Annotated in this window: 53 protein-coding genes and 1 tRNA gene (1 of these 54 only partly in view); 25 read left to right on the top strand and 29 right to left on the bottom strand. The window is 61.2% G+C overall.

What is annotated here, in order from left to right; translation table 11 throughout:
- The 5 genes from ACP7D4_RS22175 to ACP7D4_RS22155 all read right to left on the bottom strand — a co-directional run.
- A protein-coding gene (locus ACP7D4_RS22175) for a suppressor of fused domain protein (RefSeq protein ID WP_426211369.1) crosses the window boundary here: on the bottom strand, positions 1–482 show its beginning. The gene continues 622 nt to the left of window position 1, outside the view; 482 of the gene's 1,104 nt are visible here — the first part of the coding sequence; its start codon is at positions 480–482; its stop codon lies beyond the left edge, outside the window.
- Between the two features lie 358 nt (positions 483–840).
- Positions 841–1,206 (bottom strand): KGG domain-containing protein, encoded by a 366-nt coding sequence (locus ACP7D4_RS22170; protein WP_426106695.1) that lies wholly within the window; start codon positions 1,204–1,206, stop codon positions 841–843.
- Positions 1,207–1,304: 98 nt separating this feature from the next.
- Positions 1,305–1,859, bottom strand: coding sequence for a hemerythrin domain-containing protein (locus ACP7D4_RS22165; RefSeq protein ID WP_426106697.1), 555 nt, complete (start codon positions 1,857–1,859; stop codon positions 1,305–1,307).
- Between the two features lie 23 nt (positions 1,860–1,882).
- Positions 1,883–2,317, bottom strand: a complete 435-nt coding sequence (locus ACP7D4_RS22160; RefSeq protein WP_426211367.1) for a phasin family protein — start codon at positions 2,315–2,317, stop codon at positions 1,883–1,885.
- A 247-nt stretch (positions 2,318–2,564) separates the two neighbouring features.
- Complete coding sequence (locus ACP7D4_RS22155; RefSeq protein ID WP_426106699.1) at positions 2,565–3,596, bottom strand: NADP-dependent oxidoreductase; 1,032 nt, start codon at positions 3,594–3,596, stop codon at positions 2,565–2,567.
- A gap of 143 nt (positions 3,597–3,739) precedes the next feature.
- On the opposite strand from ACP7D4_RS22155, the gene purU reads away from it, so the two are divergent.
- From purU to ACP7D4_RS22140, 3 genes are read left to right on the top strand one after another with little or no spacing between them, the layout of a single operon-like run.
- Positions 3,740–4,609: a formyltetrahydrofolate deformylase gene (purU, locus tag ACP7D4_RS22150; protein WP_426211365.1), complete on the top strand. Its 870-nt coding sequence runs from the start codon at positions 3,740–3,742 to the stop codon at positions 4,607–4,609.
- Positions 4,610–4,654: 45 nt separating this feature from the next.
- A complete protein-coding gene (locus ACP7D4_RS22145; RefSeq protein WP_426106702.1) occupies positions 4,655–5,197 on the top strand; it encodes a YaeQ family protein in 543 nt (180 codons plus the stop codon).
- A gap of 14 nt (positions 5,198–5,211) precedes the next feature.
- Complete coding sequence (locus ACP7D4_RS22140) at positions 5,212–5,670, top strand: copper chaperone PCu(A)C (protein WP_426106704.1); 459 nt, start codon at positions 5,212–5,214, stop codon at positions 5,668–5,670.
- Positions 5,671–5,754: 84 nt separating this feature from the next.
- On the opposite strand, the gene ACP7D4_RS22135 is transcribed toward ACP7D4_RS22140, so the two are convergent.
- The 3 genes from ACP7D4_RS22135 to ACP7D4_RS22125 all read right to left on the bottom strand — a co-directional run bounded on the left by ACP7D4_RS22135 (position 5,755) and on the right by ACP7D4_RS22125 (position 8,151).
- Entirely contained in the window at positions 5,755–6,540 is a 786-nt protein-coding gene (locus ACP7D4_RS22135; RefSeq protein ID WP_426211363.1) for a head GIN domain-containing protein, read from the bottom strand.
- Positions 6,541–6,639: 99 nt separating this feature from the next.
- Positions 6,640–7,569 carry an alpha/beta fold hydrolase gene (locus ACP7D4_RS22130; RefSeq protein WP_426211361.1) on the bottom strand — a complete coding sequence of 310 codons (930 nt, stop codon included), beginning with the start codon at positions 7,567–7,569 and terminating at the stop codon, positions 6,640–6,642.
- Between the two features lie 3 nt (positions 7,570–7,572).
- The gene (locus ACP7D4_RS22125; RefSeq protein WP_426106707.1) at positions 7,573–8,151 is read right to left on the bottom strand and encodes a TetR/AcrR family transcriptional regulator; all 579 of its coding nucleotides are present in this window, start codon (positions 8,149–8,151) and stop codon (positions 7,573–7,575) included.
- Between the two features lie 122 nt (positions 8,152–8,273).
- Here ACP7D4_RS22125 and ACP7D4_RS22120 point away from each other — a divergent pair, with 122 nt between their 5' ends.
- Complete coding sequence (locus ACP7D4_RS22120; protein ID WP_426106709.1) at positions 8,274–8,918, top strand: SAM-dependent methyltransferase; 645 nt, start codon at positions 8,274–8,276, stop codon at positions 8,916–8,918.
- 153 nt (positions 8,919–9,071) lie between these two features.
- Positions 9,072–10,226: a type IV pilus twitching motility protein PilT gene (locus ACP7D4_RS22115; RefSeq protein WP_426211359.1), complete on the top strand. Its 1,155-nt coding sequence runs from the start codon at positions 9,072–9,074 to the stop codon at positions 10,224–10,226.
- A 32-nt stretch (positions 10,227–10,258) separates the two neighbouring features.
- On the opposite strand, the gene ACP7D4_RS22110 is transcribed toward ACP7D4_RS22115, so the two are convergent.
- The 4 genes from ACP7D4_RS22110 to ACP7D4_RS22095 form a co-directional block, all read right to left on the bottom strand.
- Positions 10,259–11,533: a cytochrome c gene (locus ACP7D4_RS22110; RefSeq protein ID WP_426211357.1), complete on the bottom strand. Its 1,275-nt coding sequence runs from the start codon at positions 11,531–11,533 to the stop codon at positions 10,259–10,261.
- Positions 11,530–12,222, bottom strand: coding sequence for a c-type cytochrome (locus ACP7D4_RS22105; RefSeq protein WP_426106712.1), 693 nt, complete (start codon positions 12,220–12,222; stop codon positions 11,530–11,532). The genes ACP7D4_RS22110 and ACP7D4_RS22105 overlap by 4 nt, the downstream gene beginning before the upstream one ends.
- A 96-nt stretch (positions 12,223–12,318) precedes the next feature.
- Positions 12,319–12,915, bottom strand: coding sequence for a 3'-5' exonuclease (locus ACP7D4_RS22100; protein WP_426211355.1), 597 nt, complete (start codon positions 12,913–12,915; stop codon positions 12,319–12,321).
- A gap of 10 nt (positions 12,916–12,925) precedes the next feature.
- Positions 12,926–13,417: a ProQ/FINO family protein gene (locus ACP7D4_RS22095; protein ID WP_426211353.1), complete on the bottom strand. Its 492-nt coding sequence runs from the start codon at positions 13,415–13,417 to the stop codon at positions 12,926–12,928.
- 529 nt (positions 13,418–13,946) lie between these two features.
- Here ACP7D4_RS22095 and rpoD point away from each other — a divergent pair.
- On the top strand, positions 13,947–16,445 hold the full coding sequence (rpoD, locus tag ACP7D4_RS22090; protein WP_426211351.1) for an RNA polymerase sigma factor RpoD: 2,499 nt from the start codon (positions 13,947–13,949) through the stop codon (positions 16,443–16,445).
- A 47-nt stretch (positions 16,446–16,492) separates the two neighbouring features.
- Here rpoD and ACP7D4_RS22085 read toward each other — a convergent pair whose 3' ends face one another.
- The 3 genes from ACP7D4_RS22085 to ppc all read right to left on the bottom strand — a co-directional run bounded on the left by ACP7D4_RS22085 (position 16,493) and on the right by ppc (position 21,244).
- Positions 16,493–17,605: a diguanylate cyclase gene (locus ACP7D4_RS22085; protein ID WP_426211349.1), complete on the bottom strand. Its 1,113-nt coding sequence runs from the start codon at positions 17,603–17,605 to the stop codon at positions 16,493–16,495.
- Positions 17,606–17,762: 157 nt separating this feature from the next.
- On the bottom strand, positions 17,763–18,173 hold the full coding sequence (locus tag ACP7D4_RS22080) for a hypothetical protein (protein ID WP_426211347.1): 411 nt from the start codon (positions 18,171–18,173) through the stop codon (positions 17,763–17,765).
- 260 nt (positions 18,174–18,433) lie between these two features.
- On the bottom strand, positions 18,434–21,244 hold the full coding sequence (gene ppc, locus ACP7D4_RS22075) for a phosphoenolpyruvate carboxylase (protein WP_426211345.1): 2,811 nt from the start codon (positions 21,242–21,244) through the stop codon (positions 18,434–18,436).
- A gap of 220 nt (positions 21,245–21,464) precedes the next feature.
- Between ppc and hemC the strand changes: the two genes are divergently transcribed.
- The 5 genes from hemC (at position 21,465) to ppa (ending at position 26,258) form a co-directional block, all read left to right on the top strand.
- Positions 21,465–22,481: a hydroxymethylbilane synthase gene (hemC, locus tag ACP7D4_RS22070; protein WP_426106748.1), complete on the top strand. Its 1,017-nt coding sequence runs from the start codon at positions 21,465–21,467 to the stop codon at positions 22,479–22,481.
- Entirely contained in the window at positions 22,474–23,244 is a 771-nt protein-coding gene (locus ACP7D4_RS22065) for a uroporphyrinogen-III synthase (RefSeq protein WP_426106749.1), read from the top strand. The genes hemC and ACP7D4_RS22065 overlap by 8 nt, the downstream gene beginning before the upstream one ends.
- Complete coding sequence (locus ACP7D4_RS22060; protein ID WP_426211343.1) at positions 23,241–24,428, top strand: uroporphyrinogen-III C-methyltransferase; 1,188 nt, start codon at positions 23,241–23,243, stop codon at positions 24,426–24,428. Before ACP7D4_RS22065 ends, ACP7D4_RS22060 begins: the two co-directional genes overlap by 4 nt.
- 3 nt (positions 24,429–24,431) lie before the next feature.
- Complete coding sequence (locus tag ACP7D4_RS22055) at positions 24,432–25,628, top strand: heme biosynthesis protein HemY (RefSeq protein ID WP_426106723.1); 1,197 nt, start codon at positions 24,432–24,434, stop codon at positions 25,626–25,628.
- A gap of 90 nt (positions 25,629–25,718) precedes the next feature.
- Positions 25,719–26,258, top strand: a complete 540-nt coding sequence (gene ppa, locus ACP7D4_RS22050; RefSeq protein ID WP_426106725.1) for an inorganic diphosphatase — start codon at positions 25,719–25,721, stop codon at positions 26,256–26,258.
- A gap of 138 nt (positions 26,259–26,396) precedes the next feature.
- On the opposite strand, the gene ACP7D4_RS22045 is transcribed toward ppa, so the two are convergent.
- The 7 genes from ACP7D4_RS22045 to ACP7D4_RS22015 form a co-directional block, all read right to left on the bottom strand.
- On the bottom strand, positions 26,397–27,476 hold the full coding sequence (locus ACP7D4_RS22045) for a branched-chain amino acid ABC transporter permease (RefSeq protein WP_426211342.1): 1,080 nt from the start codon (positions 27,474–27,476) through the stop codon (positions 26,397–26,399).
- Between the two features lie 12 nt (positions 27,477–27,488).
- Positions 27,489–28,535: a branched-chain amino acid ABC transporter permease gene (locus ACP7D4_RS22040; RefSeq protein ID WP_426211341.1), complete on the bottom strand. Its 1,047-nt coding sequence runs from the start codon at positions 28,533–28,535 to the stop codon at positions 27,489–27,491.
- Positions 28,536–28,573: 38 nt separating this feature from the next.
- Positions 28,574–29,299 carry an ABC transporter ATP-binding protein gene (locus ACP7D4_RS22035; RefSeq protein ID WP_426211339.1) on the bottom strand — a complete coding sequence of 242 codons (726 nt, stop codon included), beginning with the start codon at positions 29,297–29,299 and terminating at the stop codon, positions 28,574–28,576.
- Complete coding sequence (locus tag ACP7D4_RS22030) at positions 29,292–30,053, bottom strand: ABC transporter ATP-binding protein (protein ID WP_426211337.1); 762 nt, start codon at positions 30,051–30,053, stop codon at positions 29,292–29,294. Before ACP7D4_RS22030 ends, ACP7D4_RS22035 begins: the two co-directional genes overlap by 8 nt.
- Positions 30,054–30,069: 16 nt before the next feature.
- Positions 30,070–31,266: a substrate-binding domain-containing protein gene (locus ACP7D4_RS22025; RefSeq protein ID WP_426106732.1), complete on the bottom strand. Its 1,197-nt coding sequence runs from the start codon at positions 31,264–31,266 to the stop codon at positions 30,070–30,072.
- Positions 31,267–31,315: 49 nt separating this feature from the next.
- Complete coding sequence (locus ACP7D4_RS22020; RefSeq protein WP_426211335.1) at positions 31,316–32,197, bottom strand: alpha/beta fold hydrolase; 882 nt, start codon at positions 32,195–32,197, stop codon at positions 31,316–31,318.
- Between the two features lie 96 nt (positions 32,198–32,293).
- Positions 32,294–34,591 carry a TonB-dependent receptor gene (locus ACP7D4_RS22015; RefSeq protein ID WP_426106735.1) on the bottom strand — a complete coding sequence of 766 codons (2,298 nt, stop codon included), beginning with the start codon at positions 34,589–34,591 and terminating at the stop codon, positions 32,294–32,296.
- Positions 34,592–34,867: 276 nt separating this feature from the next.
- On the opposite strand from ACP7D4_RS22015, the gene ACP7D4_RS22010 reads away from it, so the two are divergent.
- On the top strand, positions 34,868–35,809 hold the full coding sequence (locus ACP7D4_RS22010) for a LysR family transcriptional regulator (RefSeq protein WP_426211333.1): 942 nt from the start codon (positions 34,868–34,870) through the stop codon (positions 35,807–35,809).
- An 81-nt stretch (positions 35,810–35,890) separates the two neighbouring features.
- Here the strand turns inward: ACP7D4_RS22010 and ACP7D4_RS22005 are convergent, their stop codons facing one another.
- Together ACP7D4_RS22005 and ACP7D4_RS22000 are read right to left on the bottom strand one after the other, a co-directional pair.
- Positions 35,891–36,277 (bottom strand): VOC family protein, encoded by a 387-nt coding sequence (locus ACP7D4_RS22005; protein WP_426106738.1) that lies wholly within the window; start codon positions 36,275–36,277, stop codon positions 35,891–35,893.
- A 73-nt stretch (positions 36,278–36,350) separates the two neighbouring features.
- On the bottom strand, positions 36,351–37,487 hold the full coding sequence (locus ACP7D4_RS22000; protein WP_426106739.1) for a GNAT family N-acetyltransferase: 1,137 nt from the start codon (positions 37,485–37,487) through the stop codon (positions 36,351–36,353).
- A gap of 77 nt (positions 37,488–37,564) precedes the next feature.
- Between ACP7D4_RS22000 and ACP7D4_RS21995 the strand changes: the two genes are divergently transcribed.
- The 5 genes from ACP7D4_RS21995 (at position 37,565) to ACP7D4_RS21975 (ending at position 43,544) form a co-directional block, all read left to right on the top strand.
- Positions 37,565–39,577, top strand: coding sequence for an NAD(+) synthase (locus ACP7D4_RS21995; RefSeq protein WP_426211331.1), 2,013 nt, complete (start codon positions 37,565–37,567; stop codon positions 39,575–39,577).
- Positions 39,578–39,616: 39 nt separating this feature from the next.
- Positions 39,617–39,955: a P-II family nitrogen regulator gene (locus ACP7D4_RS21990; RefSeq protein WP_426106743.1), complete on the top strand. Its 339-nt coding sequence runs from the start codon at positions 39,617–39,619 to the stop codon at positions 39,953–39,955.
- Between the two features lie 612 nt (positions 39,956–40,567).
- Entirely contained in the window at positions 40,568–41,233 is a 666-nt protein-coding gene (locus ACP7D4_RS21985) for a type VI secretion system amidase effector protein Tae4 (protein WP_426211329.1), read from the top strand.
- Entirely contained in the window at positions 41,230–41,916 is a 687-nt protein-coding gene (locus ACP7D4_RS21980) for a WG repeat-containing protein (protein WP_426211327.1), read from the top strand. The genes ACP7D4_RS21985 and ACP7D4_RS21980 overlap by 4 nt, the downstream gene beginning before the upstream one ends.
- Before the next feature lie 293 nt (positions 41,917–42,209).
- Entirely contained in the window at positions 42,210–43,544 is a 1,335-nt protein-coding gene (locus tag ACP7D4_RS21975) for an IS4 family transposase (protein WP_426211325.1), read from the top strand.
- 102 nt (positions 43,545–43,646) lie between these two features.
- Here ACP7D4_RS21975 and ACP7D4_RS21970 read toward each other — a convergent pair whose 3' ends face one another.
- The 3 genes from ACP7D4_RS21970 to trxB all read right to left on the bottom strand — a co-directional run bounded on the left by ACP7D4_RS21970 (position 43,647) and on the right by trxB (position 45,967).
- Positions 43,647–44,252: a trimeric intracellular cation channel family protein gene (locus tag ACP7D4_RS21970; protein WP_426211323.1), complete on the bottom strand. Its 606-nt coding sequence runs from the start codon at positions 44,250–44,252 to the stop codon at positions 43,647–43,649.
- A gap of 80 nt (positions 44,253–44,332) precedes the next feature.
- Complete coding sequence (locus tag ACP7D4_RS21965) at positions 44,333–45,001, bottom strand: Smr/MutS family protein (protein ID WP_426211321.1); 669 nt, start codon at positions 44,999–45,001, stop codon at positions 44,333–44,335.
- A 9-nt stretch (positions 45,002–45,010) separates the two neighbouring features.
- Positions 45,011–45,967 (bottom strand): thioredoxin-disulfide reductase, encoded by a 957-nt coding sequence (trxB, locus tag ACP7D4_RS21960; RefSeq protein WP_426211320.1) that lies wholly within the window; start codon positions 45,965–45,967, stop codon positions 45,011–45,013.
- 179 nt (positions 45,968–46,146) lie between these two features.
- Here trxB and ACP7D4_RS21955 point away from each other — a divergent pair, with 179 nt between their 5' ends.
- The 3 genes from ACP7D4_RS21955 (at position 46,147) to ACP7D4_RS21945 (ending at position 49,891) form a co-directional block, all read left to right on the top strand.
- The gene (locus ACP7D4_RS21955; RefSeq protein ID WP_426211318.1) at positions 46,147–48,501 is read left to right on the top strand and encodes a DNA translocase FtsK; all 2,355 of its coding nucleotides are present in this window, start codon (positions 46,147–46,149) and stop codon (positions 48,499–48,501) included.
- An 82-nt stretch (positions 48,502–48,583) separates the two neighbouring features.
- Positions 48,584–49,216, top strand: a complete 633-nt coding sequence (gene lolA, locus ACP7D4_RS21950) for an outer membrane lipoprotein chaperone LolA (protein ID WP_426211316.1) — start codon at positions 48,584–48,586, stop codon at positions 49,214–49,216.
- Between the two features lie 15 nt (positions 49,217–49,231).
- Positions 49,232–49,891, top strand: a complete 660-nt coding sequence (locus tag ACP7D4_RS21945) for a TonB family protein (protein ID WP_426211314.1) — start codon at positions 49,232–49,234, stop codon at positions 49,889–49,891.
- Positions 49,892–49,894: 3 nt separating this feature from the next.
- Here ACP7D4_RS21945 and ACP7D4_RS21940 read toward each other — a convergent pair whose 3' ends face one another.
- On the bottom strand, positions 49,895–50,344 hold the full coding sequence (locus ACP7D4_RS21940; protein WP_426211313.1) for a Crp/Fnr family transcriptional regulator: 450 nt from the start codon (positions 50,342–50,344) through the stop codon (positions 49,895–49,897).
- 157 nt (positions 50,345–50,501) lie between these two features.
- Here ACP7D4_RS21940 and ACP7D4_RS21935 point away from each other — a divergent pair, with 157 nt between their 5' ends.
- From ACP7D4_RS21935 to ACP7D4_RS21915, 5 genes are all read left to right on the top strand, one after another.
- The gene (locus ACP7D4_RS21935; protein ID WP_426211311.1) at positions 50,502–51,803 is read left to right on the top strand and encodes a replication-associated recombination protein A; all 1,302 of its coding nucleotides are present in this window, start codon (positions 50,502–50,504) and stop codon (positions 51,801–51,803) included.
- A gap of 138 nt (positions 51,804–51,941) precedes the next feature.
- Positions 51,942–52,142 carry a hypothetical protein gene (locus ACP7D4_RS21930; protein WP_426211309.1) on the top strand — a complete coding sequence of 67 codons (201 nt, stop codon included), beginning with the start codon at positions 51,942–51,944 and terminating at the stop codon, positions 52,140–52,142.
- A gap of 106 nt (positions 52,143–52,248) precedes the next feature.
- Positions 52,249–53,544, top strand: coding sequence for a serine--tRNA ligase (gene serS, locus ACP7D4_RS21925; protein ID WP_426211307.1), 1,296 nt, complete (start codon positions 52,249–52,251; stop codon positions 53,542–53,544).
- A 154-nt stretch (positions 53,545–53,698) separates the two neighbouring features.
- Positions 53,699–53,788: transfer RNA gene (locus ACP7D4_RS21920), tRNA-Ser, on the top strand.
- A 164-nt stretch (positions 53,789–53,952) separates the two neighbouring features.
- The gene (locus ACP7D4_RS21915; protein WP_426211305.1) at positions 53,953–55,182 is read left to right on the top strand and encodes a tyrosine-type recombinase/integrase; all 1,230 of its coding nucleotides are present in this window, start codon (positions 53,953–53,955) and stop codon (positions 55,180–55,182) included.
- A gap of 387 nt (positions 55,183–55,569) precedes the next feature.
- On the opposite strand, the gene ACP7D4_RS21910 is transcribed toward ACP7D4_RS21915, so the two are convergent.
- On the bottom strand, positions 55,570–55,959 hold a 390-nt coding region (locus ACP7D4_RS21910), incomplete at its 5' end, for an integrase core domain-containing protein (RefSeq protein WP_426211303.1).

Genomic DNA, 55,959 nt, shown 5'->3' with positions numbered 1-55,959 from the left:
AAGGTAAAGGCCATCGAGCACAGCGCAGTTGGCGAACCGAGCGACATGGGGCCGTTGATGCTCATCCGGTGGCCGTCGTGAAAACCGTGACCGCTGCGGTAGACGTAGCGCGCCAGGCTTTGCAGCAGGTGCATGGGCCACAGCGGCGGCTCGCCGGCGCTGCCTTCGAAGGCTACGCGCAGCGTCAATTCAAAGCCGTAGCCGCTGGCGGCGCTGCCTGATTTTTTTGCGTACAGGTCGGACAAGCCATAGCTCACGTAGTGCCAGTGGGGCACCGGTGCGGCGCGTTGCCAGACGCTGATGGCGTCCAGCGGATCGTCGCCGCCGCGGCTCCACGGATTGGGGTTTTCGTAGGTGCGCGGCTGGCGTCCGTCGTACAGGGCGTCCAGGGTGCGCGCGATGGCGTCGCGACCGGGCGCATCGACGGACGTGGCCGTCGGGTCGGGAGCGTGCAAGGCGGCATTCTTGTCCGGCGAATTCATGGGGTTTTTCCAAAGGAGATGATGCCTGCGCATGCTCCGGGATCGTTGGGCGGAAATCTTAACATGAGGATAGACTGAATGCGGGGGGCGGTGGCGCTTGTTTTGCGTTCCGCTTGGCTGATTGCCATACCGGCGTGCAAAACGTGGCCCGACTGATCACGCCATCGCAGGGAGGCGATATGCTTTTTCTAACTATGCGGCCAAGATGAATACATACAAACGGGCTGGCGCCGTTAACGGCGCCAGCCCGGTGTTGAGGCTCACATTGGTGCTTGCGGCTGAGACTGCTGCTTGATGATTGCTGGTTGCTGGTTGCTGGTTGCTGCCTGCTGCCTGCCGCTAGGTGCTTGCCTGCGGCTTACTCGCCGCTCTTGCCTCCCTGGCGCGAGCCCGGTTTGGCGGCGGGGGCGCCTTCCTTGTTGTTGCGCGCGGCTGACTGGCGGCTTTCCCCACCCTTGCGGCCGATGTCGGCCATGTGTTCCCGGTTGCGGCTGACCGCCTCGCCGCCTTTTTGGCCGGCCCGGCGCGCTTCTTCGGAATCGAATTCGTGTGCGGTTCCTTTTTGATGCGCAGCCTGGCCGCCTTTGCTGGCGATTTCGCGCTGCTGGTTTTCATCCATTGCGGCGAAGCCCCGTTTTGCCGGGCCGCCGTTGCCGCTGCTGCTCTTTTGCGCGTTGCCGCCAGAGCTGCCGCTCTTGCTTCCACTATCTTTGCTTGTCGCCATGTCGATCTCCTTGGGTAGGCGGGTATCGGATCAAAGCGCCTGAGTGCCGCGCTCGGAAGTTAGAGACCCGCCCAAAATGATTAGTTCCAGCCTTGTCCTTAGTTGGGTGCGCGCGGCGCCCGCCGCGAGCCATTGCGCGGCTCCATCGCATCAACCGAGCTGGGCGGCGAGGACAGGTCTTCGTCGAGTTCTTCCTTGCGGGCGGCGAGCTGCTCGCCGAGGTCGTCGAGATCGATGCCGGCGGAACGGGCCGCCTCGAACATGTCGCTTTCTTCCTTGTCGATATGCTGCGCGATTTCTTCGCCCAGCACCGTCACCGTGGCGTCGAAGTGATCGTCGCCCGGATACATGACTTCGAGCTGGCTGATCAGTTCGCGCGCGCCGGCATGTTCGACGTCGGCTTCATCCATCATGTCGTCGTCATCAATGGCCGAGCGCAGCACCGGGTAAAAGATTTCTTCTTCGAGCATGGAATGAACCGTCAGTTCGTAACAGATTTCGTCGACCAGTTCGGACTTGCGTTCGTCCTCGTCGTCGTTGCCTTTCAAGCTTTCAAATTCGCGGAACAGGCTTTTTACCTTGTCGTGATCGGCTTTCAGCAGTTCAAGCGCATCGGTGGCGGCATTGTTTTTTGGCTTATCCTGGTTGGACATGGTGCTCTTCCTGTGAGTGAGGATCAGTGCACATGGTGCACGGCGCCGCTACTGTCGGCCGAGGTGCCGTTGGCGCGCGAGGGGTTGGTGAGCGCATCGTCGCCGGCGAGTTGCTCGCCCGCCATGACCTGCGCCAGCGCGGCGCTGTAGCTGCCGGCCTGCGGCACCATTGTTTCAGCCTCGCGCAGCAGGTCGAGCTGGGCGCCCGTGAACATGCCGATCAGTTGCTGCTGATAGCTGCGCAAATGCTGGGCGGCGGGCTGGCTTGCGTTGGCGATGGCGGCCGCCATTTGCAGCGGGTCGGAGCAGGCCAGCACCTGGCGCGTGGCCGCGACGCCATCTTGCAACAGCTGCTGGGCAAAATGCAGATTAAGTTCGCTCAGCTTGCGGACCGAATCGTAGCTGCGGCGCGTTAGTTCGGTCATGAAGCTGACCTGGGCTTCGATGCCCGATCGCATGGGGGAATGTGGGGGATAACTTGGCATTGGCTACCTCAATGTAAGACGAATGAAAGGACACCATCGCAGCAATGGTGAGCGTGCTTCGAATAAGCAAGAGGTAGACTTTGATTGAAGTGCCGAGTTCCGTAAAGTTGGGGCCGACGCGGATTCGGTCAAGTACACACATCGCGCGCCGCGTGCGCGAGGACGATGTGTGCCGAACGTGCTGCCGCTGTTTGGCGGGCAGCTACACCATGTTCACGATTTACGCGTTGGCCACCTTCAGGCACAGCTTGCCGAAGTTCTTGCCTTCAAATAGCATCAGCAACGCTTCAGGGAAATTTTCAAGGCCGTCGACGACATCTTCCTTGCTCTTGAAGGTGCCTTCCTGCATCCACTTGGCCATCGCCGCCACGCCGGTGTGGTAACGGTCGGCGTAGTCGAACACGACGATGCCTTCCATACGCGCGCGGTTCACCAGCAGCGACAGATAATTTGCCGGGCCCTTGACGGCGCTGGTGTTGTTGTACTGGGAAATTGCGCCGCAGATGACGATGCGCGCTTTCAGGTTGATGCGGGTGAGCACGGCGTCGAGGATCTCGCCCCCGACATTGTCGAAATACACGTCCACGCCTTTCGGGCAGTGTTCCTTCAAGCCATCCTTGACGTCGCCGCCCTTGTAGTCGATGCAGGCGTCAAAGCCCAGTTCATTGACGACGAAGTCGCATTTTTCCTTGCCGCCGGCAATGCCGACCACGCGGCAGCCTAGATGCTTGGCCACTTGCCCGACCGTCATGCCGACTGCGCCCGCCGCGCCCGACACCACGACCGTCTCGCCCGCTTTCGGCAAGCCCGATTCGATCAGGCCGAAGTAACCGGTCATGCCGGGCATGCCGAGCGTGTTAAGCCAAGTGGTGAGCGGGGCCATGCGCGGGTCGATTTTGAAAAAGCCGGCGGTCTTGTCGGCCGCCGCGCCAACCCAGTATTGCTGGACGCCGATACCGCCGGAAACGACATCGCCGACAGCGAACTTGTCGCTTTTGGACGCCACTACCACGCCCACGCCGCCGGCGCGCATGGTCTCGCCAATGGCGACCGGGCGGATGTAGGACTTGCCTTCATTCATCCAGCCGCGCATGGCCGGGTCGAGCGACAGATACAGCGCCTTGACGACGATCTCGCCGTCGGCAATTTCGCGCACGTCTTCGGTCGTCTGCTCCCAGTCGCTGCGCTTGGGCAGGCCAACCGGGCGGGCGGCGAGGCGGAATTGCTGGTTTTTCAGGGCGGTAATCGACATGGCGAAGTCCTTTATGTATGGTGGCAATCTGACTACTATACCGGAAATTGGAACGCTCGTGCTTTTTTATGCTGATTCGTTTTCGGGCGGCCCGTGCGACAATACAAGGTTCACAATCTTCTTGCTTCGACACCTAGTTAACTATGACCCATCCGGAATATATTCTGACCCTGTCCTGCCTGGATCAACGCGGCATCGTGCACCGCGTAACAGGCTTTTTGGCCGAGCATGGCTGCAATATTATCGACTCGGCGCAATTTGGCGATGCCGAGTCGAAGCTGTTTTTCATGCGCGTGCATTTTGCGCTGGAAGACGGGGCCGTGGGCGACACCGTGCTGCGCGAGCAGTACGCGGCGCTATGCACGCAGATGGGTATGCATGGACAGTTGCACGACGCCCGCGCCAAGCCGCGCGTGATGCTGATGGTGTCGAAAATCGGCCATTGCCTGAACGACTTGCTGTTTCGCTACAAGAGCGGCCTGCTGCCGGTCGAGATTCCGGCGATCGTGTCGAACCACATGGATTTTTACCAGCTGGCGGCTAGCTACAATATTCCGTTTCACCATTTGCCGCTGGCCGCAGGGGCGCACGCAGCCACCAAGCTGGCCCAGGAAGCGCGCGTGCTGGACTTGATGGCTACCCATCAAATTGACCTGGTGGTGCTGGCGCGCTACATGCAGATCTTGTCGCCCGGCCTGTGCGAGGCGATGCGCGGCAAGGCGATCAATATCCACCACTCATTTTTGCCCAGCTTTAAAGGCGCGAAACCGTATGCGCAGGCGCATCACCGCGGGGTCAAGCTGATCGGCGCGACAGCCCACTTCGTCACCGGCGACCTGGATGAAGGACCGATCATCGAGCAAGATGTAGAGCGGGTCGATCATGCGATGGATGCGGACACGCTCAGCGCCATCGGGCGCGACGTCGAGTGCGTGGTGCTGGCGCGCGCCGTCAAATGGTTTGTGGAACACCGCATTTTGCAAAACGGCGACAAGACGGTCGTCTTCAAGTAATCAACGTAATTCAAGTCACTAAAGTAAATAAAGGCACTGGCATCGATGGCTCTCAAAGCAACAATTTACAAGGCAGAACTGCAGATTGCGGACATGGACCGCAACTACTACCAGGAACATCTCCTGACGCTGGCGCGCCACCCCTCGGAAACCGATGAACGCATGATGATCCGCCTGCTGGCGTTTGCCATTCATGCGAGCGAGTCGCTGACGTTCACCAAAGGCTTGTTCGACACCGAAGAGCCGGATTTGTGGCAAAAGGATTTGACCGGGGCGATCCAGTTGTGGATCGAGGTCGGCCAGCCGGACGAAAAACGTCTGATGAAGGCGGCCGGACGCAGCGAGCGGGTGGTGGTCTATAGCTACAGCGCAACGAGCCACATCTGGTACAAGCAAATTGCCAACAAGCTTGAGCGGGCCAAGCAACTGTCGGTGATTAACATCCCGGCCGAGGCCAGCGCGCAGCTGACGGCGCTGGCCAGCCGCAACATGCAGCTGCAGTGCACGATACAGGATGGACAGATTTACCTGACCGACAGCGTCTCGACGGTGCTGATCGAACGCGAAGATTTCAAGGCCGAGCGCTGAGCTATAATTTGATCATGAACAAACTGTTTGCCGCCACTTTTTTGCTGAGCTTGCTTTCTGGCGCGGCCCAGGCACAAGCGCAAGTAAGCGTGACCGCGCCTTGGGTACGTGCCACCGTCCCGGCCCAGGCCAGCACAGGCGCGTTCATGCATGTGCAGTCGGCAACGGCGGTGCGCTTGGTGGGCGTGCGCTCACCGGTTGCGGCCACGGTCGAGCTGCACAAAATGGAAATGACCGGGTCCATGATGAAGATGGGGGCGGTTGACGGGATTGATTTGCCGGCGGGGAAGGTGGTCAATCTGGCGTCGGGCGGGTATCACATCATGCTGACCGGATTGAAGCGCCAGTTGAAGGCGGGCGAGGCGATCGAACTGACCTTGCTGGTGCGAGGCAAGGATGGCAAGGGCGACAGCGTGACGGTCAAGGTACCGGTCAAGCCGATGACGTTTGTCAGTCCGCAAGCGGTGCACTAGCGGCCATAGAGTTGGCTTTCGTAGGCTTTGGTAGGTTGGGAAAGGGCTTCGCCCTTTTCCGACCTACAGTCCGTGGCGATCGGCTTACCTGGGCGAGCTGCCCATGCGGGTGATGTCGCCTGATCCCACCACCGACGTGCTGACCTTCGGGTCGCCGTAGTAATTGACGTCGCCCGAGCCGGCGATCGTCACGCTCAAGCCCCGGTTGGCCCACACCGTCGCTTCGCCCGAACCGGCCACGCTGACGCTCGCGTCGCCCACCTGGACTTTGCCCACATCCACGTCACCCGAGCCGCCAATCGACACCGACAGTGTGTTGGCCTTGCCCGCGCCGCTCTTCAAGTCGCCACTGCCGCCCACGCTAATGGCGACCGCTTCAGCCTCCATCCCCTTGACGTTGATGGAACCGGAGCCGCCAATGTCGAACTGCAGCTTGTTGCCCTTGAGCGCGTCCGAATCGATGGAGCCCGAACCCGACAGGGCCAGCCGGTCGATATTCTTGGCGTACACCACGATATGCAAGGTGCGCGCGTGCAAGTTGGTGTTGCGCTTGACCGGCCGGATGCGCAGCACGCCATCCGCAATCACGCTTTCAATGAGCGGCAGCAGGTTGTCGTCGGTCTCGATGGTGATGCTCTCGGTGTTGCCGAGGCGAAGTTCCATGTCGCCTGGGACATTCAGATTGACGCCGGTGAAGTGGGCCAGTGCCCGCGTCTGTTTGACGACCTTTCCGCTGCCTTGGACCTTGACGCCGCCGATCCAGTCCATCGGGCCGGCCATGGCCATCGTCAGCGGGACCGCGCAGGCAACAACGGCGGCGGCCAAGGCAAGCTGGCGCAGGCGGGAGGTGAGGTTGAACTGGTGTTTCATGGTGGCTCCTTGTAGTGGTCTGGAGCCATCATAAGAAAGAGCGGGCCGGCACGCTTGTCGTTTGCGACAAACTGCCGGGCGCGCCAGACAGAATGCAATTTAGCGCGACAGGGGGGCGGCGCTCGCAGCGCGGTGCTGCTCGAACCAGTCCAGCGCGCCTTGCCACAAGGGCAGGCAGTTCTGCTTGAAGTAGCCCATGTGCCCGATTGGCCCCATGCCCGCGCTGGCCGGGTCAACGTCGGTCGCCTGCACCGCCACGTTGCTGTAGCCGGCCATGAAAGCGTCGCGCGAGGTGGGCCGCGCCCACAGGTCGTCGAGGGCGTTGCACGCCATGATGGGGCTGCGCACGCTGGCGAAACCGGCCTTCAGGTGCGCCATTTTAGGGTCCTGGAAAAAGTAGTGCGGAAAGGTGCACCAGTGCTTCCATTGGCGGTAGACGTCGATCGGCAAGTCTTCGCCCATGCCCAGCCAGTTCCACGCCAGGTAGCCCTTGAGGCGCACGATCAGCGGGCCGATCACGCGCCACATCAGCAGCACGCGCAGGCGTTCGAGCGGGGGCATCCAGCCATGCCAGCCGGCGCCGGTGGCAAAGGTGTACAGGGCGGCAACCTTGTCATGGTTGGGCAGCAAGCCAAACGCGTGGCCGCCATACGAATGGCCCACCACATACAGCGGCAAGCCGGGCGTGCTCATGGCGTCGACGGCGGCGGCCAGGTCTTGGCGGCCCCAGTCCAGGTAGTCCATGCGAAACCCCTTCAGGCTGGCCGGACGCGAGCGCCCGATGCCGCGATAGTCGAGCGTCATCACGCTGTAACCTTGGCTGCTGGCAAATTCGGCGAAGCGGCGGTAGAAGCCCTGGGGCACGCCGGTGGCGCCGGCCATCACCAGGTGGGCGCGCGCTGTTCCGTGGGCGGGGTAGCGGGTGGCGGCAATCGGGTAGCCGTCGGCGGTGGTCAAGGTCAGCGCGACGCTCGTGACTTGGCGCTTGGTTTGACTCTCAACTTGACTCTTGGCTTGAAATTCGGGCATGCGTTACTCCGGTGGGCGGTGCAGGGTCAACAGCGAAAGCAGCGCTTCGCCGACCAGGTTCATGGGTTCGGGGGTGCCGGCCGCGCGCGCCTGCAGCAGACCGCCTTCATAGGCTGCCAGCAGCAAGGCGGCAAGGGCATTGGCGGAGGCGCTCGCGTAGCCGGCGCGCAGCAGTGCGTCCGCCATGCGCACGCGGATCATCGAAAAACCGGCGCCCAGCGCGGCGCGAATCTCGACGTCGGCGGCGGTGGTTTCTAGGGCGATGGTGGCCAACGGACAACCGTTTTCGTAGCCACTGGCGGCAAGGCGATTCTGGGCGGTATCGATCCACGCCATCAGGGCGGCGGCCGGGTCATTGCCGGCCATGCGTTCGTCAAGCATCTTGCACAGGCGGATGACGGTGGCATTGACGGCCGCGACGGCCAATTCTGTTTTGCCACCCGGGAAGTGGTGATACAGCACGCCCTTGGACGCGCCGGCGGCGGCCAGCAGTTCGGTCAGGCCGCTGCCGTGCAGCCCGCGCTTTTGCAGGGCGGCCGTCATGGCGTTGATCAGGCGGGTGCGGGCGGCTAGGGATGTCATGCAATGGATGCTATAGACCGATCGGTCTAATGGCAACAAAAACCGCATCAGGCTAGAGGATGTCCTCTAGAACCTGCCGGAGGCGGTATCATGTGCGCTTCAAATAAATTTTACTGATTCTTATGCTGATCATCACTATCAAACAGGGCAAGGAAAAAAGCTTGCTCGCCGGCGAGCCGTGGATTTACGCTTCGGCGGTTGAAAAAGTCGATGGCAAGCCGAACGAAAAAATGAAGCCGGGCGGCACGGCCATCGTGCAAACATCGGCGCAAAAATTCTTGGCGCGGGCGGCATACAATTCCAAGTCGCAGATCCGGGCGCGGGTATGGACGTTCGACGAGGGCCAGCCGGTCGACCATGCGCTGATGAAGCGGCTGGTGAAGGCGGCGCTGGCCAACAGCGCGGCGGCGGCGAAAAAAGCCCGGCCCGACGAGATCATCAAGCTGATCAATGCCGAGGCCGATGGCTTGCCCGGCTTGCTGGTGGAGCAGTATGGCGGCAAGGAGGGTTATGTGATCTGCGAATTCCAGGCGGCCGGCGTGGATGCCTGGAAAGTGCCAATCGTGCAGGCTTTGATCGCCGAGACCGGCTGCGGCAATGTGTATGAGCGCTGCGACGCGCTGGTGCGCAAGGGCGAGGGGCTGGCCGTGGTATCGGGCGCGCTGGCCGGCGATGAGCCGCCTGATGAAGTGTTCGTCCATGCTGGCGGCGTCAAAGTGTCGACCGATTTGAAGACGGGGTTTCAGCGGGGTCACAGGACGCGTTAAAAAACGCGCGCAGCGGCGCTGGATGCAAAACTGAAGGTGCTGTTTTTATGCCTCATTGAGTGTATCCGTACTGCAATATTTCCCGTTGCCGTTTGCCGACTCGCCGTATAATTGGTCGCACAATTTTGTTGCCGATTAAAGAGACGCCGCCAGATGGAAAACCACCAGTCCTCGCAAATTCGTACGCTGACCTACATCGAGAATGAAGACCATCCCGTGTTCGGCACGCTGGTCGAACAGATTTTGCATCTGTTAAATTCCAAGCTGATTTTCAGCGACATCATCATTCACCAGAACAGTCCGCTGATGCTGCGCCAGCCCAAGGGCCTGGTTGCGGTCAGCGATTCGCCGATCACCAAGGAAGAGCTGGAAGAGTTCTTTGAGGTCATCGAGCCGGACTGGGCGGAACGCATCGCCGACCGCGCCTTTGACCGCTCGATTGACCTGCACACCGCGCGCATCCGCGCCAACTGTTTTACGTTCCAGGGTAAAAAGCGGCTCGGCTGCGTGGTGCGCCGTTTCCCCAAGGAACCGCTGGCGCTTTCCAGTCTCGGCTTGCGTGCGGTCGAGCAGGATTTTGCCAAGCTCACCAGCGGCCTGGTGCTGATCATCGGCGACACTTGCCAAGGAAAATCGACCACGATCGCCTCCATGCTCGACCAGATCAACAAGACGCGCTCGGGCCACATCATCACCATTGAAGACCCGGTGGAAACCCTGATTCCCCAGCGCCATTGCATCATCACCCAGCGCGAAGTGGGGCGCGATGGCGACGTCGACAGTTACTACAGCGGCGCGCTCGACGCCTTGCGCGAGCGGCCGGACGTGATCGTCATCGGTGAAATCCGCGACGCGCAAACGGCGCAGGAAGCGCTGGCGCTGGCCGAGTCGGGACCGCTGGTGCTGGCCTCGCTGCACGCCCGCTCGACCGAGCTGGGTTTGCAAAAAATGCTGCGCCTGCTGGGTAATTCGGCAGCGCAATCGCAGGCCTTGGCCAGCGCCCTGCGCGGCGTGCTGTGCCAGGCGCTGCTGCCGTCGATGGAAGGCGAGCGCTACTATCTTGCCACCGAGTGCCTGACGTCGAACCCGGAAGTGACGCGGATCATCGAATCGGGCCGGCTGGCGGAAGTGCGCGCGCTGATGGATGGCGGCACGGGAAAATTCAATGCCGGCTGCCACTCGATGAATGCGGCGCTAGTCCATTTACTGCGCGATAAAAAAATCAGCATGGAAGACGCGCGCAACGCAACGACCGACCGGATCGGTTTTGCCGACGCCTGCTACAGCGCCGTGCTGGGCGCCGCGTAGGGGCGTGGCTAGTCCAGCGGCTAGTCTGGCGGCTAGTCCAGAGGTACTTCGCGGTACTTATTGACCTCGGATGCCGTCACCGGCGGCGCCCGGTTGCCCCACGCTGCGCGCAGGTAGGACACGACTGAAGCGACTTCCTGGTCGCTCATAGTGTGGCTGAACGGCGGCATGCCATACGGGCGCGGATTGCCCCGCGTAGCGGGCGCAAAGCCGCCGTTGAGCACAATCCGGATCGGATTGACCGACTCGGCCATCGTCAAGGCACGGTTGCCCGCCAGCGGCGGATAGTGCGGCGGCAAGCCTTTGCCGTCGGCGCCATGACAATTGACGCAATTGTTCTCATACAGTTCTTTGCCCTGCTGCATGACCTTGTCGACGCTCGGTCCCGCGGGCATGGCCAGCTGCGGCGCAGGCTCGGCGGGCAAGGCTTTCAGGTACACGGCCATGGCGGTTGCATCTTGCGCCGACAAATGCTGCAAACTTTTCTCGACCACCTCGGCCATGGGACCAAATACGGTGGCGCGTGGCGAGACGCCAGTCTGGAGCAGCGCGACGATGTGCGGCACTTGCCAGTCGCCAAGGCCGGCTTCCGCGTTGGAGGTCAGCGACGGGGCGTACCAGCCCAGCGTCTGGATCATGCCGCCGGACAGGCCGCCTTGGCTGGCGCCTAGCTGATTGCGGCTGCTGTGGCACGCCACGCAGTGTCCCAGGCCCTCGACCAGGTAAGCGCCGCGATTCCACTGCGCGCTGCGGGTTGCGCTTGCCACGTAGAGCTCGGGCTTGAAATACAGCAGGCGCCAGGCGGCCAGCATGACTTGCTGGTTGTAGGGGAAACGCAATTCATGCGGCGCGCTGGGCGCCTTGTATGCGGGCACGCTCTGCAGGTAGGCATACAGGGCGTCCGCGTCGTCGCGCGTCACCTTGGTGTAGCTCGTGTACGGAAAGGCCGGATACAGCAGTCTGCCATCGCGCGACTTGCCGTTGTGCAGCGCGTTCCAGAAGTCGTCCGGCGTCCAGGCGCCGATGCCCGTGTCGCGGTCCGACGTGATGTTGGGCGCGAGCAGGCGGCCGAACGGTGTTGCGATGGCGCGCCCGCCGGCGTAAGGCACGCCGCCGCGTACCGTGTGGCAGGCCATGCAGTCGCCAGCCTTGGCCAGGTAAGCCCCGCGCGCAATATTGGCCGGGGTGGGCGCATGGGCGGCCGGCGAGCTGGACGCAACCATGTGGGCGCGCGGCCAGGCGATGATGATGGCCAGCAGCGCCAGGGCGGCGATGACGGCGAGCGCGGTTAGGAGTGTTTTTTTCACGGCGCGCTCCCGCAATCGAGGGGCAAGGGGCGGGCAACGGCGCTGGCCGGACGCGCCTCGGGCGGCACCGGCTGCAGGCCGAGCCAGCTTGACAGGGCAGCCACGTCCGGCAGCGTCAGGCGGTTGGCAATCTCGCCCATGCAATCGGGTGCGTGGGCGCGGCGCGTCTTGCTGCGCCAGGCGCCGAGCTGGGCGTTGACGTAATCGCGCGGCAGCCCGAGCAGGCCAGGAATGCTGGGCGTTACGCCGGTCAATTGCTGGCCGTGGCAGGCAATGCAGGCCGGCACCTTGATGGCGGGATCGCCCAGCATCACCAGCACGCGCCCCCGTTCAAGAACGGCGGCGCTGGCGCCGGTCGGCTGGGATGGCGGCGAGGGCAGGTGTTCGGCGGCGAAGTGGGCGGCGATTTCGTGCAGGTACTCGTCGGACATGTGGCCGACCATATAGGTCATCAGGGGAAACTGGCGGCGGCCGTCGCGAAAGTTGGTCAGCTGGTTGTACAGGTAGCCGGCCGGCTTGCCGGATATGCGCGGGAAATACTGGTCGTTGACGTCTTTTTTCGCGTGGCAGGATGTGCAGGCGACCAAGCGTTGGGCCATGGTGTCGGGCAGGACGGCGGGGCGGTCGGCAAAGGCCGGAGCTGCGAAGAAACAGGCGGCCAGCAGGGTCAGACGGAGAGGATTTGGCATGGACGAATTGTCGCATGCAACGGCAAAGCGCGCTGACCGGCCCATATCGTCATTGCGAATGCGGCCGTCGCAAAAAAAGGCGCGCGTGCGATGCGCTTATGAATGGGCGTTCGCCGCAGCTTGATCGGTCCGCCAGCGCCGGTAAATCTTCAACGCCACGTGAGCATCATCGGCTGCATACAAGAGCTGTTTTTCTGACAAGCGCGGCAAGGCCCAGTTGGTGGTCGTGATCTTCTTGGACTTTTGCAGTTTTTGCCCGAAAAACCTTGCCACCGCCGTCTTGGCCCCGAGCGTATTGCGTTCACCCTTGCGCAGCGCAGTCGACAGATCGAGCACGTTGCAAGCATCAATGCCCAGCTTGGCACGCAGTCGCTTGAGATCATCCTGCAGGCCAAAGCCCACCTTCAAAATCGCCCGCGACTCAAGCACCGCCTTGAGCACTTCCAGTACCGGGGCGGCGCCGATCTGGAACAGGTAGGCCGCCTCGTCGGTGGCCAACTGCACCAGGTGCGGCCCGGTCGATGCTTCCCCCTTGAGGAAAGTCGGTTTGCTCTCGGTATCGAATCCGATCACATCCATGGCCGACAGCGCCGCAAGCGCCTCGGCTGCGTCGCGCTCGGTTTTCACCAGGCGCACGTCAGCCATCTTGATGCCGTCGTAAGGCGGCAGCAATGCGTCGGAATCCGGCGTCATGAACGGGGAATTAGCCGTTGCGCGAAAATTTAGAGGCCAGCTGCAACAGCTTTTCCTGGCGCAGGCGGTCGGCCTCGGCCAGCTGGGCGGCGTCGCGCTCGGCCTTCTTGCGATCCGCTTCTTTTTTGAAACGCTGCTGCAAGGTTTCTTTGGCGTGGGCGCGGTGCACGTCGGTCACTTCGGCGCCGGCGACGCCATCGAGATCGAAACGGACCGTGGCTTTTTCCATGGCGCGCAGATAACGCAGCGAACCGGTATGGATGCCGAGCGCCGTACGCATGGTCTTGCGATCGAGATCTGGCATGCGCGCCAGTATCTGTTTGTCGATGCCGATCGCCAGCGGCAGGCAATCGCGGAAGGCAGGGAACTGTTGCTGGAACTGTTTGAGCAGGGTGCGCGCGCTAGGAACGGCGCTTGCTGCCGGGGTGGCCGCAGCCGGAGTGGCCGGGGCCGCAGTGTCGGCCGACTCGGCGACTAGACTAGTTGTATTCATTGACTTCATTGTAAGAGCTGGAACCGGAAGGATAGCATGGGCACATTCGCAAGTGCGGGGATTTTATTCATTGAGGCGGTCCGGCGTGATGAGCCGCGAGCACCAAAATGGTGTATGATCCGCCTCTTGCCTTGCGCACGGATTGAGGCAGCGCAGAGGTGTCAGCTAGATGAAAGAGAGCAATCCAGCTCCCGCAGGTTATAAGCGTTCGTTATATCTGGTATTGTTTATATCAATTATCGCGATATCTTGCGTTAGTGCATAATGGGCTTGTCTCCTCTATTTCTTCTTCGAAGTAATAGATTCAAGCCCGTTTTAGCTAGCGGGCTTTTTTTCGTTCTGTCTGGCCCTGCGGCCGCCATGGCCACCACCGCCCCTAGCGAGGGGTGGAGCAGGAATTGGCGCGGTCTGCCGCGCCCTGCGCAACGGGCTTGCTTTAAAAAGCAGGCTTCCCTGGCCCATTATCATCGGGCCACCCTGAACACCGTTCAATCGGGTCCGCACGCGGGACCCGGGTGAATTATTGACTGGAGTTTTAATGACGACCAAAGCCAAAACCCTGACGCTCACCGCCACCAAAGCACCGCGCAAAAGCGCGGCCCCGCTGGCCGTGCCGAAAACGGCGACTTCCTATTTTGTTGAAACGGAAGCGGCAGCGAAGGTCACGGTCGTCAAGAAGCGCTCCTTGCTCGCTGCAGTCGATGCCGCCAGCGATGTCGATGCGCCCGAACTTGCCACGCACATTGGCAATATAGCAGCAAACGAAGAAGTTGCGGTGCCCGTTGTTGTGCGCAAGCGTTCCCGGCTCGCCGTGCGCGACGAATCCGTGGCCGAGGCTTCCGAGCCGGTGGTCAAGCTTGCGCCCAAAGCGCGGGCCGTCAAAAAGCTGCTCGACGTCGAGCCGACCGTGATCCAGACTGCCGGCCAGTCGGTCAGCCAGACTACCGACGCGGCCACGCTGGCGTCGATCGATACGTCCGGCTACCTGCTGCCGTCGGTCAAGGTGCCGGGCCGGCGTGGGCGCAAGCCGAGCGAATTCACGCCTGAAAACGATGAAGTCGCGGCCCTGAACGCGGTCGAGCGTGCCGAACTGAAAGCTGTGTCCAAGGCCAAGGAACGCAAGGCCAAGGGCGGCGTCGTGCTCGCAGCCGACCCGAAAGCAACCGAAGCCGACATGGAGCGGCGCCGTACCCAGATCAAAAACCTGATCAACATGGGTAAAGAGCGCGGTTACCTGACGTATGCCGAAATCAACGACCAGCTGCCGGAAAACATTATCGATCCAGAAGCGGTCGAAGGCATCATTGCCACCTTCAACGACATGGGCATCGCCGTCTACGAGCGCGCCCCTGACGCTGAAATGATGCTGCTGACCGACACGGTAGCGACTGCCACCAGCGACGATGAAGTAGAAGCTGCCGCGGCCACCGCGCTGTCGACGGTCGACTCCGATTTTGGCCGCACCACCGATCCGGTGCGCATGTACATGCGCGAGATGGGCGCCGTGGCGCTGCTCACGCGCGAAGGCGAAATTGAAATTGCCAAGCGCATCGAAGGCGGCCTGAAGGACATGGTCCAGGCCATTTCCGCCTGCCCGACGACGATCGCCGAAATCATCGCGCTGTCGCACAAGATTGCCGCCGACACGATTAAAGTGGACGAAGTGGTCGACGGTTTTGTCGACCTGAACGAATCGGCCACGCCGCAGGCGCCGGCGCCGCACGTGGCCGCCTCCGACGACGACGAGGAAGACGAAGAAGAGCACGAAGAAGAAGACGGCGACGCCAACGGCGGCGCGGCGGGCTTTTCGGCCGAGCAGCTGAACCAGCTCAAGAAAGGCGCGCTGGAAAAGTTCGCCTTGATCGAATCGGAATTCGACAAGATGGCTGCCGCCTTCACCAAGGAAGGTTATGGTTCGGCCAAGTACGTCAAGGCGCAGGAAGTCATCTCCAACGAACTGCTGGGCATTCGCTTCACGGCCAAGGTCGTGGAGAAGTTGTGCGACACGCTGCGTGGCCAGATGGACGAAGTGCGCCACATTGAAAAAGCCGTGCTGGCCATTTGCGTGGACCGCTGCGGCATGCCGCGCGCCCACTTCATCAAGGTGTTCCCGGGCAGCGAGACGGACCTGGGATGGGTCGACCGCGAAGTAGACTGCGCCTATGCATACAGCACCGTGTTGGCCCGTAATGTCCCGGCCGTCAAGGAATTGCAACAGCGAATGATCGACCTGCAGGCGCGCGTCGCCTTGCCGCTGGCTGACCTGCGCAAGATCAACAAGCAGATGGCTGCCGGCGAAAAGCGCGCGCGCCACGCCAAGCGCGAAATGACGGTGGCTAACTTGCGCCTGGTAATTTCGATTGCGAAAAAATACATCAACCGCGGCTTGCAGTTCCTGGACCTGATCCAGGAAGGCAACATTGGTTTGCTCAAGGCGGTTGACAAGTTTGAGTATCGCCGCGGCTACAAGTTCTCGACCTACGCCACGTGGTGGATCCGCCAGGCGATCACGCGTTCGATCGCCGACATGGCGCGCACCATCCGGGTGCCGGTGCACATGATCGAGACGATCAACAAGATGAACCGCATTTCGCGCCAGATCATGCAGGAAACGGGTAGCGAGCCGGATTTGGCGACCTTGGCGCTGAAGATGGAAATGCCGGAAAACAAAGTGCGCGAAATCATGAAGATCGCCAAAGAGCCGATCTCGATGGAAACGCCGATGGGCGAAGATGGCGATTCGCAACTGGGTGACTTCATCGAAGACAACACGACGCTGGCGCCACTGGATGCCGCGCTGCACGCCTCGATGCGCAATGTGATCAAGGAAGTCTTGGATTCGCTGACCCCGCGCGAAGCGAAAGTGCTGCGCATGCGTTACGGCGTAGAAATGTCGAACGACCACACGCTGGAAGAAGTGGGCAAGCAGTTCGACGTCACGCGCGAGCGGATTCGCCAGATCGAAGCGAAAGCGATGAGCAAGCTGCGCCAGCCATCGCGTTCGGACAAGCTCAAGAGTTTCCTGCACAACCACTAAGCAACATCTCGACCCCGGCGGCGTATCCTATCTAACGAGTCGTATCACTATTGGCCGCTTGTCGCATCGTGTTCGAATGACACGACGCGATTGCGGCCACTGGTTTTTGCACGGTACAGCGCCACATCCGCGCACCCGATCAAGTCGTTCGGCGAGGCGCCATGCTCGGGGTAGGTGGCGATGCCGATGGACAACGTGGCCTGTATGCTTACACCACCGAAAGGAATGGCGGTCGCGGCGAATGCGGCGCGCCACTGATCGGCGCGCGCTGCGCCAATGTCCAGGGGCATGTCCGGCAGCAACACCAGGAATTCCTCACCGCCAAAACGGCAGGCCACATCGGTCGCGCGCACGCTTTCCAATAACAATGCCGCCAGTTTCTTCAAGACTTCGTCGCCGCCCTGATGGCCATAAGTGTCGTTGACTCGCTTGAAGTAGTCGACGTCGATCATCATCAGCGTCAACTTTTCCCCCTCGCGATCGCAACGCGCTAACTCTCGCGTCAAGATCGTTTCCAGGTAGCGCCGGTTGTAAAGACCTGTCAGCGGGTCGCGAATGGCTTGCTCTTTCAACTCTGCCTGCCGTTCCCGGATTTCCTCAAGTTGCCACTTCAGCGTTTCGTTGGCGGTATGCAGCGTCTGTTCGCCCCTGCGCAAACGCTCTCGCGTGGTGCGCAATTGCAGATTGCGACTGTAGCCCGCGTTACCAATGGCAAGGAGATAGCATGACATGCCGACCCAGCACAACAGATCAACGGGCGACCCCGTCGCCGGCGAAAAGTGACTGCCAAAGGCGAGAAAGGACATCGCAATGCCGGTTGCAACCGCCAACAGTGCGATCGATATGCCGACGAGCCCGCAGGTGAAGGTGAGATTGATCGATGTGGCATTCCACAGTATGAGTGCAATCATCACGGGAAATTGCAGAAATGAAGTCCAGATCGACATCAGCACAGTGTCGATGAGCAGGTTGTTAATTTCGGCCTGTTGCGTATTGTTGGCGTGGCGGGAACGCAGGAACATCAGGTGGGGGTAGATCAGAAATTGGAGTGCCAGCATGGCCCAGGCGACCTCACCATACCCCTTGCCCCACACATGCATGCCAAGGGCCACGAAAGAAAACGCAAAGGAGGCGGTCCGCAAGTGATAATTCGTGTACACGGCCCAATGCGGACGCGTCGCAGTGCTATCCGCACAAGCCACAGGACTCGGAAGACTTGCGAGTGTGGATTGTTGCACTGTATGGCCTGATCAGAATGGATGGTCGACGTTACAAACGAAGGTTGCCGCAAGGCTGTTTTAGCGGGCAGATCAGAATTCACCAAGAAATAAAAAATGTGGTTCGGACGAGCTCGTGTTGGGATGGGGGAACTGACCTCGGTTGAGGTTTGCTTGCAGTATTGTCGTCAGGGTTGGGCGCCGTAAGGCGTCGTACTGGCTGCGCGTCGGCTTTCAGGGCGAAGTAAGTCCAGATGGCGCCCAGCAGATCTGCCACGCCGAACAGGAAAATGATCGGTGGGCCCAGTTGCAGGACTGCGAAGACAATGAAGGCCATGCACACGATCGCGCGCGCATACACCGACGCTTCGAAAAACGCCTTGCTTTCGTGCGTGGCCAGTACCCATGCATACACGCCCAGCATGAACGCGATCAGACCGACGACATGGATCCATACCTCGGTGGTCGGCGCAATCCGAAACACTGACAGCAAGACGTTGGTCGCCATCATCAGGCCCGCGCCGAGGACGAACAGCTAGAGGGCAAAGACCTTTGCGCTGAGAGCGGATGCGGACATGGATTTCCTTGGACTGAAGAACGGTCGGGGCAAAAAAATGCGCACCCAAATTGCTTCGGGTGCGCCAACAGGCTAGTCAGGAGAGGGGTGCGAGGGTATCGCACCCTGTTTACTATCCGAGGTCCATTTTACATAGAAAAAAGTTGGGAAGTCTCTCCAATTGTTTCAACAATAGACATTTCCGATGCATACGTCTAACCGGTATTGCGCAAGCCCGCCGCCACGCCATTGATCGACAAATGAATGCCGCGATGGACGCGCTCGTCGATCTGCGCCGGGTCTCCGGCCACGGCGCGGTGCCGGTGAATCAGCTCAACTTGCAGGTGGTTCAGCGGGTCGAGATAGGCAAACCGGTTCTGGATGGAGCGCGCCAACAGCGGATTACCCGCCAGCCGCTCATGCGCGCCGGTGATCGTTTCCAGGCAGGTGAGCGTGTTCCCGTGCTCGGCCGCGATGCGCTTGAAAATACGCTCGCGCAGCGCCACATCGGCCACCAGTTCCGCGTAGCGCGAAGCGATGGCCAGATCGGTCTTGGCCAGCACCATGTCCATGTTCGACAGCAGCGTGGCAAAGAATGGCCATCCCTTGAACATGGCTTGCAGCGTTGCGATTTTTTGTTCGCGGTCGCCTTCTTCCAGCCACGCGTTGATGGCCGAACCAAAGCCGTACCAGCCCGGCAGCAGCAAACGGCACTGGCCCCACGAAAAGCCCCAGGGAATGGCGCGCAAGTCTTCGATGCGCTTGGTCGACTTGCGCGACGCCGGACGCGAACCGAGATTGAGTTCGGCGATTTCGGCAATCGGCGTGGCCGAGAAAAAGTAGTCGGTAAAGCCGGGCGTCTCGTACACCAGATTGCGGTAAGCCTTGTAGGCGCGCTCGGACAGGTCGGCCATGATGGCCTCGAAGCCGGCCAGGCGCTCGGCTTTTTTGCCTTCGCCGGCGAGCGGTGTGAGCGACGCTTCGAGCGTGGCGGCGACCAGCAGTTCGAGGTTGCGGCGCCCGATCTCGGCATTCGAAAACTTGGACGCGATGATTTCGCCCTGCTCGGTCAGGCGGATCTGCCCGTTGACGGTGCCCGGCGGCTGCGCCAGGATCGCCTCGTAGCTCGGTCCTCCGCCGCGGCCCACGGTGCCGCCGCGGCCATGGAACAGGCGGATCTTCACGCCCGCATCCTTGAACACTTTCACCAGGTGGATCTCGGCCTTGTACAGCTCCCAGTTCGACGTTAAAAAGCCGCCGTCCTTGTTCGAGTCCGAGTAGCCCAGCATGACTTCCTGCAGCTGCCCCTGTTTGGCGATCAGTTCCTTCACCAGCGGAATCGCCATCCATTCGGCCATGATGCCGGCCGCGCGCTGCAGGTCGGGGATGGTTTCGAACAGTGGAATGACCATCGCGTCGAGGTCATTCGACTTGGTGCGCAGCAGGCCCGTCTCTTTTTGCAGCAGCAGCACTTCCAGCAGGTCGGACACTTCTTCGGTGTGTGAGATGATGTAGTTGCGGATCGCGCGCGCGCCGTAGCGGTCGCGGATTTCGCGCGCGGAGCGCAAAATGGCGAGTTCGGAATCGGCTTCGTCGCTGTACTCGGTATATGGCGAATACAGCAGGCGTGGCTGCGCCAGTTCGGCCAGCAGCAGCGTGACTTTGTCGGCCTCGGACAGCTTGCCGTAGTCCGCTTCCACGCCGGCGCTGGCAAACAGCTCGGCCAGCACGCGCTCGTGCACGTCGGAAGTCTGGCGCATGTCGAGCGAGGCTAAGTGAAAGCCGAAAATGCCGGCCGCGCGCTGCATCGTCGACAGGCGCGGCTTGACCAGCAGCGCGCCATGGTTGGCGGCGAGCGAATCGGCCAGCACTGTCAGGTCGGCCGAAAACTCGGAGGCCTGTGCATAGGGCGCGGCGTTGCCCACTTCCTTGCGCAAGATGTTGGTTGCGCCCAGCATGCGCGTGGTGGCGGCCAGGCGCGCATAAATGCCGATCAGGGCGCGCCGGTACGGCTCGTCGCTTCGGTGCGGCGAATGGTCGGGCGAGGCGTCGGCCAGCGCCTGCAGGGCAGGGCTGGCGCCGACCATCAAGGTCGAAATCGACAGCTCGGCGCCCAGCGCGTGCACTTCTTCCAGGTAAAAATCGAGGATCGTCGTGGCCTGGCGCACCAGCGCGTGCTTCATGGTTCCGGCATTCACGTTGGGGTTGCCGTCACGGTCGCCGCCGATCCAGCTGCCCATCTGGACATAGGCGGCGTCGCCCAGGCTGGTCGCTTCGCCCGGATAGTGGGCGCCGATTTCTTCTTCGATGTCGTCATACAGGCCCGGCAGCTCGCGCAGGAACGTAATGCGATAGTACGACAGGGCGTTGTCGATTTCGTCGGCCACCGTCAGCTTCGAGTAGCGCAGCATGCGCGTTTGCCACAGCGTGGACACGCGCGCGTGCAGCAGCGCGGTGTTGGCCACCCGTTCCTTGGGAGTGAGCGGCAGGTCGCGTTCGGCCAGCAGGCGCGCGATGTCATGCTCGGCGTCGAGAATGGACTTGCGCTGCACTTCGGTCGGGTGGGCCGTCAGAACCGGGGCGATCAGGGCATCGGCAAAGAAAGTGCGCACGGTGTCGCCGCTCACGCCCGCCTGCTTGAGTTTGGAGAGCGCGAAGCTGACGCTGCCCTGTTGCGGCTTGGAGCCTGCCAGCAGGTGGGCGCGGCGGCGGCGGATGTGGTGCTGGTCTTCGGCGATGTTGGCCAGGTGCGAAAAATACGAGAACGCGCGCACTACCGAAATGGTCTGGTTGCGCGTGAGCTTGTGCAGCAGCGCTGTCAGCTCTTCGCCAGCCTGGGCGTCGGACTCGCGCCTGAACCGCACCGCGGTCTGGCGGATCGTTTCGACGACATTGAAGACATCTTCACCTTCCTGGTCGCGCAGCACGTCGCCGAGCAGGCGCCCGAGCAGGCGGATATCTTCTTTGAGCGGGGCGTCCTTGTCCAGGACCGGGGATGTTTCTTGGGCAGCAGCTTGATTTACCATGTTGGACCAGAGTGAAATGTTGGTGCAAAGGCTTATGGCCAGGTTCTGCAAAGGGGGCGCATGATAAAATTTGTGATCTTATGCAGGCGCCGGTAACGATCGCTTCCGCAGTTACGGTTTAACGACAGTGAAAGAATCCGTTTTGAAAGCAACTGAAACTAGTGGTATCCCACCGCAGCAGCCCGACGTTAACGAGCAAGGCAAGCCTGCCTCGCAGGGCATGCCCGTTGCGCAGGAGCGCGCTACAGCGCACCCAACCCCTGCTCACCCCGCCAAGCTCGTCATCGCCTCGCGCGAGAGCCGCCTTGCCATGTGGCAGGCGGAGCATGTGCGCGATCGTTTAGCACTATTATATCCTCAGTGCACAATTGAGATCCTCGGCATGACAACCCGGGGTGACCAGATCCTCGACCGCGCCCTGTCCAAGGTGGGCGGCAAGGGCTTGTTCGTCAAGGAACTCGAAGTGGCGATGGCCGAAGGACGCGCCGACCTGGCGGTCCATTCGCTCAAGGATGTGCCGATGGACCTGCCCGACGGCTTTGCCCTGGCCGCCGTGCTGGAACGCGAAGATCCGCGCGACGCATTCGTCTCGAACGACTACGCCAGCCTGGCCGAGCTGCCCGACGGCGCCATTGTCGGCACCAGCAGCCTGCGCCGCCAGGCGCTGATCGCGGTGCGCTTTCCCAAGCTAGTGATCAAGCCGCTGCGCGGCAACCTGGACACGCGCCTGGCCAAGCTCGACCGCGGCGACTACGCGGCCATTATCCTCGCCGCCGCCGGCCTCAAGCGCCTGGGCCTGCCCGAGCGCATCCGCACGCTGCTCGACCCGCATGACAGTTTGCCGGCCGCCGGCCAGGGCGCCATGGCCATTGAAATCGCGCTTGAGCGCAGCGACGGCATCGACTTGCGCGCGCTGCTCGCGCCCCTGAACCACCTAGCCACGGCGCAGGCGGTGGCCGCCGAGCGCAAGGTGTCCAAGGTGTTCGGCGGCAGCTGCCAGATTCCGCTGGCCGCCTTTGCCACCATCGACGGCGACACCATGCGTTTGCGCGCCATGGTCGCCACGCCCGACGGCACGCGGATGGCCAGCGCGGAAGGCAGCGGCCCGGCCAATCTGCCCGAATACCTGGGCGAGCAAGTATCGAAGCTGTTGGCCGACCAGGATGCGAATGCGATCCTGGCCCAGTGCAAGGCCGAGGCCGATGCTGCCGATGCTGCCGATGCTGCCGATGCCTGATCCCGTCGTCATCACCCGCCCGCGCGCGCAGGCCGACGCGCTGGCGCAGCAGGTGGCCGCATTGGGGCGCGAAGTGGAAGTGCTGCCGCTGCTGGAGATTTTTCCGCTGGCCGACCAGTCCACGCTGGTCGCCACGCTGGCCGATCTGGCGCGCTATGCAATGGTCGCCTTCGTCTCGCCCAACGCGATCGACGCCGCCTTTGCCCACATCGACCATTGGCCGCCCCAGGTGACGCTGGCGGTGCTGGGGGAGGGCAGCCGCGCCGCGTTGGCGCGCCATGGCCTCACCGACGCCAACGCCACCATTGTCAGCCCGCTCGACCCGGCCCGCAGCGACTCTGAAAACCTGCTGCACTCGCTCGACCTGGCCGCGCTCAAGGGTCGGCAGGTGCTGATCGTGCGCGGCGAGAGCGGGCGCGAGCTGATGGCCGACGGCTTGCGCGCTGCCGGCGCCGTCGTCACCACCGTGGCCGCCTACCGCCGCAGCGTGCCGCAGCTGACCGCGCCCTTGCGCGCGCGCCTGCTGCACTTGCTCGAGCGCCCGCATGACTGGATCATCACCAGCTCGGAAGCCCTGCGCGGCTTGCTGGCGCTGGTCGGGGAGCTGGACTCGCCGCTAGCTGTGTCAAAAATGCAACAGCAGAACTTGATCATTCCGCACGCCCGGATTGCCGAAACGGCCGCCATGCTGGGGCTGACCCGCATTACGCTCTGTGGATCAGGCGACGAACGTGTGCTTGCCGCGTTACAATCACGACCATGAACGATTTGCCTACCTTACCTCACTCAGACGCAGAGCGCGGCGTTGACCATGCCGCCGGTCTCGCCGCTGCGGCGCCAAGTTTATCCGCGCCTGCTGCATCTGCCGCACCTGCGCCGCCGGGCCAGGTTGGACTGACGGTGTCCCAGATTTTGCAAAGCCCGCTGAAAATGACGGTGATCGTGCTCGCCATCCTGCTCGCCGCGCTGGCCTGGTCGACCCAGAGCAAATTCCAGCGGCTGCGCCTGGACATGGCCAAGAGCTTGCAAAAGGGCGAAGTGGCGAATGCCGAAACGGCGGCCACGGTACGCTCGGTGCAGGAACTGGCCAAGGATTTGCAGGCCAAGGTCACGCTGCTGGAAAACCGCCAGGTCGAGGCGCAAAGCCAGCAACTGGCGCTCGAACAGCTGTATCAGGACCTGTCGAAAAGCCGCGACGACTGGGCCCTGGCCGAAATCGAACAGGTGCTTTCGACCGCGAGCCAGCAGCTGCAGTTGGCCGGCAACGTGCAAGGCGCCTTGATCGCGCTGCAAAACGCCGACCGCTCGCTGGCCCGTTCCGACAAGCCGCAATTCATCACGATCCGGCGCGCCATCGCCAAGGATACCGACAAGCTCAAGGCGCTCCCTTCGCTCGACCTGATCGGCGTGGCGCTGCGCATCGACACCGTCATCGCGCAGGTCGACACGCTGCCGATGCTGTCGGACGCAAAGCCGGCCTTGCCGGCGCCCGCCGTCAAGCCGAAAAAATTCGACAAGCAAGGCAAGGAGATTGCGCCGGCCGTCGCGGCGGCGCCGACCGACACGTATTTTGGCCGCGCCCAAGCTACCTGGCAGGCGTGGACGCACGAAATGTGGACCGAAATGCGCCAGCTGATCAGGGTGCGCAAGGTGGATCATCCGGAAGCGCTGATGGTCTCGCCCGAGCAAGCTTACTTCCTGCGCGAAAACCTCAAGCTGCGCTTGCTGAACGCGCGCCTGGCGCTCATGTCGCGCAATGAAGCGGCTTTTCGCACCGACATGGCGGCCGCCCAGGATGCGCTGACCAGGTATTTTGACATGCGCGCCGCAGCCCCGCAGTCGGCCCAGGCAATGCTGCGCCAGGCGGAGGCCAACAACGTGGCGATCGATATGCCGTCGCTGGCCGACAGCCTGAACGCTGTCCGCAACTACAAGTCGAAGCCCTAAGCCATGCGTGTACTCATCTGGTTGGTGGTCTTGATGGCCGCTGCGATCTCGCTGGCGGTGACGGCCGAATACAATCCTGGCAACGTGGTGCTGTTTTATCCGCCGCACCGGATCGACATGTCGCTCAACTTGTTCGTGGTGCTGACGGCGGCGCTGTTCATGCTGCTCTATTACGTGCTGCGCGCCGTGCGCGCCACGCTTGCCATGCCGACCAAGGTGGCCGCGTACCGCCAGCGCAAGCGCGAACGCGACGGCAACAAGGGCTTGCGCGACGCCTTGAAGGCGCTGTTCGAAGGGCGCTTCGGGCATGCCGAAAAAGCGGCCATGCGGGCGCGGGAACTGCCCGAAAACGCGGGCTTGGCCGCGCTGATCGGCGCGCGCGCCGCGCACCGCATGCGCCAGTCGAGCCGGCGCGACAACTGGCTGGCCGGGGTGGTCAACGACACGTCGCTCAAAACGGCGCGCCTGATGACCACCACCGAATTGCTGGTGGACGACCATCAGCCGGAAGCGGCGCTTGACGCGGTGGCCGAACTGAACGCCAGCGGCCAGCGCCATATCCATGCGCTGCAATGGTCGATGAAGGCGCACCAGCAGGCCAAGAACTGGCCCGAAGTGCTGCGCCTGGTGCGCTCGCTCGACAAGCACAAGGCGCTGCATCCGGCGCTCTCGTCGCGCCTGCGCGAACTGGCGTACGAGGCGATGCTGTCGGACGGCGCACATGACGCCGAATCGATCCAGCGCGTCTGGTCGACCGTGCCCACGGCCGACCGCGTGAAACCCTACATCGCCGCGCGCGCCGCCGCCGCGCTGAATGCGCGCGGTCTGCACGAGGAAGCGCGCGCCACCGCCGAAGAAGCCTTGCGCGCCGAATGGGACGACCGCGTGGTGCGGGCCTACCGTGATGCGGCCGGAGCGGCCGGTTCGGCCTCGCTGCTGGCCCAGATTGAACATTGCGAAACCTGGATCCGCCAGCGCCCGAATGACGCTGAACTGGCATTGACGCTCGGTTCCTTATGCTTGAAACAAAAACTGTGGGGCAAGGCCCAGCGTTACCTGGAGCAAGCCTTGTCGGACGCGACCGAGCCGCGCATGGTGCGCGAGGCGCATCTGAAGCTGGCGCAGATGCATGAAGCGCTGGGGCAGCAGGAGGAGGCGAATGCCCACTTCCGCCAGTGCGCGCTGGCCAGCATCCTGTAAACGGGTGGCCGCGTTGCTGCGGCGCACCAATTTTTCACGAAAATTCGTTATAATCACGCCATCTGTCAATCTAGCATCCAAGGACAACCCATGAGTTTGAATAAAGTCTCATCCGGCCGCGACGTGCCAAACGATTTCAACGTCATCATTGAAATTCCGATGAATGCCGATCCGATCAAGTATGAAGTGGACAAAGAGTCGGGTGCGATTTTTGTCGACCGCTTCATGGCAACGGCGATGCACTATCCGTGCAACTACGGCTACGTGCCGAACACGCTGTCGGACGATGGCGACCCGTGCGACGTACTGGTGATTACCCCGTTTCCGCTGATTCCTGGCGTGGTGGTGCGTTGCCGCGTGATCGGTATTTTGAAGATGGAAGACGAAGCGGGCGGCGACGCCAAGATTCTCGCGGTCCCGGTCGACAAGATCCTGCCGATCTACAAGCACTGGCAAAAGCCGGAAGACATCAACGACCTGCACCTGCAGCGCATCCAGCATTTCTTTGAGCATTACAAGGATCTGGAGCCGGGCAAATGGGTCAAGATCGACGGCTGGTATGGTCCGGACGAGGCGAAGGCCGAAATCGTGAATGGCGTCGCGGCTTTCAACAAGGCTGAAGCGGCGTAAGTTTCGACGCGGCGTGATAAAAAAAGCTGGCCGCTCGCGCGCCCAGCTTTTTTTTGAACTATTTCTATCCGCAGCACCACCACATCGCAGTACCACTACATCGTCCTCGCGCACGCGGGGACGATGTGTGGGGTGGCGCTACCGCTTGCGAGGGGCGCTCTTGAGCATCCGCAGCTTGCCCACAATCCCGAGCGGGAAGAAGTAAATCGACAGCACAAACAACACCCCCAGCCACAGCATCCAGCGGTCTGGATGAAACGCCTGCGCCAGCATGGGAATGGCCTCCAGCGCACTGGAGCCCTCGGCCATCAACGACTTCAGGTAATTTTGCGCGATGATGAACAGCGTCGCCCCGATCACCGCGCCATACATGGTCCCCATCCCGCCAATGACCACGATCAGCAAAATATCGGTCATCACTTCAAAGCCCAGCATCGGCTTGGGCCCCACATAGCGCAGCCAAAGCGCAAACAGCGCCCCGGCCAGCGCCGCCACGATCGCCGCCAGGCAGTTGGCCCAGATCCGGTACAGCACCGTGTTGTACCCCAGCGCCTCGGCCCGGAATTCATTTTCGCGGATCGCCTGCAGCACGCGACCGAACGGCGAATTGACCAGCCTTAGCAAGAACAGGAACAGCAGCAGGCAGCCGATGAACACGATGTAATAGGTGATCAGCTTGCCGTCGAGCGCACGGCCGAACAGGTCGCCCTCCATCAGCTGGAAGCCGGGCGAGAGCAAGTCCGGCACGCTGAAAGTCTTGCCGTCTTCGCCGCCCGTAAAGTCCGACAGCTGCGAGGCGAGCACCGCAAAGGAAGAGGCGACAGCCAGCGTGATCATGGCGTAAAAGATCGCCTTGACTCGCAGCGCAAACAGGCCCACCACCAGCGCCAGGACCAGCACCAGGGCCAGCGCCGCGAGCAGGCCAACAAACACCGCCGTCCACGTCGGCTGTTCCACGCTCGACAAGCCCAGCCCGACGCCATAGGCGCCGATCCCGAAAAACATCGTATGGGCGAACGAGACGATGCCGGTGTACCCCAGCAGCAGGTCATACGAGGCCACCAGCACGATGTAGACGCAGATGGTGGCCGCCGTGCTTAACGGCCGCGCGCCGCTGGTAATGAAGGGCGCAAGCGCCAGTCCAAGAAAAATGAGCAGCAATGCCGCCGACAAGGTACGGCTGCGCGGCATGTCGCCTGAGAGGATGCGGTTGAACATGGTCGATCTTTCTTAGCGGCGCAGGTTGGAATACATGCCGGCGGGACGCCAGAGCAAAATCGTGATCATCAGCGCGATGTTGGACACCAGCGCAAATTTGGGCGCCAAAAAACCGGCATAGTTGGCCACCAGCGCCATCAGCATCGCGCCAATGAAGCAGCCGCCCACCGACCCCAGGCCGCCGATGATGATTACCACAAAAATCATCACCATCATTTCGCCGCCCATCGAGGCCGTGAGCGACTCCTTGTACAGGCCCCACATCACGCCGCCCAGACCAGCCAACGCGGAACCTGCTGCAAACACGGCGATGAACAGGCGCCGGATGCGGTAGCCCATCGCTTCGACCATTTCGCGGTTCTCGACGCCGGCGCGGATCAACAGGCCAATCTTGGTGCGGTTCAGGACCAGGAACATCACGGCAAACACCACCAGACCGACGACGACCGCCACCAGCCGGTATTTTTCGATGGCCGCGTCGCCCAGCACGATCGCGCCACGCAGCGCGGTGGGCAAGGGCAGCGGAATCTGTTCGGCGCCCCAGATCACGTTGATCAACTGTTCGGCAACGATCATGCCGCCCATGGTGATCAGGATCTGCTTCAAGTGCTGGCCGTACACCGGCTCGATGATGATGCGCTCGAAGGCCCATCCCAAGAGCGCCGTGACCACCATCGCAACAGTGATGGCCAGTGCCAGCACGCCCAGGTTCATCAGCAGCGAGTCGGCCTCCATCCACCCGTGCATCGGGATCAGGACCATGGTCGCGGCATAGGCGCCGACCGAGACAAAGGCGCCGTGGCCGAAATTGAGCACGTCCATCAGGCCAAACACCAGCGTCAGGCCGCTGGCCATGATAAAGATCATCATGCCCATCGCCAGGCCGGCGACGGTGAGCGTGATCCAGGTGGGCAGGCTGCCCACCAGCGGCAGCATGGCGAGCATCAGGATCGGCACCAGCAGCAACGGCGCAATGTCGCGCGGGGCGGCGGCCAGGACGGTGTCGGCGGGCGCGGCGGTGGGCGGCAGCACGCGCGCGACGGTAGGGGGAGTTTGCATGGTCACGGCATCGGTCTTTCTACGCTTTATATATACGCTTATTGGTGCGAGTCGAGCGCGAGCCCGAGCAGGCGCTGTTGCAGGTCCTGGTCGCCGGCCAGTTCGTGCATCGATCCGGCGTGCACAACGCGCCCGTCATCCATCACCGATACGGTGTCGCCGAGCGACTTGACGAAGCTGAAATTCTGCTCGACCAGCAAGATGGTGGTGTCGGTTTCCTTCAGTTCGCGAAACGCGGCGATCAGGCTCTGGATGATGGCCGGCGCCAGGCCCTTGGTCGGCTCGTCGATCAGAATCAGCTTGCGCGGCTCGACGATGGCGCGGGCGATCGCCACCATCTGCTTCTGGCCGCCCGACAGATTGCCGGCCGGGTAATGCCAGAATTTTCTCAAGGCGGGGAAGAACCCGAAGATCCATTCCACGCGCGTGTCGTCAAGCGGGCCGCTGCGGGCGGCCAGCAGCAGGTTCTCGCGCACGGTCAGGTCCGAGAACACGGCCATCGATTCGGGCACGTAAGCGATGCCGGCCTGCGCGATGTCGGGCGTGCTCAAGGCGGAGATCTCGCGCCCGTCGAACTTGACGCTGCCAGCGCTAGCCTTCCACAAGCCCATGATGGTGCGCAGCGTGGTGGTCTTGCCGGCGCCGTTGCGGCCCAGCAGGACCGACAGGCCGCCGCGCGGCACGACCAGGTCGACGCCCTGCAAAATATGGTATTCGCCGATGTGCGTGTGCACGCCGGACAATTGGAGTATCGGTTCAGGCATGTTCAGGTGTTCCCAGGTAGGCTTCCTGGACGATGGGCGAGGCCATCACTGCGGCCGGATTGCCGTCCGCGACCAGGGTGCCGTTGTGCAGGACGATGATGCGGTCGGCCAGCGAGCGCACCACGTCCATCTTGTGTTCGACCAGCAGGATGGTCTTGTTGCCTTCGGCCTTGACGGCGTGGATCAGGTCCAGCACCACCGGCACTTCGTCCACGCTCATGCCGGCGGTCGGTTCGTCGAACATCATGATCGACGGTTCGAGCGCGAGCAGGATCGCCACTTCAAGCTTGCGCTTGTCGCCGTGCGACAGGGCCGCCACGCGCGCGTCGCGCCGATCGGCCAGCGACACGCGCTCGAGGTAGTGCTGGGCGCGTTCAATCAGTTCGGTGTGGCCAAACCATACCGAGAACAGGTTCAGGCCGATGCCGGCGCGGCTTTGCACGGCCAGGCGCACGTTTTCCATCACCGTCAGGTGCGGGAACAGGTTGGTGAGCTGGAAGGCGCGGCCGATGCCGGCCCGGGTGCGCTTGGCGGCGCCCTGGCTGGTGACGTCGACGCCATTCAAGAACACCTTGCCGGAACTGGGCGGCAGCTGGCCCGACATCAGGTTGAAGTAGGTGGTCTTGCCGGCGCCGTTGGGGCCGACGATGACGGTCAGCGTGCCGGGGTAAAAATCGGCGCTGACCTGGTTGACCGCCACATGGCCGCCAAAGCGGATGGTCAGCTCGCGCGTGGACAGGGAAGGTTGGCTCATTGCTCTGACTGACCCGTTAGCGCTTGTTCTTGACCGGCAGCGGCAGTTCGCTGGCCGGAATTTCGCGCACCAGTTCGAGCAAGTCCCATTCGTTTTTCTGGTCCTTCTTGAACTTGAAGTGGTACATGGCCTGCAGCGCCTGGTGGTCCTGTTTGCGGAACGTCATTTTTCCCTTGGGCGTCTCGAAGTCCATGCCTTCCATGGTCGTGATCAGCTTTTCGGTATCGGTCGAATTGGCCTTGAGCAGCGCGTTGTAGACGGCGCTGGCCGCCACAAAACCGCCAGCGGTGAACATGTCGGGCGGCGCCTTGAAGCGCTTGGTGTGCTCGGCCACCAGCCAGTCGTTCATTTTGTTTTTCGGGAAATCATAGTAGTAATAGATGGTGCCCTGGGTGCCGGCGTAATTTTTCCAGGTCTTCATCACGGGCAGGATATTCCCGCCTGGCGAAAGGATGATGCCGTAGCGTTCAGGCTTCATGTCGGCCAACTTGTTGAGCGGATGCGCTCCGGCCCAGATCACTTGCAAGATGCGCGGCTGCGGCTTGTCTTTGAGTGCATTGAAGATGCGCTGGGCTTGCGCGGTAAAGTCGGTGGTGGTGGCCGGCGCGTATTCCTCGTGCACGATGGTGGCCTTGCTGCCGGTGGCAGCGAGCGCTTCGCGCGCGGCCTTGATCGCGTCCTTGCCGAAGGCGTAGTCCTGCGCCAAAAAGGCGATGCTGCCGCTTTTCAGGGTGCTGGACGCGGCCAGGGCGTCCTGCATCGAGCTGCGCGCGGTGCGAAAGATGTAGCGGTTCCACTTGTCGCCGGTGATGGCGTCGGCCACGGCCGGCTCGACGATCAGGATTTTCTTGTATTCCTGGGCCACCGGCAGCATCGAGATGGCCGAGCCGGACGAGGTGGTGCCCACCGCGATGTCGGCCTTGTCGTCGCCGTAGGCTTCGGCCAGCAGCGTGCGCGCAAGGTCCGGTTTGCTCTGGTCGTCCTTGACGATGACTTTGAGCTTGCGGCCATTGATTTCCATCTTGCCGCCGGTGAGGTACTCAAGGCCCATCATGAAGCCCGTTTCGGTCTCCTTGGCGTACACCTCCAGTGCGCCGGTCTTGCCGGCGATGAGGGCAACTTTCAAGTCCGGTCCGGCGGCCAGGGCGGGAACGGCCAGCGTGCTGGCGAAGGCGGCCAGGATGGCTGCGGCTAGGGTGGTCCTCTTGTTCATGCGTGTCTCCTTGAATGCTTATTGTTCGTCTAAATGCGCGTCTGAGCGTCTAATCTACTTGCGACAAAAATTGTTGTATTGCTTCGCGCGCCGGCGGCTCGGTGAGCATTGGCGCGTGGCCCACGCCCGGCACCTCGGCATACAGCATGGTGGGCGCCGCACGGCGCATGTAGCCGGCTTCTTTCTCTTCCATCAGGTCGGACAAGGCGCCGCGCACCAGCAGCGTCGGGCGATTGTGCGCCAGGCGCCGGAACGCGACGCGGCCAGCCCAGGAAGTGCTTTTCAGCTTGCCGGTCTGCAGAGCGACTGCGATATTCGGATCGTACCTCAGGACCAGCTGGCCCTGCTCGTTTTCGGCAAACGCGCGGCGCGCCCATTTTTGCCATTCCTGGTCGTCATTGCCGGGAAAGGCGGGCAGGTTGATGGCGCGGATGTAATCGGTGGCCTCGTCCCACGAGGCGGGCGCGCACGCTTTGCCCGCGTAGCCTGCAATGCGCGACAAGCCCTTGGGGGAGATGATGGGGCCAACGTCGTTCAGGACGGCGGCGGCAATCAGGGGAAGGCGGCGCAACGCCAGCGTCATGGTGATCAGGCCACCCATCGAGGTGCCCACGAAGACGGCGCGGGCGATGCCAAGGTCGTGCGCCAGCTTGATGACGTCGCCGGCGTAGGTGGCGGGGTTGTAGTGGCTGGGATCTGGGTCGCGCGCGGACTTGCCGCGGCCGCGCACATCGACGGCGATCACGCGCCGTCCAAGGCCGGCGATCCAGGGCGCCAGCTCGTCGAAGTCCGACGAATTGCGCGTCAAGCCATGGATGCAGATGACGGGCAGCCTGGCTTGGCCCCCGTGCGAGGCGTAGTCGCGTGCATACAGCGACAGGCCGTCGGTGCTCATGAAGCTGAGGTCAGTATAAGTGGACACGGCGGGCATCGTCGAGGTGAATGAGGACGCAGCATCCCGCAACCGGCGCTAAGAGCCGGTTGCGGGTGCTGCTTGCGAGATCCGCGGTTTGAGGCTGTGGAACGCTTAGAAGCGGTATTCCATCGACGCCGACCAGGTGCGCGGCGCGCCGTAGAACGCGGTCAGGGTACCCTCGGCACCCAGGGTCGGGAACAGATAGCCGCCGGTCTTGTAGTGCGTGTCGTTCAGGTTTTTCCCGTGCACGCTGTAGCGCAGCTTGTTGTTCGCGCTGGTCCACACGATGCTGGCGTCGTAGATCTTGTAGGCATCCTGGTCCAGCGCCGAAGGGGTCTCGAACTGGTAGGTCTTGGCCTTGTACGATGCACTGCCGATCAGGCTGACCTTGCCGGCGTTACCGCCCAGCGACAGCGGAAAGTCATAGTTGGCGCGCAGGTTGGCCGAATTCTTCGGCGTGTTCTGGAACACCCTTTCGCCGGCGATGTTGACCAGCTTGTTGACGCCATTGACTGGCCGCAGCGCGAGGAACTCGGTGTACTCGGCATCGATATGGCTGTACATGCCGGACACGCTGAAGGCGTTGGTCAGGCGCGCGCTCGCTTCCAGTTCGATGCCCTTGATGTCGGCCTTGCCAGCATTGGTGGTAATGCCGGCAAAGCTGTCGTCGACGCCGTCGCCGTTGGTGTCGATCGCCACCGAGCTTGGAATCTGCACATCCTTGTACTTGCTCTTGAACAGGGCGATGTTGGTCAGGATGCGACCGCCGTTGTACTGCGACTTGAGGCCCAGTTCGACCGTGTCGATGGTCTCCGGCAGGAAGCCGCGCTTGACCGTTGCGACGTTCAGCTTGGAGCCGGTGACGTTCACGCGCGGATCGAACCCGCCGCCCTTGAAGCCGCGCGCATAGCTGCCATACACGTTCTGGTTTGGCGAGGCCTTGTAAGCGAGGCCTACTTTAGGCGTGAACTTCTTGTCTTCGCGGACCAGTTCACCGTGATTCAGGTCGGTCTGGACCAGGAAAAAGGGATTGGCAGGGCCGCCCATTTCAGGCGAGCCGTTCATGCCGGCATAGGCCTTGCGCAGGATGCCTGCCTTGCGCTCGTCGACCGTGTAGCGTCCGCCGACCGAGACGCTGAGCGCGTCGCTGATGTTGTAGCTGCCGTCGGCAAATACCGCCCAGGCCTTGGTGTCGATGTCGCCCACGGTGAACACCGAGGCGCCCGCCACGATGGTGTCGAACTGATTGAACGCATTGGCGTCGATGTAGTACACGCCGGCCACGCCCTGGATTTTGTCGCCGGTGTAGGTGGCTTGGAATTCCTGGCTCAGCTGCTTGTTGGTGTAGTACGCAGGCACGTGGAAGTCGGTGACGGACAAGGAATCAAAGTCGATCGGCGCGTAGGAGCTGTCCTTGCGCGAAGCGGTCACGGACTTGAGCGTGAGCTTGTCGCTCATGCGGTATTCGATCAGGGCGGCCACGCCGTGGGCCTTGACCTTTTGTTCGTGGCCCAGGGCCAGGTTCAGGTTGGCGCGCGTGTCGTACACGTTTTCGAGGACAGGCGCGCCGCTGGTGCGCCCGACGGTCAGGCGGTGGCCATTGCGTGGATGCGAATTGTCTTCGGTGGCGTCGCCGGAGAGGCGGATGAACAGTTCCGGGGTCGGCGTAAATTCTGCCGACAGGCGCAGCGCGGCGAGGTCCTTGTCGTAATTGGGCTGGCCATTGAACAGGTTGGTGCCGTAGCCGCCGCGGTCAAACTTGCCGAACGTGCCGCCGATGCGGGTGGTGTCCGAGAGAGGCGTGCTGGCGGTGACGACGGCTTCGCGCTGCTGGTAGGTGCCGACCGTGAGGCGGGTGCGGATATCGGTTTGCGGCGCCAGCTTGCGCGTGACGTATTTGACGGCGCCGCCGATGGTGTTGCGCCCGTACAGCGTGCCTTGCGGGCCGCGCAGCACTTCGATGCGCTCGACGTCGTAGATCTCCGCCACGGCGCCTTGCGGGCGGGCCAGGTAGATGTCGTCCAGGTAGATGCCGACACCGGCCTCGAAGCCTGCCAGGGGATCTTGCTGGCCGACGCCGCGGATGAAGGCGGTCAGGGTCGAGTTGGTGCCGCGCGACGCCTTCATGGTGGTGTTGGGCAGGGCCAGGGCCAGGCCGGTGATGTCGGGGATGCCTTGCTTGGAGAGCTGGTCGGCGTTAAACGCAGTCACCGACACTGGCACGTCCTGCAGCGTTTCCTCGCGCCGGCGGGCGGTCACGACGACCACGTTCGGGTTGTCGTTGTTGCTCGCGGCGGGCGCTGCGGCGTCGCTCTGGGCGTGGGCCGAACCCATCGTGGTTCCCATCAGGGCGATGGCGGCGGCGACGGAGCGGTTCAGTAATTTCAGCTTGGTGCTGGTAAGACGCATGACAGATGTCTCCTAGGATTATTATTAGTGGTATGCGGTCAGAATCGCATGGCATGCAGTGTGCCTGCATTCGTTTTTGCGCGAAAGACAACAACACGCCCACCGACTGTGCATAAATGCACATCGCGAGCTGAGCGTATGGTATGACAGGATGTACGTACAAAATCTTCGTTTAATTTGATCCTGCGCAAGGTGTACAACGCACTATTTGCCAGCGAGTTGTGCACTAGTGCACAATATGCAAAACGAATACAACAATCATCCGAGACACTTCCCATGAATACACTCCCAGAGTGGACCGATTTGCGGTTCTTTCTTGAATTGGCGCGCGCCGGCACCTTGTCGGGCGCGTCGCGCCGGCTCGAGGTGGAGCACACCACGGTTGCGCGCCGCATCGACCGGCTCGAAATCCAGCTCGGCACCACGCTGTTCGACCGTTCGCGCGAAGGCTACGAATTGACCGACATGGGATTGGCGCTGTTGCCCCATGCCGAGGCGATGGAAAGTGCGGCGCTGGCCGCCACCGAGCAGATGAGCGGCGGCGAAGTGTCGGTGCACGGCGTGGTGCGCCTGGGCGTGCCGGAGCTGTTCGCGGTGCGCGTGGTGGCGCCGCTGCTGGTGGCGATGCTGCAGTCGAATCCCGAGCTGAGCGTGGACCTGCTGGTGCTGCCGCGCTTTGCCAACCTGGCCAACCGCGAGGCCGATCTGGGCGTGATGCTGGACCCGCCCAGCACGGGGCGCTACATGATCACCAAGCTTGCCACGTTCCGGCTGTACGTGTGGGCCTCGCCTGCATACCTGGCCACGCACGCGCCGATCTTCGCGCACGCAGATCTGGCGCAGCATGATTTTGTCGACTACGTGCAGGACCGGCTGGCCAGCCGCGAATTGAGCTATCTGGACGAACTGGGATTCACGCCGCGCCGGCGCCTGTGCTGCACCGGCATGCCGGCCCAGATCGAGGCGGCTTCGCTGGGCATGGGGCTGGTGATGGCGCCGCCGTACGCGGTGCCCGACGACGGGCGCCTGGTGCCGGTGCTCGACCAGTTTTTTGCGGAGCGTTCGTTCTGGCTGGCAGCGCCCACCGATTTGTACCGCCTGCAGCGGGTGCGGGCGGTGTGGAACATGCTGCGCGAGTATGCAGATGGTAAACCGGCTCTGTTCGTGCATGCGGATGGCGAGCCGGCCAAGCCGCGCCAGGTAGGGCCGCGGCGTTAAAGGGGCGAGTCGATAAAGGGGCGAGTCGATAAAGGGGCGAGTCGATAAAGGGGCGAGTCGATAAAGGGGAGCGTCGTCAAGTCAGCCGTGACAGCAGACGCACAGCTTGTTGCCGTCCAGGTCGCGGAAGTAGGCGCCATAGAAGTTGGGGTGATAGTGAGGCCGCAAGCCGGGGGCGCCTTCGCAGGCGGCGCCGTGCTCGAGGGCGGTGGCGTGGGCCAGGTCGACGGCATCGCGTGATGGCGCGAGCAGGGCGGTCATCTGGCCGTTGCCGGGGGTGTGGGGTTGTCCGTTGAACGGGTGGCCGATCAGGAACAGGGGGCGCGGATGGGTAGGCGAGACCCAGCCGGCCCAGGGTGTGGCGGGGTCGGCGAATTTTAGCTGCAGGCCGAGCGTGGCCATGACGGCCGAGTAGAAGGGCAAGGCGCGTTTGAAGTTAGTGATGCCGATGAAGACGTGCGAAATCATGCGGCTCCTTCGGATGGGTATCGTTGATCTGATTGTTTAACCGAACCGCGACCGTCCCCACGCGAGGATGCGCTTATGCATCCTTGAACGGATTGCGGTCATTGAGTTCATCGATATACTCATCGATCCCGCCTTTTTCACGCGCCAGAAAACGCTCGATCGCATCGGCAAAGGCCGGATGGGCCAGCCAGTGCGCGGACCAGGTCTTGGTCGGCAGGAAACCCCTCGCCATTTTGTGTTCGCCCTGCGCGCCGCCCTCGAACACGGCGATTTTCTGCTCGATGCAAAACTCCAGCGGCTGGTAATACGCTGTCTCGAAGTGCAAACAAGGCACGTGTTCCAGTTCGCCCCAATAACGCCCGAACAAGGTATCGGCGCTGTGAATCACCAGCGACGCGGCCACCGCCTTGCCCTCACGCTCGGCAAACACAAGCAGTATGTTCTCCGGCATGGTGCTGCCGATGCGCTGGAAAAAATCGAGGTTGAGATAAGGCGTGGAGCGGTGCGCCTTGTAGGTGTGCTGGTAGCAGCGGTTGAACAGGCGCCAGTGGGCATCGGTCGCGTCAATCCCGCGCACGCGCCGCATGGTGATGCCCGCCTCCTGTACCTTGCGCCGCTCGGCCCGGATGTTCTTGCGCTTTTTCTTCTCCAGCGTGCCGAGGAATTCCTCAAAGTCCCGGTAGCCCGCATTGAGCCAGTGGAACTGCACGCCGCTGCGCAGCATGAAGCCGGCGTCGGCCAGCTGCTGCACCTGCTCTTCGGGCGGATACAAAATATGGGTGGACGAGACGTCGGACGAGCGCTGCGTGGCGCACAGTACCTCGATCAGCGCCGCACGGGCGCGTTCGTCAACGGCCAGCAGGCGCGGCCCGGTGACGGGGGTGAACGGGATCGCCGACAGCAGCTTGGGGTAGTACTCCACGCCGTTGCGATGGTAGGCGTCGGCCCAGGCCCAGTCGAACACGTACTCGCCGTACGAGTGGGTCTTGACATACAAGGGCATGGCGGCGGCCAGCTGGTCGCCGTCGTACAGGGTCAGGAACTGGGGCTGCCAGCCGCTTTCGACGCTGGCGCTGCCCGACTCGTGCAGCGCGTGCAAAAAGGCGAACGACAGGAATGGATTGGCCTTGTCCTGCTTGGCCGCCAGGGCATCCCAGGCCGGCTGGCCGATGTCGGAAAGGGTAGAGACGATATGCGTGCGATAATTCATGTGTCCATTCTACGCAAAAAGGCGCGCGCCGTTTTCCTGGCGCGCGACGCCCCTTTGCCACACCTAGAAAGCACTGCATGAAGAACGATTTTTTCAATCTCTATACCCATGGCTTTGCCCGCGTCGCCGTCGCCATACCGCGCTGCAAAATCGCCGATCCGGCCTTCAATGCCGCGCAAACGATTGCGCTGGCGCGCCAGGCGCAGCAGCAGGGCGCCGTGCTGGTCGCGTATCCCGAACTGGGCCTGTCGGCCTACACCTGCGACGATCTGTTTCACCAGGCGGCGCTGCTGGACGCCTGCGAGGCGGCGCTTGGCCTGGTGGTCGAGGCGTCCAGGGATATCGATGTGGCGCTCGTGGTCGGCCTGCCGCTGCGGGTTGATCATCAACTGTTCAACTGCGCGGCAGTGGTGGCGGGCGGGCGTATCCTGGGACTGGTACCCAAGTGCTACCTGCCCAATTACGGCGAGTTTTACGAAGCGCGCCAGTTCAGCGCGGCCGACAGTGCCGTGTCAACCCAGGTGCAGCTGCTCGGCCAGGAGGTGCCGTTCGGCGCCGGTTTGCTGTTCGAGATCTCGAACATCAAGTCGATGCGGTTTCACATCGAGATTTGCGAAGACGTGTGGGTGCCGATTCCGCCGTCGTCGTTTGCCGCGCTGGCCGGGGCCACCGTGCTGGTGAACCTGTCGGCGTCGAACGTTTTGGCCGGCAAGAGCGCCTACCGCCATCAACTGGTAGGCCAGCAGTCGGCGCGCTGCCTGGCGGCCTATCTCTACAGTTCGGCGGGCTTGGGCGAATCGTCGACCGACCTGGCGTGGGACGGGCAGGCGCTGATTTACGAAAAAGGCGAATTGCTGGCCGAGTCGGAGCGCTTCAAGGACGGCTCGCACATCCTGTTTGCCGATGTGGACCTGGAGCGCATGTCGCGCGAGCGCATGCACCAGACCACGTTCGCGGACTCGGTGCGCAGGCATGCCGGCGAGGTTGCCGCGTTCAAGGTGGTGCGCTTCGGCCTGCAGATTGCGCGCGGGCAGGCGCTGCCGCTGGCGCGCACGATCGAGCGTTTTCCGTACGTCCCGCAAGACCTGGCGCAGCGCGACGTGCGCTGCACCGAGGTGTACAACATCCAGGTGCAGGCGCTGGTGCAGCGCCTGTCGCAAAGCGGCATGCAAAAAGTGGTCATTGGCGTGTCGGGCGGGCTCGATTCGACCCATGCGCTGCTGGTGTGCGCCAAGGCGATGGACCGCCTGGCGCTGCCGCGCGCAAATATCCTGGCCTACACCATGCCGGGCTTTGCGACCAGCGAGCGCACGCTGCGCCAGGCGCGCGAGCTGATGGAAGAAGTCGGCTGCAGCGCGGACGAGATCGATATCCGGCCCAGCTGCGTGCAGATGCTCAAGGACCTGGGCCATCCGTTTGCTAAGGGCGAAGAAATCTACGACATCACGTTTGAAAACGTGCAGGCGGGCGAGCGCACCAGCCATCTGTTCAGGCTGGCCAACTACCATGCGGCGATGGTGATCGGCACGGGCGACCTGAGCGAGCTGGCGCTGGGCTGGTGCACCTATGGCGTGGGCGACCATATGTCGCACTATAACGTGAACGCGAGCGTGCCCAAGACCTTGATCAGCCATCTGGTGCGCTGGGTGGCGGAGACCGGCACCATTGGCGTTGTCGGGTCGGGCACGCTGCTGGGCATTCTGGATACCGAGATCAGCCCCGAGCTGGTGCCGGGCAAGGCCGGCGACGAGAAGCCGGCCCAGATTACGGAAAACGTGATCGGGCCTTACGAACTGCAGGATTTTAATTTGCATTACATTTTGCGGTACGGCTTCGCGCCGTCGAAGGTGGCGTTTCTATCATGGTCGGCCTGGCAGGAGCGCTATACGCTTGCCACGATCAAAAAGCACCTGGGAACTTTTGCATATCGCTTCTTCAAGACCAGCCAGTTCAAGCGCTCGTGCGTGCCGAACGGGCCAAAGGTGGGCAATGGCGGATCGCTGTCGCCGCGCGGCGACTGGCGCGCGCCGAGCGATTCGGAAGCGACCGTGTGGCTCGAAGAGCTGAAGAACATTCCGGATGTCGATTAGAATAGCAGGCAAACCGGCACTATTTAAGGAGCATCAGAAATGAAACAAATTACCTGTGTGATCAAGCCGTTCAAGCTCGACGAAGTGCGCGAGGCGCTCGCGGAAGTGAATGTGACGGGCTTGACCGTGACGGAAGTGAAGGGTTTCGGGCGCCAGAAGGGCCACACGGAACTGTATCGCGGCGCTGAATATGTGGTTGATTTTCTGCCCAAGGTGAAGATCGAAGTGGTGGTTGACGACAGCATGTCCGAGCAAGTGGTCGACGCCATCATCAAGGCTGCGCGCACCGGCAAGATTGGTGACGGGAAAATTTTTGTGCAGGATGTGGAGCAGGTGATCCGGATTCGTACCGGTGAGACGGGGCCGGATGCGGTGTAAAAAAGCTAAGCGTGTGCACTCTTCAGATTGCGCACGGGCTATCAAACTAATGGGTGACAAAGCGGTGTAACGATGCGTCAACACGTCGTTGCGGGACCATTGTACCCATGCGGAATGCTCAACCGCTTGGGCGTGCATCCGTAGGATTACCGGCAGCATCATATGGGTATCGCAGCCATCATGGTTAGCTGACCTCCTGACCAAAGTTTCGCGGAATAGGCATCATCGAGATGCCATCCACTGCCTGCCGCGACACGTTCCACGGTTTTTCCAATCGAATGCCGAGGAACAAGCACTTTTCGGCCGCTGCCTACCCGACGATGTGCCTGGCAAATGGTTGCGCTGTTGTCGCGCGCTGTTGCCGCGCGCTGTTGCCGAGCGCTGTTGGCGCCAGCGGGTACTACTGGCCCAGTCCAGCCTTGCATTCGCTCCATGCCATCTTGTAACTACGCCCCAGGTTTGAGAATTGACAAATCAATCGGGATTGCGCACACTTACAAAAAATATAAATTTATACATATGTTAATATTTTGCGCTTGCGACGAACCGCAGGCCAGCGCAGGGCCGGGCATCATTGCGGACGCTACATTGCATAATTAAACAAGGGGAAGTATGCCAATTACTGCAAAAGCCGGAGCCGCTTCCGCTTCAATTTCCCCACGGCGACCATCGTGGGCAGATATGAAAAAATATTATCCGGATGTCAGCGTCCAGACTCCCGAGCTTTACGATTCGAAAATAGGCGGTGCCTTTGTCAAGCTATACGCCCAGCCGGGCTATCAAAATACGTGCGCCGTTCGAATGTCGTATGCGCTCAATAGGAGCGGCCTGAAGCTGCCAAAAGCACCAAGTGGTGCGAGTGTTCAAGGCGGGGACAACTATATTTATTGGCTGCGTGTCATCGATTTGAAGGCTGAGCTTGCTCGCCGTTTTAAAGGTGCCGACGAAGAGTTGAACCTGACGGTTATCCCAAACTCATTGCTTCAAGATAAGGAGGCGATGAGCGCAATATTCAAGACGCGGGTTAAGGAAGGTCAACGTTTCATCGACGAAAAGCTTAACTCGAAAAGTGGCATAGTTGTTTTTGAGGTGGCGGGGTGGGGGGACGCCACAGGTCATTTTACGTTGTGGGACGGAAACTCAAAGAAGCTTTCTTATGCTGACGGGCATGAACAGCCCGGCAATAACTCGTATTATTTTTGGCTTACCCGACTGAACGAAGCCGCCAAGTATAGCTTGGTGCAGGTTGTCAAAGTTAAATTTTGGGAACTGAAATGATGAAGTCGGCAGCCGCTGCGATTGTTTTTGCGTTGGTTGCGTTGATCTCGCTTTCTTGTACCTCTGCGGAGCTATGCCCATCTACAGACAGCAAGCACGAGTGGTCCAGTGAATGTTTTGCTGGTTCCGGGGCGGCACGGCATGTGAAGCCGAAATACGTGAAGAATATTGTCCCTAACAAGGCTGGCTTCGCCACTCTAATCATTGGTAATCCTCGTGAGCTCGTTGCTGTAGACGGCAGCGGTGCCATCAAGATTCCAAATATTTTTTACACGGGAGATTTTGATTTTTCCGATGCCAAGCAAGGTTTGGGTCGATTTCAAATTGCCGAAGTCAACCTTGCGGGTAAGGAAGCGAGCAAGTGTGGCTATTTTGACGTTCGTAACTTCAAAATTGTGATCCCTGCCATATACGATCAGTGCTTGGCATTCACAGACTCTAGCGCGACGGTCTGCACGAATTGCGAAAAATATTGCACGGAACCCGAGTGCCAGAACAGTATTTTGGTCGGCGGCCAAGGTTTTAAAATTAGCAATACAAATCGCGTTATCCATCGATTTGACCAGCGTCCCTTGGATAAGGCTTGCGGTGGCCAGCCCGGAAAAATTATGAGGATCACGGAGCTCAGTTCCTACCTTCAATGCGGCGTTACTCCTGACAATCCGTTCAAAATTAAACCGTAACGCTATTTTATCAATTTGTTATCCATAAAAAGAGGGATCTCTTGTCAGGTGAAATTATTCGACAAGGTGATCCAACGAGCCACCATGGGAAGGGCGTTGCTCTCGCCGGCATGAGGCGAGGGGGAGCAGTGCCGATACGGCTAACGGCATAGGTTTATACACAAGTGCGCGTGGATCAATTCCTCCTTCTAGACCACGCCCCCGCTAAAAATCGTTTACTTTCAAGCACTTAAAATTGTGCTTGTAAACTTTTGAAATGTCAGGCTTACTATTGCCTTTTTCTCAACGGTATTATGACTGATACGACGCAGTGGGTGGAAGACGAATTTGCGGAAATTGACCTCGGCGATGCGCGCCTGGACAAGCGTGCGAAGCTTTTGATGGCCCGGTTTTCGGGCAACCCGACGGCGAGTATTCCGAAGTCCTGCAACGGCTGGGGCGAGACTGTGGCGACCTATCGTTTCCTAGAGAACGACACCGTGGATTGGCGCGACATCATGGCGCCGCACTGGGAGAAAACGCAGGAACGGATGACTGAGTACCCGCTGGTGTTGTGCCTGCAGGACACCACGGAAATCAATTTCAACGGGCAGCAGATCGAAGGGCTGGGGCCGCTCAGCTATGAAGTGCAGCGTGGCATGTACCTGCATCCGACCATTGCGGTGACGCCGGAGCGCCTGCAACTGGGCGTCGTTGACGCGTGGATGTGGGCGCGCGAACTGCGCGATGCGCAAGGCGTGCGGCCAGGACAAAAGGAAAGCAAGCGCTGGACCGAGGGCTATGAGCGGATCGCGGAAATGGCCGCCGACATGCCGACGACGCGGCTGGTGTACGTCGCCGATCGCGAGGCCGATATCATCGAAATGATGCGGCGCGCCAAGCAGTTGGGCACGCCTGCCGACTGGCTGGTGCGCGCCAAAACGAATCGCGCTTTGCCCGACGGGGAGAAATTGTGGGCGCACACGCTTGATGGCGAATCCTTGGGCGGGATCGCCTTCACCATCGGGCCACGCGAGAAGCAGAAGGGCCGCAAGGTCAGGCAGCAGCTCTGGGCCAAGCGGGTCGTACTGCCGGCCGGACGCGGAACCACCGTCGAGGCCACCTGCATCATTGCCCGCGAGATCGATGCGCCGCCCGGCGTCGAGCCCATCGAGTGGCGTTTGCTGACCAACCGTACGGCGACGACGCTCGACCAACTTATCGAGTTGATCGATTGGTATCGCGCACGCTGGGAGGTAGAGATATTTTTCCATGTGCTCAAGAACGCCTGCAAGATCGAAGCCATGCAACTGGGCCACATCGACAAGATCGAGCGCGCCCTTGCCTTGTTCATGGTCGTGTCCTGGCGTATCGTCTACTTGATGCGCTTGGGCCGAACCTGCCCACATCTCGATGCCACTCTGTTCTTCGATCCCGACGAGATTCGGGCGGCCTATCTGCTTACAAAGGAACGCAGACCAACTCAGGCGCCAACACTCAACGAGGTACTGCGCCAGATCGCCAAGGTGGGCGGTTTCCTTGGACGCAAGGGCGACGGCGAGCCAGGCGTGAAAACCATTTGGCAGGGAATGGTAGATGTCCGGGTTGCTGCCTTCACCATACAAGCACTCCGGGACGAAGGTTCATGAGTTGTGTATAAACCTATGGGCTAACGGCCTTGTTGCGTTGGCGACAGTCGTGCCTGCAGCAGGTGCCGCCTCTCTAACCGCTCAAAACCCCTAACGAGTAAGTTAGTGCCCCATCCGCATATCAAAGCGCCAGGTAATCAAACGCAGCGCCGTGATGACCATCGCACTCGACCAGAGCGCAAGATCCGGCTCAGCGCCGAATTTTTTCATCAGCAAATACATCCAGCTGCCGATAAACGCGCAAATCGCGTACGGCTTGCCATCCCTGAACACCATTGGCACTTCGTTACACACAATATCGCGCAGCACGCCGCCAAAAATGCCGGTGATGACACCCATCATCGATGCAATAAAAATCGGCATATGCGCGTCGAGCGCGGACGCCACGCCCGAAATGGCAAACAATCCCAGTCCGACCGCGTCGGCGATGACGATCATGCGTTCCGACACCACTTGCCGCAGCGTGCGAATGGCGGGTGCGGCGACCAGTGCCAGGATAAAAATCAGAATGGCGTATTCCTGGTGCGTGACCCAGAACAGGGGCCGCTTGTCGAGCAGGATATCGCGCAGGGTGCCGCCGCCAAAAGCGGTGATAAAGGCGACAGTAAATACGCCGACCAGATCCATCCGCTTGCGCCGCGCCTCGATAAACCCCGAGAACGCGCCCACCAGGATTGCCATGATTTCGATGAACTTAATAAGGGTCATGCATTACCGTCGGCGAAGGTGGGCGAAAGTTGAGCCTAGCACGCCCTATGCGGACTTGGTAAACCGGAATAAATAAGCCCTTACTTGGCGTTGAGCGCCCCTTTCAACAGCACGATCAGGGCGCCGTGATTGCGTCCGTCCACATTGGCGGCGCAAAAGGCGATCACGTCATCCTTTTGCTCGAGCCAGCTGTGTACCATGGAACGCAGCACCGGCTCGCCGCCAGCCGAGCCGAGGCCCTTGCCGTGAATCACGCATACGCAGCGCAGCTTGCGCTTCATGGCGCGCGACAAAAAATCGCCCAACTGGTCGCGCGCGGTGTCGCGCCGCATGCCGTGCAGGTCGAGTTCATCCTGCACCGGCCAGTAATTCTTGCGCAGCTTGCGCACCACGTCCGAGCCGACCCCGGCCCGCGTAAAACTCAGGCTCCGGTCATCGTCAAGCAAGTGATCGACCTCAAACTGGTCCGACAGCGATTCGCGCAGCACGGCAGCGTCATCTTCAGCCTGGGAGCGGGGCCGGGCCGGCTTGACCGTGACGTTGATGCCGGGCGGCGCATTGGGCACGTAGCGGTTCGATTCAGCAATCTTCTTGACGCCACCGAGCGCGGTACGAAACAAGCCGGCTTCCTGCTTGAGCACCCGTTCTTTTTCCTCGCGCTCGGCTTTTTCGATGGCGCGCGCCTGGTCCTGCTCCTTGAGCGTTTCGCGCAGGTAATTGAGGTCAGAAAAGTCTTTCATCGACGCCATATTGCTTCCTTAGTCTTCCAGGCTTTCCAGGTAGCGCTGTGCATCGAGCGCCGCCATGCAGCCGGTGCCGGCGCTGGTGATGGCCTGGCGGTAAATGTGGTCTTGCACGTCGCCGGCGGCAAACACACCGGGAATGGTGGTCTGCGTGGCCATGCCCTGCAAGCCGGTCTTGGTGACGATGTAGCCGTCCTTCATCTCGATCTGGCCTTCGAAAATGCTGGTGTTCGGTTTGTGGCCGATGGCAATGAAGACGCCGTGCACGGTCAGCGGCGTGACGGTGCCGTCAACGGTCGACTTGATGTTCACGCCGGTCACACCGCTGTCGTCGCCCACCACTTCGTCGAGCGTGTGGTTGTACTTGATAACGATCTTGCCTTCGGCAGCCTTGGCATTCAGGCGGTCGATCAAAATGGCTTCGGCGCGGAACTTGTCGCGGCGGTGGATGATCGTCACCTTGGACGCGATATTCGACAGGTACAGCGCTTCCTCGACCGCGGTATTGCCGCCGCCAACCACGGCCACTTCCTGGCCCCGATAGAAAAAGCCGTCGCAGGTAGCGCAGGCGGACACGCCTTTGCCCATAAAGGCCGTTTCCGACGGCAAACCCAGGTACTGGGCCGAGGCGCCGGTCGAGATGATCAGCGCGTCGCAGGTAAATTCCTGGCTGTCGCCAATCAGGCGAAATGGCTTTTCATTGAGCTTTGCGGTATGGATGTGGTCAAACACGATGTCGGTCTTGAAACGCTCGGCGTGTTGCAGCATGCGCTGCATCAGCTCCGGACCCTGCACGCCCATCGGGTCGCCCGGCCAGTTTTCAACGTCCGTCGTGGTCATCAGCTGGCCGCCTTGCTCCACGCCGGTGACCAGCATCGGGTTCAGGTTGGCGCGCGCGGCGTACACGGCGGCGCTGTAGCCGGCGGGGCCGGAACCGAGGATCAGGACTTTGGCGTGTTTGGTAATGGTCATGGGGAGTCTGCTCGAGTGTATTGGTGGAAACTGGGGCTGATGGTGCTCAGATCAAGGGCTTTGCGGGAACTAATGGCCTACCCCGGATTATAGTCCATGATGCGCACGAGCATGAATGATGGGCCTGTTGCGTGCCATATGGCTTAGAATGTCTGGATCGTAGTTTCAGCCGCAACAGAATGACAAAGAACAGCCAACCACAAGCCTCGACGTACACCCGCAAAGAGACCATCCGCCAGCCGCTTCCAAACCGGCTGGTGCGACTGCTGTCCGAAGCGCGCTGGATCGCGCTGGCCGTCATTTGCCTGTATTTTGTGATGATATTGCTTAGCTATAACAAGGGCGATCCGGGCTGGTCGCACGAGGTGGAAGTGGCCAAGGTCACCAACCTGGGCGGACGCGCCGGCGCCTACCTGTCCGACTTGATGCTCTTCATCTTCGGGTTTTCCGCCTGGTGGTGGTGCTTTTGCTTCCTGCGGCTGGTGTGGAAAGGCTATCGTTCCCTGAACCAAAAGTTCGTGCTGGCCGCAGAAACAGATCCGGAACATCATCATGAAGCGACCATCCGATGGGTGGGCTTTACCCTGATGTTCATTGGCAGCGTGGGCCTGGAGCACTTGCGAATGTGGTCGCTTCAGGTGCAATTGCCGGGTGCGCCAGGCGGGGTGCTGGGCAAGATGATCGGCAGCTCCGCGAACACCGCGTTTGGTTTCAATGGCGCCACACTATTGCTGTTACTGCTGTTCGGCGTTGGCTTCAGCCTGTTTTTCCATGTGTCATGGATGTCGGTAGCCGAGCGCATTGGCGCGGCGATCGAGTCCGGCATCGACTATTTCCGCCTGCGCTACCAGGATGCCGAAGACCGCCGCCAGGGTGAAGTGGCGGCCGTCAAGCGCGACGAAGTCGTCGTCCACGAGCGCGCCAAGCATGTTGAAAAACACGTTGCCGCGCCGCCCGTCAAGATCGAGCCGCAGATTGTCGAAGTCGTCAAATCGGAACGCGTGCAAAAGGAAAAGCAGGCGGTGCTGTTCCAGGACTTGCCAGGCGACTCCAGCCTGCCGCCGCTGGCGCTGCTCGACGAGCCACCGGCTTACCAGGAAACCGTGTCGATGGAAACGCTGGAATTCACCAGCCGCCTAATCGAAAAGAAATTGTCTGATTTTGGCGTCGACGCCAAGGTTGTCGCCGCGTATCCGGGTCCGGTTGTCACGCGCTACGAAATCGAGCCGGCCACCGGCGTGAAGGGGAGCCAGATCGTCGGCCTGGCGCGCGACCTGGCCCGTTCGCTGTCGCTGACATCCATCCGCGTGGTCGAGACTATCCCCGGCAAGAACTATATGGCGCTCGAGCTGCCTAACCCTAAACGCCAGATCGTGCGCCTGACGGAAATCGTCGGCTCCAAGATTTATAACGACAGCGCGTCGCAGCTGACGATTGCCTTGGGCAAGGACATCGCGGGCAAGCCCGTCATTGCCGACCTCGCCAAAATGCCGCACTTGCTGGTGGCCGGCACCACCGGTTCCGGTAAATCGGTGGGCATCAACGCGACGATCCTGTCGCTGCTGTACAAGTCCGATCCGGCCGATGTACGGATGATCCTGATCGACCCCAAGATGCTGGAAATGTCGGTCTACGAAGGCATTCCGCACTTGCTCGCGCCCGTGGTGACCGACATGCGCCAAGCCGGCCACGCGCTGAACTGGGCCGTGAACGAGATGGAGCGGCGCTACAAGCTGATGAGCAAACTGGGCGTGCGTAACCTTGCCGGCTACAACACCAAGATTGCCGAGGCGGCCAAGCGGGAAGAGCACATTCCTAATCCGTTCAGCCTGACGCCCGATTCGCCCGAGCCGCTGGAAAAACTGCCGACCATCGTCATCATCATCGACGAGCTGGCCGACCTGATGATGGTGGTCGGTAAAAAAGTCGAGGAATTGATTGCCCGTATCGCGCAAAAGGCGCGTGCGGCAGGCCTGCACCTGATTTTGGCCACCCAGCGTCCATCGGTGGATGTGATTACCGGCCTGATCAAGGCGAATATTCCCACCCGAATCGCGTTCCAGGTATCGTCCAAGATTGACTCGCGCACCATTCTCGACCAGATGGGCGCGGAAGCCTTGCTGGGCATGGGCGACATGCTGTACATGCCGCCCGGTACCGGCTTGCCGGTGCGGGTGCACGGCGCTTTCGTGTCCGACGAGGAAGTGCACCGCGTCGTCAAGCACCTCAAGGCCAATGGCGAAGCCAACTACATCGAGGGCATTCTCGAGGGCGGCACGCTCGAAGGCGAGGGCGGCGCCGATGGCGCGCCGGCCGGCGAGGCCGGTGGGGAAGCTGATCCGATGTACGACCAGGCGGTCCAGGTGGTGCTCAAGAACCGGCGCGCGTCGATCTCGCTGGTGCAGCGGCACTTGCGCATTGGCTACAACCGCGCGGCACGTTTGCTTGAGCAAATGGAAAATAGCGGCGTGGTTTCCCAGATGCAATCAAACGGCAACAGGGACATCCTGGTGCCGATCGCCAGCGCAGAATAAACCTTCACGTGTGCACGGATTGCCCGCCCAACCGTTAGTTGAGCAGGGCAACTGTGCCGCAGCATTCAACAAGAAAGGCAATATGCAGAAATTACTGAAAACAACACTGGGCGCGCTTGCGCTGAGCCTGGCCTTTGCCGGCGCCGCGCATGCCAGCGCACTGGCGCAATTCAAGAGCTTTGCCGCCAGCACCAAGGCCGCGCGTGGCGAATTTACGCAGCGCCAGGTCAAGAAGACCGACGGCGGCAAGTCGGCCGCGCCGTCAACCGGCACGTTTGTGTTCGCCCGTCCAGGCAAGTTTATCTGGACCTACGTAAAACCTTACGAGCAACTGCTGCAAGCCGATGGCACCGACCTGTTTATCTATGACAAGGACTTGAATCAGGTGACGGTCAAGAAACTTGGCGACGCGCTGGGATCGTCGCCGGCGGCCATCCTGTTCGGCAGTAACGATCTTGAAAAGAACTTCACGCTGAGCGAAGCGGGCGCGCGCGACGGCCTCGAGTGGCTCAATGCCACGCCCAAGGCCAAGGATAGCCAGTTCCAGCAGATCAGCATTGGCTTAAAAGACGGCACGCCCGCCGCGATGGAGTTGCGCGACTCCTTTGGACAGACATCATTGCTGTCGTTCACCAAGTTCGAAAAGAACCCCAGTCTGGGCGCCGAGCAGTTCAAGTTTGTGGTGCCAAAAGGCGCAGACGTTTTCAAGAATTAGCACGCGGGCGCGGGCATGAACAAGAGAAAAATCGCCCTCTTGGCAGCCCTGGCCGCGCTTGCGGTATGGACGGCCAGCTCACGGGCGCCGCGCGCGCAGAACCGGGTACTGGCAAATGCCTTTCCGGCAGGTTTGCTGCTCTCGCCAGCCTCGTGCACGACACCGGAGTGGCCGCGCGAGGCGCGCCGTTATGAGGTGGACGGCATCACGGTCGTGCACTTCCAGATCGGTGCGGATGGCAGCATCGAAAACCCGACGATAGCCAAGAGCAGCAGCTGGCAGTTGCTGGACGACGCAGCCCTGCGTTCGCTGGTCAAATGCAAGTTCAAGCCGGGTCTCGATGAGGCCGAGCGCAACACCTATCCTATCCAGTTTGTATGGACTTTATCGGGGCCGGCGATGATACGGCCGGCACTGGTGCCCGCAAGTTGCAAGGAGTCAGGCGAGTTTGCCGGTTTCGAGGCGTTCAACCGGGCGCCAAGCGGTGTCGATGGCGTGCTGGTGCGGTTTTTGGTTGACCCGGACGGTGTGCCGTTTGGCGTCAAGGCCGAGGGCGGCGTGGGCGATGCCAGTGCAACGCGTTTTATCCGGTCATGCAAGTTTGCGCTCGACCCTGCCTTGCCGGGCGAAAAGACCGACACCCTGTATGGCCGTGTGCTGATGAAAGCACGGTAACATTTACTGCTCGAGGAAATCGGCCATCATGCCGGAAGTGCGGCGCAGCCGGCGCGACAGTATGCGTGCCAGGCTGCTCATGAAATGGTAGGCCACTGCCGGGTGCTCCTTGGCCATGCTTTGCATGTTGTTGTGCGTAAGGATGAGCAGTTCGCACACCGATTCCGACACGCAGGTTGCCGAGCGGCGTTCCTGGTCGATCATCGCCATTTCGCCGACGATCCTGCCGCACGTCTCGGTCGAGAGCAGCTGGTGCCCATGTTCGCCGCCCTTGAAAATGGAGATGCGGCCCTGGACCACGATCAGCAGGAAGTCGCCCGGGTCGCCTTCCTCAAAGATGATGCTGCCTTTTTCCATTTCATGGTGGGTCACGAACTTGGCGAGCTGTTCGAGTTCGGGGTAGGTGAAGTCGCTGACAAAGTCCAGTCCGTCCAGTAAGTCGGCGATCTTCATGGTTCCCCCTTGTTCAGTTTTAAGTTGAGGATAGCACGTGCAGAACGGGTGCCGTGACATCGCCACGGCACACCTTGTTCCAACCCCCGCGCACCCAAGAGCGCCATGCGCTAGACTACGCGCTGACAATCACGCTGACCACCAATAAGACATCTGCATGGACGACCTATTCAAGACCGAGCCCGCGCCGCCGCTGGCCGAAGCGTTGCGCCCGGCAAGCATCGAGGAAGTCATCGGCCAGAGCCATTTACTGGGCGAAGGCAAGCCCTTGCGCCTGGTATTTAAATCCGGCAAGCCCCACTCGATGATTCTGTGGGGCCCGCCCGGCGTGGGCAAGACCACTATGGCGCGCCTGACCGCGAACGCCTTTGGCTGCGAGTTCGTTGCGCTGTCGGCTGTGCTGTCGGGCGTAAAAGATATCCGCGCCGCCATCGAACAGGCCGAGCATCACCTGGCCAACGGCAAGCACACCATCCTGTTCATTGACGAAATCCACCGCTTCAACAAGTCGCAGCAAGATGCCCTGCTGCCATTTGTCGAATCGGGCCTGGTCACGCTGATTGGCGCGACCACTGAAAACCCGTCATTTGAAGTGAACTCCGCATTGCTCTCGCGCGCGCAAGTCTATGTACTCAAGGCGCTGACCGACGACGAGATGCTCCTGCTGCTCAAACGCGCGCAAGATCACGGCTTGGGCCACCTGCAGTTTGACGACGTTGCCGTGGCTACCTTGATCGGCTACGCGGACGGCGACGCGCGCCGCTTTCTCAACCTGCTCGAGCAGACCAAGACGTCGGCCGAAACGTCGGGCATCACGCGTATCACGGGCGAATTTGTCGACAACGCGTTGACGCTCAATTCGCGCCGCTTCGACAAGGGCGGCGACAATTTTTACGACCAGATTTCGGCGCTGCACAAGTCGGTGCGTGGCTCGCATCCCGATGCCGCGCTGTACTGGTTGTGCCGCATGCTCGACGGCGGCGCCGATCCGCAGTACATGCTGCGCCGCATTGTGCGCATGGCCTGGGAAGATATTGGCATCGCCGACCCGCGCGCGATCCAGATCGCCAATGACGCGGCCGCAACCTATGAAAGGCTGGGGTCGCCGGAAGGCGAACTGGCGCTGGGGCAGGCCGTCATCTACCTGGCCATTGCCGCCAAGAGCAACGCCGGCTACAACGCCTACAACCGCGCGGCCGCTTTCGTAAAAAAAGACAAGTCCCGCGAAGTGCCGGTTCACTTGCGCAACGCGCCGACCAAGCTGATGAAGGAACTGGGCTACGGCCACGAGTACCGCTATGCGCATGATGAACCGAACGCTTACGCGGCAGGGGAAACGTACTTGCCCGAAGGGATGGCCGAGCCGCACTGGTATGAGCCCGTGCCGCGCGGCATCGAGTCGAAGATCGCCGAGAAGTTGGCCTGGCTGCGCGGACTGGACGCGGACGCGCGCAAATAGCGTTGGAGAACCGGACAGGATCGCTTTTCACCTTCCTGTCCCGCATTTTCGGCGCTTCATCGCAAGTCGATGGCTGCTGCGGGGGCGAGTGGGTACAGTACCAGCATACCAACTCACTTAATCCCTCAGGAGCGCATCATGAAAGTCCGTAAAAACATCGAAGGCGTTTTTCTTGCCGTTGCCGTCATGACCACCTGGGCTGCTTACGCCACGGCCGAAGTGCCGGCCGCTGCAGCTCCCGCCAAGGTCCAGGCCAGCACGATTGCCGAAGCCAACATGCAAGTCGTTGTCGTCAAGACCAAGCGCTTGACGGCGCTGGAAAAAGCCAGCCAAAGCTGATGTACTGGCGCTGGCCCGCGCAGCGCAAATGACACCTGACGCAAATCGCCGGAAGTGACTGTCAACTTGGTACAATTGCGCTTTCGACATAGCGCCACTTGACCCCATGATAGACATCCAACTTCTTCGCAAAGATATCGACAACGTCGCAGCGCGCCTCGCAACGCGCAAGTTCCAGCTCGACGTGGCAGGCTTCAACGCCCTCGAAGCGGAACGCAAAGCGATCCAGACGCGTACCGAAGAGCTGCAAGGCAGGCGCAATTCGCTGTCGAAACAGATCGGCATGCTCAAGGGCAAAGGCGAAGACACCTCGGCCGTGATGACGGAAGTGGCAGGCCTGGGCGACGAGCTCAAATCCAATGAAACCGCGCTGGGCGATGTGCAGGCCAGGATGGCGGCCTTCATGGAAAGCGTGCCCAACTTGCCGCACGCATCCGTGCCTGTTGGCACCGACGAGGCGGCAAACGTTGAAGTACGTAAAGTGGGCACACCTCCCAGTTTTGATTTTGACGTGAAAGACCACGTGGACGTTGGCGCCGCGCTGGGCCTCGATTTTGATGTCGCCACCAAGCTGACCGGTTCGCGTTTTTCCGTCATGAAAGGCGGCATTGCCCGTCTGCACCGCGCGCTCGCGCAATACATGCTCGACACCCATACGGACCAGCACGGCTACACCGAATGCTATACGCCGTATATGGTCAACGCCGATTCGCTGCGCGGCACGGGCCAGTTGCCGAAATTCGAAGCCGATCTGTTCTCGGTGAAAAAAGGCGGCGCGGAAGGCGAGGGCGAGACCTTTTACCTGATCCCTACCTCTGAAGTGACGCTGACCAACCTGGTGCGTGACGAAATTGTCGCCATGGACCAGTTGCCGCTGAAGATGACGGCGCATACGCCATGCTTTCGTTCGGAAGCGGGCAGCTATGGCCGCGACACGCGCGGCATGATCCGCCAGCATCAGTTCGACAAGGTGGAGATGGTGCAGCTGGTGCACCCGGAAACGTCGTACGCCGTGCTGGAAGAGATGGTCGGCCACGCCGAAGCGATTCTCCAAGGCTTGGGCCTGCCATACCGCGTGATGTCGCTGTGCACGGGCGACATGGGTTTTGGCGCCGCCAAGACGTATGACCTGGAAGTGTGGCTGCCGGCACAAAATACGTATCGCGAGATTTCGTCCTTGTCCAATTGCGAAGCGTTCCAGTCACGCAGGATGCAGGCGCGTTTTCGCAATGCGCAAGGCAAGCCGGAGTTGTTGCATACGCTCAACGGTTCCGGGCTGGCGGTGGGGCGCACGCTGGTCGCGGTGCTGGAGAACTGTCAGCAGGCGGACGGCAGCGTGGTGATTCCCGCTGCGCTGCGCCCGTACATGGGTGGCATGGAGCGGCTGGCTCCGGCGGCGTGAAACAGGGGAGAGCGCGAAAGTTTGAAGATTTCGCATTTTCCCTCTTCCGTTTCCGTCAGGCTTTGCTATAATCTTGACCTCGCAGCAGCAAGCGAAAAGAATTTGAAGACCACCCTTGTGCTACTTACCTGGCCAAGAGTTCAAACGAAGCACCGGAGAGGTGGCAGAGTGGCCGAATGTACCTGACTCGAAATCAGGCGTACGTTAAACCGTACCGTGGGTTCGAATCCCACCCTCTCCGCCAGACAACTGTCCTTGGGCATCCAGGGATGTCTGAAAACCCGCTGTCCTCATAGAGGCAGCGGGTTTTTTTATACTATAATGTCCCCGCGCGTCCCCACCTGTCCATCTCTTTTGGGGGCTTTTTTTGGGGCCTTCGCGAGCCCCCATCGACAAGAGGCCCCCAAAATGCCGAGGCGTGTCGCCCCCCTTACCGACTTGAAAGTGCGTAGCGCCAAGAAGCGCGAGAAAGCCTACAAGCTGGCCGACGGGGGCGGGTTGTATTTGGAGGTGACGCCCGCCGGGGCCAAACTGTGGCGCTTGAAATATCGCCAGCTCAACGGCAAGGAAAACAAGCTGCATTTTGGCGCCTACCCCGATGTTTCTCTTGCCGCCGCGCGCGAACGACGCGACGCCGCGCGCACGCTGCTCGGCGCGGGCATCGATCCTGGTCAGGCGCGCGACGCCGAGGCGGAGAAGGCACGGGCCATTTCCGAAAACACGTTTGAGAAGATTGCGCGCGAATGGCACGGCAAGATGATCAAGAGCTGGCAGCCGCAGACCGCCGAAAACATCCTGCACCGGTTCGAGCTCGATCTGTTTCCGGTGTTTGGCGGTGTCCCGATCGCCGAGGTCAAAGTGGCGGACGTTCTCAAGGCTATCCGGGTGGTTGAGGGGAGGGGAGCCTTGGAGGTCGCGAAACGCCTCACTTCGGACTGTTCGCGGGTGTTCAATTACGCGATACGTTGCGAGCTTACGGAACGCAACCCGGCCGCGTTGCTGGGCGAGGTGTTGGAGCCGAGGGAAAAGGGCCATTTCGCCGCCATCGAGGCCGATGAACTGCCTAAGTTTTTGAAGGCGCTGTACACCAACGAGGCGTGTATGGGAATGCCCGTACGCATCGCCATGCGGTTGATGCTGCTGGTGTTTGTCCGCACCAGTGAACTCATCGAGACACCTTGGTCCGAGATCGATCTGGAGAAGGGCGAATGGATCATTCCGTGGACAAGAATGAAGCGCGGCAAGCGCAAGATCAAGCCGGACAAGACAGATCATCATGTTTGCCTTTCCGTGCAGGCTCTGGCGCTGCTGAGAGAGCTGCATAGGCTCACTGGCGGCGGTATGCTGCTGTTCCCCAACATGCGCCATCCACAGCGACCGATGAGCAACATGGCACTACTGAAGGCGTTGGAACGCATGGGCTACAAGGGCGACATGACCGGGCATGGCTTCAGGGCGTTGGCGATGTCGACGCTGAAAGAACGGCTTGGAATCCGCCATGAGGTCGTTGATCGCCAGCTGGCGCACGCTCCCAAGGATAAATTGGAGAGCGCATACGATAGAGCTCGCTACCTTGACGAGCGCAAGGCGATGATGCAAAAGTGGGCGGACTACATCGATTCCATCCAAATAGACTAGCTGTAACGGCTAGCGTTTGAAAGTGGCCGTGCTCGCATTCGACGACGATTTCGGCTCAAATTAACTGCAACTGAGCTTGCAATCGTCGGCGCCGGCTCGCGTTCAATTGGCTGCGGCGTACGCTAATTGCATATGACGTTCACAGGTGCGCGGCCCGCGCCGTTGATCAGGTGTATGCCGGAACCCCAGAATATTCCGTCACCTCAACTTGGGGACCGCAAGGATCTACGCAAATGATTAACAGGCGAAAACAGCTCTAGAATCAAAGCATTGTCGCGTCACCGAACGACAGGTTACGCCCCATTGCCGACCTTCGCCGAGCACTTCGGTTCCTGCTACGATGAAATAACGGTAATTTGCAAGCTAGTTGTCGCCTAAAAGCGGTTTCTACGCTGCTTTTTTGAGTTCTGGATTTTTCTCCTTTTTGGTGAGGGTCTCCGTGGCACTTTTTTCCGGATTGAGGTGCACGGTTGTAACTGGCGCCCAGCTTCGCGTGTCGCCACTCCAGCGCTCCGGACGCTCGGCCTTGGCGGCCTCATAGACCTCTGCGCGCTTGCGCAGCAGCTCGCCGTCCAGGCCCGCGTGACGCTGTGCCGGCGTGACGAATTGGATGGCACTGTGACGGTGCTCCTCGTTGTACCAACGCACGAACGTGCCGACCCACTGCCTCGCGGCCATGAGGCTTTCAAATGAACCCTTCGGGTAGGCTGGGCGGTACTTGAGCGTTTTGAAGAGGCTTTCGCTGAAGGGGTTGTCATTGCTGCACGCGGGCCGGCT

Source organism: Massilia sp. TWP1-3-3, assembly GCF_049897805.1.
Taxonomy (GTDB): domain Bacteria; phylum Pseudomonadota; class Gammaproteobacteria; order Burkholderiales; family Burkholderiaceae_D; genus Telluria_A.
This window is presented reverse-complemented; position numbering and strand designations above follow the sequence as displayed.

Coding starts and splice junctions, on each gene's coding strand:
- ACP7D4_RS22170 (WP_426106695.1), bottom strand. CDS start 1,206: ATGGCGACAAGCAAAGATAGTGGAAGCAAGAGCGGCAGCTCTGGCGGC.
- ACP7D4_RS22165 (WP_426106697.1), bottom strand. CDS start 1,859: ATGTCCAACCAGGATAAGCCAAAAAACAATGCCGCCACCGATGCGCTT.
- ACP7D4_RS22160 (WP_426211367.1), bottom strand. CDS start 2,317: ATGCGATCGGGCATCGAAGCCCAGGTCAGCTTCATGACCGAACTAACG.
- ACP7D4_RS22155 (WP_426106699.1), bottom strand. CDS start 3,596: ATGTCGATTACCGCCCTGAAAAACCAGCAATTCCGCCTCGCCGCCCGC.
- purU (WP_426211365.1), top strand. CDS start 3,740: ATGACCCATCCGGAATATATTCTGACCCTGTCCTGCCTGGATCAACGC.
- ACP7D4_RS22145 (WP_426106702.1), top strand. CDS start 4,655: ATGGCTCTCAAAGCAACAATTTACAAGGCAGAACTGCAGATTGCGGAC.
- ACP7D4_RS22140 (WP_426106704.1), top strand. CDS start 5,212: ATGAACAAACTGTTTGCCGCCACTTTTTTGCTGAGCTTGCTTTCTGGC.
- ACP7D4_RS22135 (WP_426211363.1), bottom strand. CDS start 6,540: ATGAAACACCAGTTCAACCTCACCTCCCGCCTGCGCCAGCTTGCCTTG.
- ACP7D4_RS22130 (WP_426211361.1), bottom strand. CDS start 7,569: ATGCCCGAATTTCAAGCCAAGAGTCAAGTTGAGAGTCAAACCAAGCGC.
- ACP7D4_RS22125 (WP_426106707.1), bottom strand. CDS start 8,151: ATGACATCCCTAGCCGCCCGCACCCGCCTGATCAACGCCATGACGGCC.
- ACP7D4_RS22120 (WP_426106709.1), top strand. CDS start 8,274: ATGCTGATCATCACTATCAAACAGGGCAAGGAAAAAAGCTTGCTCGCC.
- ACP7D4_RS22115 (WP_426211359.1), top strand. CDS start 9,072: ATGGAAAACCACCAGTCCTCGCAAATTCGTACGCTGACCTACATCGAG.
- ACP7D4_RS22105 (WP_426106712.1), bottom strand. CDS start 12,222: ATGCCAAATCCTCTCCGTCTGACCCTGCTGGCCGCCTGTTTCTTCGCA.
- ACP7D4_RS22100 (WP_426211355.1), bottom strand. CDS start 12,915: ATGACGCCGGATTCCGACGCATTGCTGCCGCCTTACGACGGCATCAAG.
- ACP7D4_RS22095 (WP_426211353.1), bottom strand. CDS start 13,417: ATGAAGTCAATGAATACAACTAGTCTAGTCGCCGAGTCGGCCGACACT.
- rpoD (WP_426211351.1), top strand. CDS start 13,947: ATGACGACCAAAGCCAAAACCCTGACGCTCACCGCCACCAAAGCACCG.
- ACP7D4_RS22080 (WP_426211347.1), bottom strand. CDS start 18,173: ATGATGGCGACCAACGTCTTGCTGTCAGTGTTTCGGATTGCGCCGACC.
- ppc (WP_426211345.1), bottom strand. CDS start 21,244: ATGGTAAATCAAGCTGCTGCCCAAGAAACATCCCCGGTCCTGGACAAG.
- hemC (WP_426106748.1), top strand. CDS start 21,465: ATGCCCGTTGCGCAGGAGCGCGCTACAGCGCACCCAACCCCTGCTCAC.
- ACP7D4_RS22065 (WP_426106749.1), top strand. CDS start 22,474: ATGCCTGATCCCGTCGTCATCACCCGCCCGCGCGCGCAGGCCGACGCG.
- ACP7D4_RS22060 (WP_426211343.1), top strand. CDS start 23,241: ATGAACGATTTGCCTACCTTACCTCACTCAGACGCAGAGCGCGGCGTT.
- ACP7D4_RS22055 (WP_426106723.1), top strand. CDS start 24,432: ATGCGTGTACTCATCTGGTTGGTGGTCTTGATGGCCGCTGCGATCTCG.
- ppa (WP_426106725.1), top strand. CDS start 25,719: ATGAGTTTGAATAAAGTCTCATCCGGCCGCGACGTGCCAAACGATTTC.
- ACP7D4_RS22045 (WP_426211342.1), bottom strand. CDS start 27,476: ATGTTCAACCGCATCCTCTCAGGCGACATGCCGCGCAGCCGTACCTTG.
- ACP7D4_RS22040 (WP_426211341.1), bottom strand. CDS start 28,535: ATGCAAACTCCCCCTACCGTCGCGCGCGTGCTGCCGCCCACCGCCGCG.
- ACP7D4_RS22035 (WP_426211339.1), bottom strand. CDS start 29,299: ATGCCTGAACCGATACTCCAATTGTCCGGCGTGCACACGCACATCGGC.
- ACP7D4_RS22030 (WP_426211337.1), bottom strand. CDS start 30,053: ATGAGCCAACCTTCCCTGTCCACGCGCGAGCTGACCATCCGCTTTGGC.
- ACP7D4_RS22025 (WP_426106732.1), bottom strand. CDS start 31,266: ATGAACAAGAGGACCACCCTAGCCGCAGCCATCCTGGCCGCCTTCGCC.
- ACP7D4_RS22020 (WP_426211335.1), bottom strand. CDS start 32,197: ATGCCCGCCGTGTCCACTTATACTGACCTCAGCTTCATGAGCACCGAC.
- ACP7D4_RS22015 (WP_426106735.1), bottom strand. CDS start 34,591: ATGCGTCTTACCAGCACCAAGCTGAAATTACTGAACCGCTCCGTCGCC.
- ACP7D4_RS22010 (WP_426211333.1), top strand. CDS start 34,868: ATGAATACACTCCCAGAGTGGACCGATTTGCGGTTCTTTCTTGAATTG.
- ACP7D4_RS22005 (WP_426106738.1), bottom strand. CDS start 36,277: ATGATTTCGCACGTCTTCATCGGCATCACTAACTTCAAACGCGCCTTG.
- ACP7D4_RS22000 (WP_426106739.1), bottom strand. CDS start 37,487: ATGAATTATCGCACGCATATCGTCTCTACCCTTTCCGACATCGGCCAG.
- ACP7D4_RS21995 (WP_426211331.1), top strand. CDS start 37,565: ATGAAGAACGATTTTTTCAATCTCTATACCCATGGCTTTGCCCGCGTC.
- ACP7D4_RS21990 (WP_426106743.1), top strand. CDS start 39,617: ATGAAACAAATTACCTGTGTGATCAAGCCGTTCAAGCTCGACGAAGTG.
- ACP7D4_RS21985 (WP_426211329.1), top strand. CDS start 40,568: ATGCCAATTACTGCAAAAGCCGGAGCCGCTTCCGCTTCAATTTCCCCA.
- ACP7D4_RS21980 (WP_426211327.1), top strand. CDS start 41,230: ATGATGAAGTCGGCAGCCGCTGCGATTGTTTTTGCGTTGGTTGCGTTG.
- ACP7D4_RS21975 (WP_426211325.1), top strand. CDS start 42,210: ATGACTGATACGACGCAGTGGGTGGAAGACGAATTTGCGGAAATTGAC.
- ACP7D4_RS21970 (WP_426211323.1), bottom strand. CDS start 44,252: ATGACCCTTATTAAGTTCATCGAAATCATGGCAATCCTGGTGGGCGCG.
- ACP7D4_RS21965 (WP_426211321.1), bottom strand. CDS start 45,001: ATGGCGTCGATGAAAGACTTTTCTGACCTCAATTACCTGCGCGAAACG.
- trxB (WP_426211320.1), bottom strand. CDS start 45,967: ATGACCATTACCAAACACGCCAAAGTCCTGATCCTCGGTTCCGGCCCC.
- ACP7D4_RS21955 (WP_426211318.1), top strand. CDS start 46,147: ATGACAAAGAACAGCCAACCACAAGCCTCGACGTACACCCGCAAAGAG.
- lolA (WP_426211316.1), top strand. CDS start 48,584: ATGCAGAAATTACTGAAAACAACACTGGGCGCGCTTGCGCTGAGCCTG.
- ACP7D4_RS21945 (WP_426211314.1), top strand. CDS start 49,232: ATGAACAAGAGAAAAATCGCCCTCTTGGCAGCCCTGGCCGCGCTTGCG.
- ACP7D4_RS21940 (WP_426211313.1), bottom strand. CDS start 50,344: ATGAAGATCGCCGACTTACTGGACGGACTGGACTTTGTCAGCGACTTC.
- ACP7D4_RS21935 (WP_426211311.1), top strand. CDS start 50,502: ATGGACGACCTATTCAAGACCGAGCCCGCGCCGCCGCTGGCCGAAGCG.
- ACP7D4_RS21930 (WP_426211309.1), top strand. CDS start 51,942: ATGAAAGTCCGTAAAAACATCGAAGGCGTTTTTCTTGCCGTTGCCGTC.
- serS (WP_426211307.1), top strand. CDS start 52,249: ATGATAGACATCCAACTTCTTCGCAAAGATATCGACAACGTCGCAGCG.
- ACP7D4_RS21915 (WP_426211305.1), top strand. CDS start 53,953: ATGCCGAGGCGTGTCGCCCCCCTTACCGACTTGAAAGTGCGTAGCGCC.